At 34.1% G+C, this 46448-nt stretch carries 48 protein-coding genes and 2 tRNA genes; 21 read left to right on the forward strand and 29 right to left on the reverse strand.

The genetic code is table 11. The features are described 5' to 3' along the window. Positions 1-277 precede the first annotated feature (277 nt). The 4 genes from NJT12_RS19970 to NJT12_RS19985 all read right to left on the reverse strand — a co-directional run bounded on the left by NJT12_RS19970 (position 278) and on the right by NJT12_RS19985 (position 6280). The gene (locus tag NJT12_RS19970) at positions 278-2158 is read right to left on the reverse strand and encodes a M1 family metallopeptidase (RefSeq protein WP_271337741.1); all 1881 of its coding nucleotides are present in this window, start codon (positions 2156-2158) and stop codon (positions 278-280) included. 64 nt (positions 2159-2222) lie between these two features. Next, positions 2223-3857, reverse strand: coding sequence for a S8 family peptidase (locus tag NJT12_RS19975; RefSeq protein WP_271337687.1), 1635 nt, complete (start codon positions 3855-3857; stop codon positions 2223-2225). 428 nt (positions 3858-4285) lie between these two features. Next, positions 4286-5143 (reverse strand): MBL fold metallo-hydrolase, encoded by an 858-nt coding sequence (locus tag NJT12_RS19980; protein ID WP_271337688.1) that lies wholly within the window; start codon positions 5141-5143, stop codon positions 4286-4288. Positions 5144-5353: 210 nt separating this feature from the next. Continuing rightward, on the reverse strand, positions 5354-6280 hold the full coding sequence (locus NJT12_RS19985; protein ID WP_271337689.1) for a hypothetical protein: 927 nt from the start codon (positions 6278-6280) through the stop codon (positions 5354-5356). 370 nt (positions 6281-6650) lie between these two features. On the opposite strand from NJT12_RS19985, the gene NJT12_RS19990 reads away from it, so the two are divergent. The 5 genes from NJT12_RS19990 to sufD all read left to right on the forward strand — a co-directional run bounded on the left by NJT12_RS19990 (position 6651) and on the right by sufD (position 11129). After that, complete coding sequence (locus NJT12_RS19990; RefSeq protein WP_065451634.1) at positions 6651-6980, forward strand: HesB/IscA family protein; 330 nt, start codon at positions 6651-6653, stop codon at positions 6978-6980. Positions 6981-7041: 61 nt separating this feature from the next. Then, a complete protein-coding gene (gene sufB / locus NJT12_RS19995) occupies positions 7042-8490 on the forward strand; it encodes a Fe-S cluster assembly protein SufB (protein WP_271337690.1) in 1449 nt (482 codons plus the stop codon). 7 nt (positions 8491-8497) lie between these two features. After that, a complete protein-coding gene (locus NJT12_RS20000; protein ID WP_271337691.1) occupies positions 8498-8986 on the forward strand; it encodes a flavodoxin family protein in 489 nt (162 codons plus the stop codon). A gap of 14 nt (positions 8987-9000) precedes the next feature. Next, positions 9001-9747, forward strand: coding sequence for a Fe-S cluster assembly ATPase SufC (sufC, locus tag NJT12_RS20005; protein ID WP_132032515.1), 747 nt, complete (start codon positions 9001-9003; stop codon positions 9745-9747). Between the two features lie 65 nt (positions 9748-9812). Next, a complete protein-coding gene (sufD, locus tag NJT12_RS20010) occupies positions 9813-11129 on the forward strand; it encodes a Fe-S cluster assembly protein SufD (RefSeq protein WP_271337692.1) in 1317 nt (438 codons plus the stop codon). A 107-nt stretch (positions 11130-11236) separates the two neighbouring features. Here the strand turns inward: sufD and NJT12_RS20015 are convergent, their stop codons facing one another. Further along, the gene (locus NJT12_RS20015; RefSeq protein WP_271337693.1) at positions 11237-12583 is read right to left on the reverse strand and encodes a serine hydrolase domain-containing protein; all 1347 of its coding nucleotides are present in this window, start codon (positions 12581-12583) and stop codon (positions 11237-11239) included. A gap of 223 nt (positions 12584-12806) precedes the next feature. Between NJT12_RS20015 and NJT12_RS20020 the strand changes: the two genes are divergently transcribed. The 6 genes from NJT12_RS20020 (at position 12807) to NJT12_RS20045 (ending at position 17027) form a co-directional block, all read left to right on the forward strand. Beyond that, positions 12807-14021, forward strand: a complete 1215-nt coding sequence (locus tag NJT12_RS20020; protein WP_271337694.1) for an aminotransferase class V-fold PLP-dependent enzyme — start codon at positions 12807-12809, stop codon at positions 14019-14021. Between the two features lie 10 nt (positions 14022-14031). Then, positions 14032-14457, forward strand: a complete 426-nt coding sequence (locus tag NJT12_RS20025; RefSeq protein ID WP_271337695.1) for a hypothetical protein — start codon at positions 14032-14034, stop codon at positions 14455-14457. Positions 14458-14459: 2 nt separating this feature from the next. Further along, positions 14460-14885, forward strand: a complete 426-nt coding sequence (locus NJT12_RS20030) for a SufE family protein (protein ID WP_271337696.1) — start codon at positions 14460-14462, stop codon at positions 14883-14885. Between the two features lie 213 nt (positions 14886-15098). Beyond that, the gene (locus NJT12_RS20035) at positions 15099-15422 is read left to right on the forward strand and encodes an SUF system Fe-S cluster assembly protein (RefSeq protein ID WP_042564763.1); all 324 of its coding nucleotides are present in this window, start codon (positions 15099-15101) and stop codon (positions 15420-15422) included. A gap of 65 nt (positions 15423-15487) precedes the next feature. Next, complete coding sequence (locus NJT12_RS20040; RefSeq protein ID WP_271337697.1) at positions 15488-15997, forward strand: DUF2480 family protein; 510 nt, start codon at positions 15488-15490, stop codon at positions 15995-15997. A 79-nt stretch (positions 15998-16076) separates the two neighbouring features. Further along, complete coding sequence (locus tag NJT12_RS20045; protein ID WP_271337698.1) at positions 16077-17027, forward strand: DUF3078 domain-containing protein; 951 nt, start codon at positions 16077-16079, stop codon at positions 17025-17027. Positions 17028-17194: 167 nt separating this feature from the next. Here NJT12_RS20045 and hflX read toward each other — a convergent pair whose 3' ends face one another. The 8 genes from hflX to NJT12_RS20085 all read right to left on the reverse strand — a co-directional run bounded on the left by hflX (position 17195) and on the right by NJT12_RS20085 (position 24696). Continuing rightward, positions 17195-18442, reverse strand: a complete 1248-nt coding sequence (hflX, locus tag NJT12_RS20050) for a GTPase HflX (protein ID WP_271337699.1) — start codon at positions 18440-18442, stop codon at positions 17195-17197. A gap of 192 nt (positions 18443-18634) precedes the next feature. Beyond that, entirely contained in the window at positions 18635-19501 is an 867-nt protein-coding gene (locus NJT12_RS20055; RefSeq protein ID WP_271337700.1) for a hypothetical protein, read from the reverse strand. Positions 19502-19590: 89 nt separating this feature from the next. Then, the gene (locus NJT12_RS20060) at positions 19591-19872 is read right to left on the reverse strand and encodes a hypothetical protein (RefSeq protein ID WP_271337742.1); all 282 of its coding nucleotides are present in this window, start codon (positions 19870-19872) and stop codon (positions 19591-19593) included. A gap of 17 nt (positions 19873-19889) precedes the next feature. After that, complete coding sequence (locus tag NJT12_RS20065; protein WP_271337701.1) at positions 19890-20054, reverse strand: hypothetical protein; 165 nt, start codon at positions 20052-20054, stop codon at positions 19890-19892. Then, positions 20020-20475, reverse strand: a complete 456-nt coding sequence (locus tag NJT12_RS20070; RefSeq protein WP_271337702.1) for a carboxypeptidase-like regulatory domain-containing protein — start codon at positions 20473-20475, stop codon at positions 20020-20022. Before NJT12_RS20070 ends, NJT12_RS20065 begins: the two co-directional genes overlap by 35 nt. A 242-nt stretch (positions 20476-20717) precedes the next feature. Continuing rightward, positions 20718-21938: an MFS transporter gene (locus NJT12_RS20075; RefSeq protein ID WP_271337703.1), complete on the reverse strand. Its 1221-nt coding sequence runs from the start codon at positions 21936-21938 to the stop codon at positions 20718-20720. Between the two features lie 472 nt (positions 21939-22410). Beyond that, positions 22411-23451 (reverse strand): Gfo/Idh/MocA family oxidoreductase, encoded by a 1041-nt coding sequence (locus NJT12_RS20080; protein ID WP_271337704.1) that lies wholly within the window; start codon positions 23449-23451, stop codon positions 22411-22413. 174 nt (positions 23452-23625) lie between these two features. After that, entirely contained in the window at positions 23626-24696 is a 1071-nt protein-coding gene (locus NJT12_RS20085; protein ID WP_271337705.1) for an NADH:flavin oxidoreductase/NADH oxidase, read from the reverse strand. Between the two features lie 316 nt (positions 24697-25012). Here NJT12_RS20085 and rseP point away from each other — a divergent pair, with 316 nt between their 5' ends. From rseP to NJT12_RS20105, 4 genes are all read left to right on the forward strand, one after another. Next, positions 25013-26356: an RIP metalloprotease RseP gene (gene rseP / locus NJT12_RS20090; protein WP_271337706.1), complete on the forward strand. Its 1344-nt coding sequence runs from the start codon at positions 25013-25015 to the stop codon at positions 26354-26356. Positions 26357-26439: 83 nt separating this feature from the next. Next, positions 26440-26513 (forward strand) — tRNA-Asn (locus NJT12_RS20095). Between the two features lie 39 nt (positions 26514-26552). Continuing rightward, positions 26553-26626 (forward strand) — tRNA-Asn (locus tag NJT12_RS20100). A 484-nt stretch (positions 26627-27110) separates the two neighbouring features. Continuing rightward, a complete protein-coding gene (locus tag NJT12_RS20105) occupies positions 27111-27617 on the forward strand; it encodes a hypothetical protein (protein ID WP_271337707.1) in 507 nt (168 codons plus the stop codon). A 156-nt stretch (positions 27618-27773) separates the two neighbouring features. Here NJT12_RS20105 and NJT12_RS20110 read toward each other — a convergent pair whose 3' ends face one another. Next, positions 27774-28484 carry a hypothetical protein gene (locus NJT12_RS20110; protein WP_271337708.1) on the reverse strand — a complete coding sequence of 237 codons (711 nt, stop codon included), beginning with the start codon at positions 28482-28484 and terminating at the stop codon, positions 27774-27776. A 195-nt stretch (positions 28485-28679) separates the two neighbouring features. Continuing rightward, entirely contained in the window at positions 28680-29354 is a 675-nt protein-coding gene (locus tag NJT12_RS20115) for a hypothetical protein (RefSeq protein ID WP_271337709.1), read from the reverse strand. Positions 29355-29384: 30 nt separating this feature from the next. Here NJT12_RS20115 and NJT12_RS20120 point away from each other — a divergent pair, with 30 nt between their 5' ends. Continuing rightward, a complete protein-coding gene (locus NJT12_RS20120; RefSeq protein ID WP_271337710.1) occupies positions 29385-29582 on the forward strand; it encodes a hypothetical protein in 198 nt (65 codons plus the stop codon). A 148-nt stretch (positions 29583-29730) separates the two neighbouring features. On the opposite strand, the gene NJT12_RS20125 is transcribed toward NJT12_RS20120, so the two are convergent. Further along, positions 29731-30927, reverse strand: a complete 1197-nt coding sequence (locus NJT12_RS20125; protein WP_271337711.1) for a C1 family peptidase — start codon at positions 30925-30927, stop codon at positions 29731-29733. A 242-nt stretch (positions 30928-31169) separates the two neighbouring features. On the opposite strand from NJT12_RS20125, the gene NJT12_RS20130 reads away from it, so the two are divergent. The 3 genes from NJT12_RS20130 to NJT12_RS20140 all read left to right on the forward strand — a co-directional run bounded on the left by NJT12_RS20130 (position 31170) and on the right by NJT12_RS20140 (position 33259). After that, positions 31170-31967 (forward strand): helix-turn-helix transcriptional regulator, encoded by a 798-nt coding sequence (locus NJT12_RS20130; protein ID WP_271337713.1) that lies wholly within the window; start codon positions 31170-31172, stop codon positions 31965-31967. A gap of 78 nt (positions 31968-32045) precedes the next feature. Continuing rightward, positions 32046-32183, forward strand: a complete 138-nt coding sequence (locus NJT12_RS20135) for a hypothetical protein (protein ID WP_271337714.1) — start codon at positions 32046-32048, stop codon at positions 32181-32183. A 20-nt stretch (positions 32184-32203) separates the two neighbouring features. Beyond that, complete coding sequence (locus NJT12_RS20140) at positions 32204-33259, forward strand: IS1182 family transposase (protein WP_271337716.1); 1056 nt, start codon at positions 32204-32206, stop codon at positions 33257-33259. 25 nt (positions 33260-33284) lie between these two features. Here the strand turns inward: NJT12_RS20140 and NJT12_RS20145 are convergent, their stop codons facing one another. The 13 genes from NJT12_RS20145 to NJT12_RS20205 all read right to left on the reverse strand — a co-directional run bounded on the left by NJT12_RS20145 (position 33285) and on the right by NJT12_RS20205 (position 45000). Next, entirely contained in the window at positions 33285-34256 is a 972-nt protein-coding gene (locus tag NJT12_RS20145; protein ID WP_271337717.1) for a SphA family protein, read from the reverse strand. A gap of 40 nt (positions 34257-34296) precedes the next feature. After that, positions 34297-34851 carry a helix-turn-helix domain-containing protein gene (locus tag NJT12_RS20150; RefSeq protein ID WP_271337718.1) on the reverse strand — a complete coding sequence of 185 codons (555 nt, stop codon included), beginning with the start codon at positions 34849-34851 and terminating at the stop codon, positions 34297-34299. Positions 34852-35272: 421 nt separating this feature from the next. Then, a complete protein-coding gene (locus tag NJT12_RS20155; protein WP_271337719.1) occupies positions 35273-35497 on the reverse strand; it encodes a hypothetical protein in 225 nt (74 codons plus the stop codon). A 134-nt stretch (positions 35498-35631) separates the two neighbouring features. After that, positions 35632-36213, reverse strand: a complete 582-nt coding sequence (locus NJT12_RS20160; RefSeq protein WP_271337720.1) for a DUF4136 domain-containing protein — start codon at positions 36211-36213, stop codon at positions 35632-35634. A 244-nt stretch (positions 36214-36457) separates the two neighbouring features. After that, complete coding sequence (locus tag NJT12_RS20165; RefSeq protein ID WP_271337721.1) at positions 36458-37189, reverse strand: DUF6515 family protein; 732 nt, start codon at positions 37187-37189, stop codon at positions 36458-36460. Between the two features lie 20 nt (positions 37190-37209). Beyond that, positions 37210-37950 (reverse strand): DUF2092 domain-containing protein, encoded by a 741-nt coding sequence (locus tag NJT12_RS20170; protein ID WP_271337722.1) that lies wholly within the window; start codon positions 37948-37950, stop codon positions 37210-37212. 30 nt (positions 37951-37980) lie between these two features. Continuing rightward, the gene (locus tag NJT12_RS20175) at positions 37981-39381 is read right to left on the reverse strand and encodes a DUF2252 domain-containing protein (protein ID WP_271337723.1); all 1401 of its coding nucleotides are present in this window, start codon (positions 39379-39381) and stop codon (positions 37981-37983) included. 12 nt (positions 39382-39393) lie between these two features. Beyond that, on the reverse strand, positions 39394-40173 hold the full coding sequence (locus NJT12_RS20180) for a DUF2490 domain-containing protein (protein WP_271337724.1): 780 nt from the start codon (positions 40171-40173) through the stop codon (positions 39394-39396). Between the two features lie 292 nt (positions 40174-40465). Then, positions 40466-41896, reverse strand: a complete 1431-nt coding sequence (pyk, locus tag NJT12_RS20185; RefSeq protein WP_271337725.1) for a pyruvate kinase — start codon at positions 41894-41896, stop codon at positions 40466-40468. Positions 41897-41901: 5 nt separating this feature from the next. Further along, positions 41902-42390 (reverse strand): IPExxxVDY family protein, encoded by a 489-nt coding sequence (locus NJT12_RS20190; RefSeq protein ID WP_271337726.1) that lies wholly within the window; start codon positions 42388-42390, stop codon positions 41902-41904. A 125-nt stretch (positions 42391-42515) separates the two neighbouring features. Further along, positions 42516-43256 (reverse strand): ribonuclease III, encoded by a 741-nt coding sequence (gene rnc, locus NJT12_RS20195; protein WP_271337727.1) that lies wholly within the window; start codon positions 43254-43256, stop codon positions 42516-42518. Between the two features lie 9 nt (positions 43257-43265). After that, entirely contained in the window at positions 43266-44519 is a 1254-nt protein-coding gene (fabF, locus tag NJT12_RS20200; RefSeq protein WP_271337728.1) for a beta-ketoacyl-ACP synthase II, read from the reverse strand. 244 nt (positions 44520-44763) lie between these two features. Then, positions 44764-45000, reverse strand: coding sequence for an acyl carrier protein (locus tag NJT12_RS20205; protein WP_007137004.1), 237 nt, complete (start codon positions 44998-45000; stop codon positions 44764-44766). Between the two features lie 175 nt (positions 45001-45175). Between NJT12_RS20205 and purN the strand changes: the two genes are divergently transcribed. Next, on the forward strand, positions 45176-45739 hold the full coding sequence (gene purN, locus NJT12_RS20210) for a phosphoribosylglycinamide formyltransferase (protein WP_271337738.1): 564 nt from the start codon (positions 45176-45178) through the stop codon (positions 45737-45739). Between the two features lie 124 nt (positions 45740-45863). Beyond that, positions 45864-46340, forward strand: a complete 477-nt coding sequence (gene rnhA, locus NJT12_RS20215) for a ribonuclease HI (protein WP_271337740.1) — start codon at positions 45864-45866, stop codon at positions 46338-46340. Positions 46341-46448: the final 108 nt, after the last annotated feature.

The raw sequence follows: 46448 nt of genomic DNA on the forward strand, positions 1-46448 counted from the left end.
TACAGTTTTGGACTTCAGTTTGTGTTGCAACCTTATCCAACATCTTTGGCCTTTTATATAGTTTCTGTTCGTCAGGTCAAGAGTTTGCCTACTGCTTCCTTCAGATTCCACTAACGCAATGGACACCCTTGCATTCAGCTAACACTTCCCACTGTAAAGGCGTGTTCGGGACTTACACCCTAGAGTTATCGCCCATGCTGGGCACACAACAATAAAGCCAAAGCAAGAATAACATCCGGCTTTGGCTTTATTAAAAAAATAATTATAATTCCTTACTTCACTTCACTTCATAAACATTATTTGCAGCTTTTACATCCGCCATTAATCCGCTTGGATCTATGGTAATCTTTTTGATTGCTGTTTTATTTTTGTCTATTGTAAAACTGTAGTTCGACTGCGCCCACGCCCAATCCTCCAAAACTGTTCTTTTGACATTAGGGTTTGGATTTGGCTTAATGAAATTCATCATTCTTAAAGGAATATAAAAACTCTCTGAAGTTCCATCAGTATATTCAACTGTTAAATCTATTGGCATTGGCATTCTGCCTATTCTTTCTAAACTTACAGTAGTTTTTCCTGCATTATCAGCCACATCTTTGATACCATAATCAATTGTGTTTGTAGTTTCAGTCCAATCAATTAAATACCAGTCCAGCTCAGCTCCTGAAACTCTTTCGGCTGTTCTTTTGATATCGTTTGGTGTTGGATGTTTGAACTTAAAATCATTGAAATATCTTTTTAGGGTAGCATCTACATTCTCTTTTCCAATTACATATTCTAATTGCGATAAAAAGATACTTCCTTTAACATAGGCCGAAATACTGTATGGTCTGTTTTCATCATAACGGTCACCATGAGTTCCTTGCGGCTGCTCTTTTCCGGAATTGACTAATTGATAATAAGCAGCATAATTTCCTTTAAAAGGATTCACTTCTTTTTTATCTCCTTTTAGTTCATTCAAAGCACTGTCTTCAATATACGTTGTAAAACCTTCATCCATCCAAGGGTGTTTTGACTCATTTGAAGCTAAAATATGCTGAAACCACGAGTGTCCTAATTCATGTGTTGCTGTTCCCAGAATTCCCTGAAGCGTTCCGTTTCCTAGCATCAAAGTACACATTGCATATTCCATTCCGCCATCTCCACCTTGAATAAAGGAGTATTGTTTGTATGGATAAGCCCCTACTCTATTATTGTAATAATCCATAACTTTTACCATTAAAGGCTCTAATTGTTTCCAATTTTCAGTTGTCTTTGGATTGTTTTTGTAGAAGAAATGCAAATCGACATCGTTTGGTCCTTTTACAATATCATGTGTATATTCTTTGTCTGCCGCCCAGGTAAAATCATGAACATCCGGTGCAATAAAATGCCACGTCAATGTTTTTGTTTTCTTTGGATACGTAACTGTTACACCTGCATCCTGATACCCGTGTCCTATTTCATTCTTGTCTTGCAAATATCCTGAACCACCTATAGTGTAATCTTTGTCAATTGTGATTTTTACATCAAAATTCCCCCAAACACCGTGAAATTCTCTTCCGATGTAAGGATCTGCATGCCAGCCTTCAAAATCAAATTCGGCTAATTTAGGATACCATTGCGACATTGATAATTCGACTCCTTCTGAGTTGTTACGTCCTGTACGACGAATCTGAACCGGAACCTGACCATCAAAATCTAGGGTAAAAGTAGTTTTTGAATTTGGTAAAATTGGTTTTGCCAAAGTCACTTCCATTATTGTTCCTGAAACTCTGGTTTGAGCCGTTACACCATCTTGTTTTAAATTGGTAATTTTCAAGAACCCAATTTCGTTAGGTTTTAACGTTTCAATTCGGCTTTGTTTTACCTCTTTTCCATCAGCACCTTTTACTTTGGTTACCATTCTTCCGTCAGGATCTTTTATAGTATGCAAACGTGCATCCATTTCGCTCCCCGGTTGAAAAGCATTTAGAAATAAATGATAAAATACCTTTTTTAAAGTATCCGGAGAATTATTGGTATATACCAATTCTTGTTTTCCTTTGTATTGGTAGTTTTTTACATCCATGGAAACTTCCATTTTATAATCAACGTGTTGTTGCCAATATGGAGCGTTTTGTGCAAATGCCGGGCTTAAACCCAGACTCAAAAAGGATAGTAGTAAAATTTTTCGCATCATCGTTTTAATAAAAATGGAAGAGTTGCCACTCTTCCATTGGATTAGTACTGTATGTTATTTTTTATTTCTTTGACATCTTTTCTGCCATTAATAAAGCATTATAAGCATTGACCATTTTGCCTGTTCTTGATGACTCTTTTGAAGAAACCGCTACAGGTTTTTGAGTTGGATCTGGATTTTCTCCTAAAATTACCATAGAAGGAAGTGCCACGCCGGAATCCATCAAAATTTGCTTAACCTGAGCTGCTTTTAGTTTTGGATAATAAGAACGAATCAATGCTGCAACTCCTGCTGCATTTGGAGACGCCATTGACGTTCCTTGCAAATACTTGTATTTATTATTTGGAACCGTTGCATAAATCTCTTCACCCGGTGCAAAAACGTCAACATTTATTTTACCGAAGTTTGAAAACGGCGCTACAACATTTTCTCCGTATTTATTATTGATTGCGCCAATTGTAATCACGTTATTAGCAAATTCTTTGATATTATCTTCAGAATCATTTGGGTAATTAACGTTTTCTTTTTTATCGATATCATATCCGTCATTTCCTGCTGCGTGCACAATTAGAACATCTTTTTTAGCCGCATATTTTATCGCATCATACACCCACTTTTTGTGTGGAGAAAAACTTTTCCCGAAACTTCCGTTAATTACTTTTGCTCCGTTATCAACTGCATAACGAATAGCCAAAGCGATATCTTTATCATACTCATCTCCATCAGGAACTGCTCTCACAGTTAATATTTCGACATTATTCGTAACACCGTCACCTCCTAAATCATTACCACGAATTTGCGCAATAATTCCGGCAACGTGAGTTCCGTGCAGTGCTTTTTCTTTATCCGGTCCAAAAACAACATTATTACCATAATATTTGTCTTTGATATCTTCAGGATTATCTCCTACGATTTTTCTTCCGTCATAATCCTTATTCAAATTATAATTGAATTGATCGTAAACAGATTCTCTGTAATCTTCTAATTCTGCTTCAGGATCAAAAGTTGGTCCTGCATTAGTCAAAATTTGGGTCATAACCATTTTAGCTCTCGCTACTTTTGGATCTACTGACGAAACTTTGCTTAAATCTTCTAAGTTATAAGTTGTTTTATTTAACTCCTTTTTAATAGTGTTATGTACATCTATTAAGAAGTCGACTTGTTCCTTATCTTCTATAACTTTCTTCGTTTTTTCTTCGTATTGCTCCAGAGCCGCTTTGTATTCAGCTGATCCATCATCTCCTTTTTTAACAATACGGGTCATTTCAAGATTTTCGTGAACGGCATCTCCAAGAAAATTCCATCCGTGAACATCATCAATAAAACCGTTTTTATCATCATCGATTCCGTTACCCGGAATTTCTTTAGGATTTCTCCAGATCATACCTTGTAAGTCCGGATGCTCAATATCTACACCAGAATCTACTATACCTACAATTACTTTTACGCCTTTTTTTCCTTGCAATAATTCGGCGTAAGCCCTGTCAACACTCATTCCCGGAATTGAATCTTTGATTAAATCAAGATGGCTCCATCTTTTTAATTCATTTTCGCTAAGCGGTCCTTTTTTAACTACTGATAAAGGAGCAGTAATCATTTCTTTTGAAGTAGCAACCTGTGCTTGCAAAGTAGCACTGCAACCTGCTAGTACAAGTAATGCAAAGGCAGATAAAGTATTTAATTTTATAGAACTCATGTATCTATTTTTAATAAAGTTAAAATATGGGTCTAAATTATGATTTTTTGTTACATAAAACTAACGATTAACACTGTGTTATGATTTTTACCTTGGTATAAAAGGGGGCTAAAATTTTATTCTAAACTTTAAAAACAAAAATTTTATTTAATTTAAAGGTAAATTTCTTACCTGATTGATTACAAGGCAAAATATGTTAAAAAAGGCGTGCTCTTTACGTTTTCACGTAAAGAAATTTCGATTCTAATTTGTACACTTGCACGACGTATAAGATTGCAGGTTGCAAGGACAACAAAGACGGAGAAACAATTGGTCAGATTTGGAAATTCAAAACCAACTAAAATTTTAGGATTATAATTTGTTAAACTAAAAAATCCCATTTTCGACATACTGAAAATGGGATTTTTTTTTATGATTTAAATTTTGTTTTAAAGAATCTCTTCACAAGTAAAAACGTCTTTTAACCGGACACCTTTTTCTGTATGTTCAACCGTTATAATTTGATTGTGCGCATCATGCTCTAAAAATAAATAATAATTATTGTCTGCTGCTTCATTCAAAAATTTTGATTTCTCAGGCATTGTCAACAAAGGTCTTGTATCGTAACCCATAACATATGGTAAAGGAATATGTCCCGCTGTGGCCAACAAATCTGCACAAAAAATGATAGTTTTATCCTGATATTGAATGTGCGGGATCATCTGCTTTTCGGTATGGCCATCGACATAGTAAATTCCAAAATTCATTTCTTCAGAAAAGCCAAAATCAGATTCGGGACGTTTTATAAAATTCAATTGTCCGCTTTCCTGCATCGGTAAAATATTCTCTGATAAAAAAGACGCTTTTTCACGAAGATTTGGTTTTGTTGCCCATTCCCAATGATTTTCATTCGTCCAAAACTTAGCATTTTTAAAAGCCGGTTCATAAAAAGTTTTATCTGAATTCCACTGAACGCTTCCTCCACAATGGTCAAAATGCAAATGCGTCATAAAAACATCGGTAATATCATCTCGCTGAAAACCATATTTTGATAATGATGTATCGATCGAATGTGATCCCCAAAGCGAGTAATAGCCAAAAAACTTTTCAGATTGTTTATCTCCCATTCCGGTATCAATCAAAATCAATCGGTTTCCGTCTTCAATAAGCAAGCAACGCGCAGCAATATCAATTAAATTATTGGCATCTGCAGGATTGGTTTTGTTCCAGATTGTTTTGGGTACAACGCCAAACATTGCGCCGCCATCTAACTTAAAATTTCCGGATTCTATTGGGTAAAGTTTCATGAGAATTAATTTCTAATATTGAAACAAAGCTAGGAAATACAATCTCCTAATACTAGAAATTCTGTAATAATGTTTCTGAAATTGCCCACAGATTAAACTGATTTTACGGATTTACGCAGATTTTTTTTGGCTTAAACGCATGTTCAAAGCTTTGGTAAAAGAAAAACTCAGCGTAAATCCGTAAAATCCGCAGGCTAAATTTTCGTTATATTATTCCAGCGTAATCGCAGTACTTCCCATTATTTCTTGTTTGTCGAAGAAATTGACAAAATAAGTTCCTTTTTGAAATGCATTTTCATCAGCATTTAAAACCCCATAAACATTCGTTGCTTTTCCCTGAAAGTCAACAGCAACTATAAAACTATAGACCAAAGCTTTATTGTTTCCAAATTCGATCAGTTTGTTCTCGCCTAAAACTTTATTTTTCTGATCTAAAACCTGAATATAAAAAACTCTTTTTCCTGTCTTGGCAACAGTATTTCCGTTTATAGAAAAGCTCATTTTAAGCTTTTTAGTATTTTTCGCCTTTTCCGTTTCTAACTCTTGTCCGGATTTTTTCTCCCGAAGTGCTATTACGTTAAAATTGCCAGGAACTAGCTTTGAGGCATCTTTTAAAGTCGATTCCAGTTTTTTTTGTTTAGAAACCAAGGTATCATTTTCAGTCTTTTGTTTGTACATCACAACATTCTGACTTTCAATTTCGCTAAGCAAATTTTTATTTTGAGATTTTAATTTTTTAACTTCAACAACCTTAGTTTCCAATGCGATTTTCATATCAGAAAGTTGTTTTCTATACACCTTAATTTGTGCAACAGAAGGATTTTTTGAAGCCTTGATGATTTCCATCAGGTTTTCAATATTTTTCTTTTCAAGTTCTAACTGTTGGGATAATGAAGTTTTCTCAAGAATTGCAGCGTCATAAGCCACTTTTAAAGTGACTAGGGAATCTAAAATATTTTTCTGAGAAAGTGATTCATCATTTGAATCATTAAATTTCTGATCTATTGTTACCTCCTTAGTTTTTTCCTCAATTTCATTTGACTCTCTACTAAAAATAAAGAATGTAGCACCTAATCCAAAAACAAATAACACTGCTAAAAGTGCTTTTACCCACTTATTTTTGTATTGTTTTTTCATAATTACTGACAATTTTCTGCAAAAGTAGTGATAAAAAATTGCTTGCAACCCGTATAAATACGCTTTTTTAGCCCTAAAAAACAAGACTTGATAAGCAAATCCTACAAAACTAGTAGGTTTTTAAATTTTGATGTAAAAACACTAATAAACAAATAAACCACAAAAACAATGATAATTGATTTATCAATATAACTATTATCTATTTTAACATTTGTTATAATAATGTGAAGCGTTATGGAAAAAGGTTTTTAAGTCGTATCTTTGCAGATAATTTCATTTGAACATTGAAAGACAGCACTTTAAAATGTAATAATTTAATTACTATTTTAAATGTGATTTCAAATGAAAGCAAAAACAAATACCATAAACAATGATAAAAGTTTCTGATACAGCCAAAAAGAAAATCATCGACTTGATGAAAGATGATGGTTTTGATGCTGCACATGACTACGTAAGAGTAGGCGTGAAAAGTGGCGGATGCTCTGGTTTGTCATATGATTTAAAATTTGACAAAGCCAAAGGCGACGACGATAAAATATTTGTAGACAACGACATAACAATTGCAGTTGAAAAAAAATCATTTCTATATTTAGCCGGAACAATACTTGAATTTTCTGGCGGATTAAACGGAAAAGGTTTTGTATTCAACAATCCAAATGCAAGCAGAACTTGTGGTTGCGGAGAATCATTCTCGTTATAAATTAAAGTCTAAAGCAAAAATTTAAACGCTTAAAATTTTAAGCGTTTTAAAAAACTAAAAAATGTCAAAATATACTGAAGACGATTTAAAAATCGAACTCGAAACTAAAGAATACGAATACGGATTTTATACTGATATTGAATCGGAGACGTTTCCTATTGGCTTAAACGAAGATATTGTAAGAGCTATTTCTCTTAAAAAAGAAGAACCACAATGGATGACTGACTGGCGAATCGAGGCTTTTCGTGCCTGGAAAGAAATGATCGAACCAGAATGGGCAAATGTTCATTATGTAAAACCTGACTTTCAGGCAATATCTTACTATTCAGCTCCAAAACAAGTAGATCCAAACAAAACTTTGGATGATGTGGATCCGGAACTTCTTGAAATGTACAAAAAGTTAGGTATCTCTGTCGATGAACAAAAAATGATGAACAATGTCGCTATGGATATTGTTGTCGATTCTGTTTCTGTGGCTACTACTTTCAAAAAAACATTAGGAGAAAAAGGAATTATTTTCTGTCCAATTTCAGAAGCTATAAAAGAGCATCCTGAATTAGTTCGTAAATATTTAGGAAGCGTTGTACCTCAAAAAGACAACTTCTATGCAGCATTAAACTCAGCGGTTTTCTCTGACGGAAGTTTCTGTTATATTCCAAAAGGCGTTCGTTGCCCAATGGAACTTTCAACTTATTTCAGAATCAATCAGGCAGGAACAGGACAATTCGAAAGAACTCTTGTTATTGCTGATGCAGGAAGTTATGTTTCATACCTTGAAGGTTGTACAGCTCCAAGTCGTGACGAAAATCAATTGCACGCCGCTGTTGTTGAATTGATCGCTTTGGATGATGCCGAAATTAAATATTCTACTGTTCAAAACTGGTTTCCAGGAAACAAAGAAGGAAAAGGTGGGGTTTATAATTTCGTAACCAAAAGAGGTTTATGCGAGACAAACGCTAAAATTTCATGGACACAAGTAGAAACTGGTTCTGCTGTAACCTGGAAATATCCTTCATGTATCTTAAAAGGAGACAACTCGGTAGGAGAATTTTATTCAATCGCCGTTACCAATAATTACCAACAAGCAGATACGGGAACTAAAATGATCCATTTAGGTAAAAATACTAAATCGACTATTATTTCTAAAGGTATCTCTGCCGGTAAATCTCAAAACAGTTACCGTGGATTAGTGCAAATTAGCCCCAGAGCTGATAATGCAAGAAACTTTTCGCAATGTGATTCTCTTTTAATGGGAAACAATTGCGGAGCGCATACTTTCCCTTATATCGAAAGTAAAAATCCATCGGCTAAAATAGAACACGAAGCAACTACAAGTAAAATTGGAGAAGATCAGGTTTTTTATTGTAACCAAAGAGGTATCCCAACTGAAAAAGCGATTGCCTTAATTGTAAACGGTTTCAGTAAAGATGTATTGAACAAATTACCAATGGAATTTGCTGTTGAAGCTCAAAAATTATTAGAGATTTCTTTAGAAGGATCTGTAGGTTAATTGCACAATGGAAGGTAAGAAAGTAATCATTTTAGGTTCATCCAGAAAAAACGGAAATACAACAAAAATTGTAGACGAGATTTCTAAAGAACACGGAATAGACATAATTGATTTGAGTGATTATAACATTTCTTATTATGATTACGAAAGCAAAAACAGAGAAGACGATTTTTTCCCTTTAATAAAAGGAATCATCGAAAAGTACGACACTTTAATTTTTGCGACGCCAATATATTGGTACAATATGAGCGGTATTATGAAGGTTTTCTTTGATCGCTTTTCGGATTTAATCCGAATTGAAAAAGAAACCGGACGAAAACTTAGAGGAAAAAAAATTGGTGTGATCTCAAATTCACACGATAATGAAATCGAAGATAGTTTTTACATTCCGTTCAAAAAATCAGCCGATTATTTAGGCATGGAATATTTAGGACACGCGCATTTTAATGCCAACATCCTAAACCAGACAACAAAAATAGAATTGACATTTATATAAAATAAAAGAAAACAATGTTATCAATAAAAAACCTTCACGCCTCAATTGGTGATAAAGAAATCCTTAAAGGAATTAATATAGAAGTTAAAGCTGGCGAAGTACACGCTATCATGGGACCAAACGGTTCTGGAAAAAGTACACTTTCGGCTGTAATTGCCGGAAACGAAAATTACGAAGTTACTGATGGAGCTGTTTTCCTTGACGGAGAAGATCTTGCTGATTTAGCTCCGGAAGAAAGAGCACACAAAGGAGTTTTCCTTTCTTTTCAATATCCTGTAGAAATTCCTGGAGTTAGCGTTACTAACTTTATGAAAACTGCTATCAACGAAACTCGTAAAGCAAACGGTCAAGCCGAAATGCCAGCGAATGAAATGCTAAAAGTAATTCGTGAGAAATCTGAATTATTAGAAATCGACCGTAAATTTTTATCACGTTCTTTAAACGAAGGTTTTTCTGGTGGTGAGAAAAAAAGAAACGAGATATTCCAAATGGCAATGTTAGAACCAAAATTAGCGATCCTTGACGAAACCGATTCTGGTCTTGACATCGATGCTTTAAGAATCGTTGCTAACGGAGTAAACAAATTAAAAAGCGAGAAAAACGCAATTATCGTGATCACGCACTACCAACGTTTGTTAGATTATATCGTTCCGGATTTCGTTCACGTTCTTTACAACGGAAGAATCGTAAAATCAGGCGGAAAAGAACTGGCTTACGAACTGGAAGAAAAAGGATACGACTGGATTAAAGCAGAAAACTAGTTTACAGTTACAGTTTACAGTTTACAAAACTCATAACTTATAACTCATAACTCATAACTACAGAAATGGATTTAAAAGAAAAATTAGTATCGTCTTTTATGGCTTTTGAAGAGCGTATCGATGTACATTCAGATTTACATGATATTCGCACCAAAGCACTAAAAAACTTTGAAAATAAAGGTTTCCCAACCAAAAAAGAAGAAGCTTGGAAATATACATCGCTAAACGCCATCTTAAAAAATGACTTTACGGTTTTTCCAAAAGAAGAAAATGCAATCGAATTTAATCAGGTAAAAAAATACTTTTTACATGAAATCGACACTTATAAATTAGTGTTTATCGATGGTGTTTTTAGCTCACATTTGTCTTCTACAACACATGACGGAATCGACGTTTGTTTGATGTCATCGGCATTGACCAAACCAAAATATAAAATGGTTATTGACAAATACTTCAACCAAATTGCCAGCAAAGACGAAAGTTTGACTTCGTTGAATACTGCTTTTGCAAGTGAAGGAGCTTTTATCAATATTCCTCAAAAGAAAGTCGCTGATAAGCCAATTGAAATCATGTATTTCTCTACAGGTAATGAAGCTGCGTTATTGGTTCAGCCTAGAAATCTGATTATTGTTGGAGAGAATTCTCATGTTCAGATTATCGAGCGTCATCAGAGTTTGAATGAAAATCCGGTTTTAACCAATTCGGTTACTGAGATTTTTGCTCAAAAACGTGCTATTGTAGATCACTACAAAATTCAAAACGATAATATCGAGGCGAATTTAATCGACAACACTTACGTTTCGCAACAACAGGAAAGTCACGTTTACGTGCATACTTTTTCGTTTGGAGGAAATCTGACCCGTAACAATTTGAACTTTTATCATTTTGGTGAAAGATTGACAAGTACACTAAACGGAATCACTATTATTGGCGAAAAACAACACGTAGATCATTATACTTTGGTCAACCACGCAACGCCAAATTGCGAAAGTTTCCAGGATTATAAAGGAATTTTCTCTGATCGCTCAACAGGAGTTTTCAACGGAAAAGTATTGGTAGAAAAAGAAGCTCAAAAAACAAATGCTTTCCAAAAAAGCAATAATATTTTATTGAGCGATAAAGCAACTATCAATGCAAAACCACAATTAGAAATTTTTGCAGATGACGTAAAATGTTCTCACGGTTGTACTGTAGGACAACTTGACGAAACTGCAATGTTCTACATGCAATCTCGTGGAATCCCGAAAAAAGAAGCTAAAGCTTTGTTGATGTACGCATTCTCAAATGCTGTTATCGAAAGCATTAAAATACCTGAACTGAAACAAAGAATTACTAAAATCATCGCTACGAAATTAGGTGTGAATTTAGGATTTGATTTGTAGAAAGCTTAACCGCAAGGTTCGCTAAGATTTACGCAAAGTTCGCAAGGTTTAATTATTAAACTTTGCGAACTTTGCGCTTTTTACCTTGCGCTCTTTGAGGTTAAATTTTATTTTTTAACAGAAGCAATTATCCCTTTCAAAAAGCCATTAAAATCAAATCCCTGATTCTCTTCTTTCAATCCCATTCTTACAATTACCATATCCAGAGACGGAATAATCGCTACCATTTGTCCCTGATATCCACTGCAATAAAACATATCGCGAGGAACATCGGGAAATTTTCCTCCGGCATTTAACCAAAATTGCGCTCCATAAGCACCTTTAGAAGTATTAGTGGGTGTTGCAGAATATTTTACCCAGCTTTCATCAAGAATTTGTTCGCCGTTCCAATTTCCTTTGTGTAAATATAACAATCCAAATTTAGACCAATCTCTAGCAGTTGCCCAGGCATACGATGAACCCACAAAAGTTCCTGCCATATCCTGCTCTACAATCATTGAATTCATTCCTATTTTGTCGATTACGGCACTGTACCAAAAATCAAGATATTCCTGCTGGGTTTTAAACTGGCTTTTTAGAATTCCGGATAATAAATTGGTCGTTCCTGAGGAATAATTCCAATGAGTGTTGGGTTTAAACTGAGCTGGCTTTTCGCGTTGCACTTTTGCCATATCCCCAGACTGAAAAAGCATTATTGTAGCATCGCAAATTTTACTATAATTCTCTTCCCATTCTAGGCCGGAATTCATATGAAGCAAATCGTTTATAGTGATAATTTTTCGTTCATCATTTTGCCACTCCGCAATTGGAGCGGGTTTATAAATATCAATTTTGCCTTGCTTTGCCAAAACTCCAAAAGCAGAATTGGTAATACTTTTTGTCATCGACCACCCTAAAATCTTACTGTCTTTATTAAAACCTGTATCATATTTTTCAGCTATCAATTTATCTTTATACAAAACCACAACGGCGCGTGTGCGTTTTGCTTTTAGACCGTTTTTATCAAACGAATCATCAACTGCTTTCTTTAATTTCGAATAATCGATATTAGAAAACAAGGTGTCTTTAGGATCAATACTCCCGTATGGAAAAGGTAAAGCTTTGTATTTTGCTCTTTGGGGTAATAAATATGGTTTGGAGACATCATAATGGTCATCTATTAAAGTTGCTCCTAAACCTTCCCGATAAATGGCTTTTCTTTCTTTTAAACCGTAAACTGAAGAGGTTGCAAATTTTCCGGCTTCATCAATTGTATTTGTTGCTAATTCCATTAACGGAATATCATTATCACTTTTCTCAATTAATTCTTTCGATCGGTGATCTAAAAAATGTCCTGAGGCGATACTTTTGGCCGAAAAGCCGGAGATCAATTCAAGTTTTGGATAAGTGGTAAATCCAAAATAAAAAACTACAATCAGTAAAACAAGCGCAAGTAATTTGAGGATTTTCTTCATGGTATTTGACAGTTATTTTTACTGCAATATAAATAATTTACAATCATGATATTAATATCGAAATCACATTTTGAATTTCAAATCATTTACAAATCTTAAATTAATGTTATAGAATCAATAATCAGCCGTTGAATTGATAGTACCATAAAAGGAAATTATAGTTTTGATGGAGAAACCAATTTAGATTTAGTACTTTTGTAGATAGAATTTTTCTAAATAAGACATGTTAGACATCCAAAAAATAAGAGCTGAATTTCCGATACTTTCGGAAAAAGTAAACGGAAAACCATTGGTATATTTCGATAACGGAGCAACCTCACAAAAACCACAAATTGTGATTGATGCTGAGGCGAAATACTATCAGGAAATAAATGCCAACATTCACCGTGGTGTGCACACACTAAGTCAGTTGGCAACTGATGCATACGAAATATCAAGGGTAAAAATCCAACATCATATCAATGCAAAGTTCTCTCACGAAGTACTTTTTACTTCAGGAACTACGCATGGAATCAATTTAGTAACCAATGGTTTTGCTTCAATTTTAAAACCTGGTGACGAAATACTTGTTTCGGCTTTAGAACATCATAGTAATATTGTGCCATGGCAAATGTTATGCGAGAAAACCGGAGCAGTATTAAAAGTGATTCCCATAAACGAAGACGGTGAATTGATTATGGAAACTTTTGATGTTTTACTTTCAGAAAAAACCAAAGTCGTAACGGTAAATCATATTTCTAATGCATTAGGAATCATTAATCCTATCAAATCTATAATAGAAAAAGCTCACGCTGTTGGCGCTGCTGTCTTAATTGATGGTGCACAGGCTGTTCCTCATCTAAAACCGGATGTTCAGGATTTAGATTGTGATTTTTATGCTTTCTCCGGACATAAAATGTGTGGTCCTACCGGAACCGGAATTTTATACGGAAAAGAAGAATGGCTTAACAAATTACCACCTTATCAGGGTGGCGGAGAAATGATCAAGGAAGTTACTTTCGAGAAAACAACTTATGCTGATCTTCCTCATAAATTTGAAGCCGGAACTCCAAATATTGCTGGTGGAATTGTTTTAGGAACTGCAATTGATTATTTAAACAACATTGGTTTTCATAACATTCAAAAGCAAGAACAAAAATTATTGGAACACGCTACAAAACGCCTGTTAGAAATAGAAGGCCTGAAAATTTACGGAACCGGAAAAAATAAAGCTTCTGTAATTTCGTTTAATATTGACGGAATTCATCCTTATGATATTGGATCTATTATCGATAAGCTGGGAATTGCAGTTCGAACCGGACATCATTGTGCACAACCTATCATGAACTTTTTCTGTATTCCGGGAACGATTCGTGCTTCGTTTTCTTTTTACAATACTATAGAAGAAATTGATGTAATGGTCGAAGCGGTTAAGAAGGCGAAAACGATGTTAAGCTAAAAAACTTTTTATGAGAACATTATCATTATTAATTTTAACGATTTTCATTGGAACGAGTTGTGTAAGTCAAAAAGCAAATGATATGACAACAACACAAATCGAATATTCTGCGGTTTCCAGAGGGATTTACAAAGTGATACTTGTTCAAAACAAAACAGTTTCAGTTACCAATGGCAGAAATACTCTGCCGATAGAAAGTAAAATAAGCGACACGAAATGGAAACAGATCGTAGCTGAGTTTTCAAAAATTAATTTAGAAAATGTTCCAAATTTAAAAGGACCAACAGAAAAACGATTTCATGATGGTGCTGCAATTGGGAATTTAAAGATAATTCACAACCAGAAAACATATGAAACTCTGGGTTTCGACAATGGCTATCCTCCTAAGGAAATAGAAAAATTGGTAAATTTGCTGGTTGATTTTACGAAAGAATAATTATGACAATAAAAGAAATACAAAACGAAATAATTGAAGAATTTTCAATGTTTGATGATTGGATGCAACGTTATGAGTACATCATCGAATTAGGAAAAAGTCTTCCGTTAATCAAGGAAGAATATAAAACGGACGAAAATTTAATCAAAGGCTGTCAATCGAAAGTTTGGCTGCAAGGCGAGCAAAAAGACGATAAAATTGTATTTACCGCAGATAGCGATGCAATTCTAACCAAAGGAATTATCGCCATTTTAATTCGTGCTTTCTCTAATCAAAAAGCGGAAGACATTATAAATGCGGATACTCAGTTTATTGACGAAATTGGATTAAAAGAACATTTATCTGCCACTCGTGCAAACGGACTGGTTTCGATGATTAAAAACATCAAAATGTACGCCTTGGCTTTTGATTCAAAAAATAAAAATTAAAATTTTAAACATAATGTTTTTTCATTTGAACCATTAAGACATTAAGTTTCATAAAGAAGTAAAACTTAATTTTTCTTATCTCAAATAGTCAAAGCATTAATTTTCACAAAGAAGCAAAACTTAATTTTCTTAATATCTTAATGGTAAGAAAAAGAATTGCTATTTAAATGAACTTTCATCACTTATCTGATGAAAAAAAACAAAAACAAAAAAATGGAACAAGAAATAGACACAAACGAATTAGGAGAATCAATTGTAAAAGTTTTAAAAAGCATTTACGATCCGGAGATTCCTGTTGATATTTACGAATTAGGATTAATTTACGACGTAATGGTAAACACAGATTACGAAGTAAAAATTCTGATGACATTAACATCTCCAAACTGTCCGGTTGCGGAAAGTTTGCCAAGAGAAGTAGAAGAAAAAGTAAAAACAATAGAACACATAAAAGATGTTGATGTTGAAATTACTTTCGATCCGCCCTGGAGTAAAGATTTAATGAGCGAAGAAGCAAAATTAGAATTAGGAATGCTTTAATAAAATTTGTTTAAGGTTTCAAGTTAACGCAACCTGAAACTTGAAACCTTAAACTATCTTTTCATATGGAAGAAATCATCAATAAAGTTGCCAATAGTGCCTTAGAAGTTTTTGATCTTGAGGATTATTATCCAAAAGGGATACGTGTTCAAATTGACATTTCGCAATGGCTTTTGGAAGGTTTTTTATTAAAAGAAAAAGACTTTAGAGAACATCTTAAAAATCACGATTGGTCTCAATATCAAGATCAATATGTGGCTGTAAATTGTAGCACCGATGCTATAGTTCCTGCCTGGTCGTCTATTTTGGTAGCGATTCAACTGGCTCCTTATGCTAAAAAGGTAGTTAACGGAACTATCGAAGATCTTGATGCGAGTTTGTATGAAGAACTCTTAAGCAAACTCGATTATTCTGAATACCAAAACAAACCTGTTATCATAAAAGGCTGCTCTAAAAAACCGGTTCCAACCCGTGCTTATATTTTAGCAGCAACTTATTTGCAACCTTTTGCAAGAAGTATTATGTACGGAGAAGCTTGTTCAGCAGTACCTTTATATAAAGAATCCAGAAAATAACTTTCTTACAGAATCAATATCCCTCTGCCTTTTAACGCTTTTTTAGTATATTTGTTCTTACACATTTAAACTATATACCATGAGAAAGCTAGCGTTATTACTTTTTATTGTAGCGAATTTAACTTTTGTTCAAGCCCAAAACTCAGAAAAAGAGCTAATTCAGAATACTGAAAAAGCAGTAAAAAAAATAAATGACACTATCGAAGGCGAAGGCTGGAAAGCAAAAGGAACCGTTTCGCTTTTACTAAATCAATCAAGCTTCAATAACTGGATTGCCGGAGGAGAAGATAGCTTTTCAGGAACTTTAGGAATCAACTACGATTTCAATTACAAAAAAAATGATCTTACCTGGGACAATAAAGTTTTGGCTTCTTACGGGCTTTTGCAAACTAAAAATGCCGACTATGAAAAAAAGACTGATGACCGTCTTGAATTCAATTCAATTGTAGGGAAGCGCGCTTTTGGTCAATGGTATTATTCTTATTTTCTGAATTTCAGAACTCAGTTTTCAACAGGTTATTTATATGGCAAGGATGAGAATGGAAAAGAAATCAGAACTGAAAACACCAAATTTATGTCACCGGGTTATCTTACTACGGGTCCTGGTATTTACTGGACAAAAGATGATAATCTTAAAATAAACTTTGCTCCTTTAACCTCAAAATTCACTTTTGTCGACGGTGCTTATACATCTGGAATCGATCAGGGAACGGGTTTACCATATGTTGATGGCGCCTATTTTGGTGTAGATGCTAACAAAACCATGCTTTACGAATTAGGTTTTTATGCTTCAGTTTATTACAAACTTGCCATCATGACGAACGTAACTGCAGAAAATACTTTGAATTTATATTCTAATTATCTAAAAGATCCTCAAAACGTAGATATCAACTACTCTCTTAATATTATTATGAAAGTAAACAAATTTTTATCTGCCAACTTATCCTTCCAGGCTATTTATGATGACAATGCTTTTAGTGGTTTCCAAACCAGAGAAGTCTTTGGTTTAGGAGTTAATTTTGGGTTTTAATCCAAAAGCTGCTATAAGAAATTTACCGCAAAGAGCGCAAAAAATTTTACAAAAGCTTATTTTTATAAAACACAAAGTTCGCAAAGCCAGATCTAAATTTAGCTTTGCGAACTTTGTATTTTTTGAAGATCCTTTAATATAATTTTTTGCGCTCTTTGCGGTAAATTTTACTCTTGCTCTTCTTCTTCTTCTTCTTCTTTCTCGATTGCATCTTTATAATCAGGATACAAAAACTTATTATATGGAAATCTCGTGATATGAATCTGGCGAACTGCTTCATAGACTACTTCTCTGAATTCCTCAAAATTTTCTTTATTTGTTGCAGAAATAAACAACGCCTTATTCTGACCAACATTACTCATCCAGGTTTGTTTCCATTCGTCAAGTGTGTAATGTCTTCTTGTTTTCTCTGTAATCAAATCGTCTTCGTCGATTGTCAAATGTTTGTAGGCATCAATTTTATTAAAAACCATAATCGTTGGTTTATCATTACTCTTGATTTCTAACAAGGTTTGATTTACAGATTCAATATGATCTTCAAAATCAGGATGGGATATATCGACAACATGCAACAATAAATCAGCTTCGCGAACCTCATCTAATGTACTTTTAAAAGAATCAACTAATTGAGTTGGTAACTTTCTAATGAAACCTACTGTATCTGACAATAAGAATGGCAAGTTTTTAATCACCACTTTTCTAACTGTTGTGTCAAGAGTTGCGAATAATTTATTCTCAACAAAAACATCACTTTTCCCAACTGCGTTCATCAATGTCGATTTCCCAACATTTGTATACCCTACCAGAGCCACACGAACCATTGCACCACGATTACTGCGTTGCACGCCCATTTGTTTGTCGATCGTTTTTATTTTCTCTTTAAGGAGAGCAATTCGGTCACGAACAATACGTCTGTCTGTTTCAATCTCAGTTTCTCCGGGTCCACGCATTCCAATACCACCTTTTTGACGTTCAAGGTGAGTCCACATACCAGAAAGCCTAGGCAATAAATACTGACATTGTGCTAACTCTACTTGTGTTCTTGCATAAGACGTTTCGGCTCTTTGGGCAAAAATATCAAGAATAAGGTGCGTTCTGTCTAAGATTTTACAATCTATGATTTTAGATATATTTTTCTGTTGCGATGGTGATAATTCATCATCAAATACTAAAGTCGATATGTCGTTTTCTTTTACAAAAAGATTGATTTCTTCAATTTTCCCTGTTCCAACAAAAGTCTTAGGATTTGGACGTTCCATTTTTTGAGAAAAGCGCTTTATCACTTCACCGCCAGCGGTAAAAGTCAAAAACTCTAATTCATCCAGATATTCGTTAAGTTTTTCCTCACTTTGATTTTGAGTTACAATACCAACGATGGCGGTTCTCTCAAAATTTATAATTTCTTTTTCTAACATAGCTTTGAATAAGATGCAAATTTAATGATTTGTAAGGTACTAACACTTATAGAATTTCGTTTTTAAGTTCCATTTGGAAAAATTAGTACCTCTATAAACAATCAAACCATTTAAAAAATTAAGAATAATAAGAATTTAATCTTAACAATACTTAATTTTCAAATGGTTTCAAGTCCTTAAATAAGGTTGTTTTTATTCGTAAATAAAAGTCTTTTCTGTTTTCACAATTCCGTTTTCTTCTACCTGAGAACAAGAAATCGGGAAGTTTAATTTATTGTATTTGTATTTTCTGCTCACCCCAACTAAAACTGTTGATGACGGACTAAAATTCATTTCGTTATTATACGATATTGCTTCAAAACTAAACTCTTCTTCGTGATACGAAATCATGGGTACAATTACTTTATAATTATCCCCAAATAAATTCTGGACAATTAATGCATCTACAGATTTTTTATCATCAAATGTATAGGTTTTAGATATTTTATCACCCACAAGACCTTTGTGTCTTACCACATTATCATTGTTATAAGCATATTCAATTTTACCAATAATTGCTTTATTCCTATCTCGTGAAGTACGTCTTACAATAATACCATTTTCGACTATATACTCGATATCATCCAAGAGGTTCTGGTGATTTGTACTTTTCTTGGTAGTCACTTTTACTCTTGCTCCTTCGTAGAAAAAAGTAACCACTTTGGTAATATTGTCATTTCCTTCCTGATATTTTTTAACGAATTTTGTAATATTATTATCGGCATCATAAGTATAATTTACAACCTCTTTCCATTCGCTGCCTATTTTATCTTTTACAGTCATATCCAACAATCCTTTTGTGTTGTAAAAAAAATGCTGAACAACATCTGAAGTAGTAATGGTTTGAATTTTTCCTTCTTTAAAAACAATAGTTTTATTTACAATTTCACCATCTTTAGAGTTCTGGTAATTTGTTTTTACAATGTTAATTTGTTTTAATTTTACAGGCGCATTTTGATCCTGACTGTGCAACAAGCATGGAAAGACCATCATCATGATGGCGATAAAGTAGGTTTTCATGTGGTATTTTATATTGATTTGGGATGACCAAAATACAAAATTCAATTAAAATTTAACAGTTTAAATTTCAAAAACAATATACTATTAAATTATCGACTAAAAATCAACACATTAACTGCACATTTAAAAAAATCCTTGTATTTTTTACCAAAAACTTTAACATCATCTACCATAAAAGCACCATTCAGTGTTTTGTCTTTAACTGATCCTATATATTTGAATGCAATATGAATATTTCCTGAATACGCAGACAAATCTATTCCTCCTAAACTTATAAATTGTCTTGTAGGTGTAGACAATGAAGGAAAATTTGCGGATAATATTGTCCTTTTTGCCTTAGTAACATTAGATCCATCAAAATTCGTAGAGATATAAACTTCTAAAGAATTTAATGGCGAATCGACTTTAAAATATGTTGTGCACTTCTAAAAGAAAGCACAGCATTTTTATATTCGTTCATATTTCTTTTTGGTGTATCCAACCAGGCAACATTTTCGGCAGCTGTTATACTTATGGTATTAAATTCGGCGTAACCATTTCCCGCATACAACATACTTTTCCACAATTTTGACACTTTTTCTACAATACTCTGATGAAATATTGTAATCTGATAAATCAGCGTCTAATAATGTGATTAGAATTGCAGGTACATCATCAGAAAAATTATCTTCTAATTGTAATATCCCGAGATCTACTGTTTGTCCTGAATTTGAATTTACTTTTAAAAGCAAATCTTTATAGCTCTGACTGTGCAATAATAGTAATTGCTCTCCTTTTATGGAAGAATGCAATTCGAATTTTCCTTGTACGGTTGTGAGTTGTGTGATGGAAGAATTTTGAATACTTACCACCACAATTTCAAGAAGATTTTGTGTCTTTGCATCAATCACTGTTCCTGTGAAAATAGCTTCTTCTTGCGCAAAAGTGACACCAAAAGACAATAAAATAAAAACAAGCATATAATTTCTTCTCATAAAAACCCAATTTAATTTGATCAATAATTTTCAGGTTAATTTGTCTTGCTACAAAACATTTCAACTCTGAATCAAAAAATTAAATTGGTCTTTGGAAAAAGATTTGTGGTAGATTTAAATTCAAATATAGACAAAAAACAATATGAAAATATTTTCCTGTTAAATTTTTATTAAATAAAAATTGATTTATATGAACTTACTCTTTCAAGAAGCTTAATTCATTAATTTGAAGGGTAAAGAATCTATTCTGATATTCTTATTTTAGAAACCATAAAAGCAATCAAGACGCCAAAGATTCCGATGAAAGCAAAAGAAAATTGAAGTCCAAAAGCTTCTGCAATATGCCCAATAACAGGAGGTCCCATTAAAAAACCAAGGAAACTCACACTTGAAACAATGGTCAAGGCTTCTCCCGGTGGAACTGAAGGGTTTTTTCCCGCCATACTATAAACAGTAGGAACAATTGTTGCAACTCCCAAACCAACCAACATAAAAGCAAGTGTACACGGAATGATATAAGGAAGAAAAACTGCCGTGAAAAGTCCGACTGAAATCATTACCCCACTAATTTGCATAACGCGTTCACGACCAAATTTATTGATTAGCCCATCGCCTAAAAATCGTCCGCTGGCCATCATAATCATAAACGAAGTATATCCTAAAATAACCAAAGGTCCGGGTGCTTTTACAACATCTTTAAAGTAAACGCCGCTCCAGTCAAACATTACACCTTCGCTTGCCATACTGCAAAAACCAATTACTCCCAGCCATAGTAAAGAACTGTCTGGTTTTACAAACAACTTTTTCTTTTCGGTCGTTTTATTCTTTATTTTTTCTTTGGCTTTGACCAGAAATCTAAAATTAAAAGCAACCATTAAAAGCACAACTCCACCCACGATTAAAAAATGATGAAAAGGTGTCAGCTTTAAGGTTAGCATTCCCAAACCTACCAAAGCTCCACTAAATCCGGCAAAACTCCACATTCCGTGAAAAGAAGACATGATTGTTTTTTTAAAAAGGACTTCGGTGTAAACACCTTGTGTATTAACAGCAATGTTGGCAAGATTACCAAATACTCCAAATAGAAATAATCCTAAGGAGAGCTGCAATGCTGATGTTGCCAAACCTAAATTGGCAAGACATAAAACATACATTATCAGAGAGAATACCAAAATTCTATGGCTGCCAAACTTGGTAACCATTTTTCCTGAAAAAGGCATCACGATCAATTGCCCTACCGGAAGTGCAAAAAGAATAGAACCCAGATCACCTTCGGTCAAATGAAGAGCAGTTTTAATATCCGGAATTCGGCTTGCCCAGGTTGCAAAACTTAAACCCATCCCAAAATAAAACATTCCCACAGCAAATCGAATTCGGTTTAAATAAGACGCTTTCGCTTCTCTATAAACTTTCTTAATTTTTCCTTTGGTTTGAAATAACGATAATGGATTGAAACTAAACAAATTGATGGATTTTGAATTTTATACTGCAAAAATACTAAAAAGCAACTTTACAGACTATACAACCCTACTAGTTCCTAAATTTATAACGTTGTATGTTTATAAATTTTAAGAGGCAAAGGTTCTGAGAAGCAAAGAGACAAAAGTTTTTTTATGCCCACAGATTAGACGGATGAAACAGATTGACGCAGATTTTCTTACTATTTTCTATATAGGCGCATTTCGGGGCGTCTTAAGATTCAAACAACAAGGGTAATTTATTTTTTTGCCACTCCCGATAGCCCAATGTCATTAAGTTAAGCTTTTTTAAAGACAATTATAGCTAAAAAAATTCGCGCAAAGTCCCGAAGTTTCGGGATAGATTTTCCCTTAACTTATTGACATTGCCGATAGCCATCGCAATAAAAGATTAAAAGGATTAATAACAAAATCTGCGTCAATCTGTTTCATCCGTAAAACCCGTGGGCAATTTTATCTATAAATTAATCACTTTTTGCTGTGCATGACTCGCAATTGCAGCTTCGATAATTTGCATCACTTTTACACCATCTTGTGCTGTAACCGGTTCTGATTTATCGTTTGCAATTGAATCGTAAACACCATCAAAGAATGAAAAATAATTTCCCTGAAGTGTTGGAATCTTTTCGCGAATTTCTTTTCCGTCAATTACTGTATGCAAAAGTCCTTGCAAAGTTTCCGACTCTGTTCCCCACGATTCTAAGTTGGGCTTTTTACCCAATTTTAATTCATCTTCCTGAACATCGCCGCGTGGTTTTAATAAAGATCCTTTTTTGCCATGAATTGTGTACGCAGGATTTGCTTCCCTAACAAAGAAGCTGGCTTTTAATCGCATTCTGAAATCTTCATAAATCAATAATAAATCAATCCAGTCGTCTACCAAAGAATTTTCTCTTGTAAAGCGGATGTCTGCAAAAACTGACTTAGGAGAACCAAATAAACAAACCGCCTGATCGATTAAATGCGGGCCTAAATCTTTGAGGATTCCGGCTCCGTCATTCACGGTTTCTTTGTGTGCTTTTGGACTTAATAATGGATTGTATCTGTCAAAATGGAAATCTGCTTCGACTAAATCTCCTAAAACACCTTCTTTAATTACTTTCTGAACGGTTTTAAAATCACTATCCCATCTTCTGTTTTGAAAAACGGATAATTTCAGACCTTTTTCGTTGGCAATTGCAGCTAATTCTTCGGCTTCGGCAACGGTTGTAGTAAATGCCTTTTCGACAACGGCATGTTTTCCTGCCAATAATACTTTTTTAGCATATTCGTAGTGTGTTCCTACAGGAGTATTTACGATTACCAAATCGACATCGTCAGCTAATAATGCGTCGATTGTGGGATAACTTTTTACTGCGGGATAATCTTCCTGAATTAGTTTTTTGCTTCTTTCCCAAGATCCTAATAATTCAAATCCCGGGTGGATATTTAAAAACGGAGCATGAAAAACTTTCCCTGACATTCCGTATGATAATAGTGCTGTTCTTATTTTTTGCATTTGATATTTTTTTTACAATTAAATCTATTTTTTCTAACCATTAAGAGATTAAGAAAAATTAAGCTTTCCCTATAAATAGTTTAAATTAAAATATTCTGTTATAATATTGTCTTTATTTAAAATAAACTTAATTTTTCTTAATCTCTTAATGGTTTAAATCAAAAAAACTTATGTTTAAATTTTAGCGCGTTCGTATTGTTTTGGCCATTGAATATCGTCGTTTAGTTCTCTGGCGAAATCTAATGGCAAATTCGGATTTCTTAAGGAGGCTCTGGCAAATAAAACTAAATCTGCCTGACCTGTTTCTAAAATTGCTTCGGCTTGTTTTGCGTCGGTAATTAGACCCACTGCTCCGGTTAAAACTGAAGCTTCTTTTTTAACTTTTTCGGCAAATGAAACCTGATATCCTGGTTTTAATTCAATTTTTTGATGCGAAACCAATCCGCCTGATGAAACATCAATTAAATCTACTCCTTTTTCTTTTAAGATTTTTGAAAGTTTTACCGATTCTTCAGGATTCCATCCTCCTTCTGCCCAGTCTGTCGCTGAAATACGAACTAGTAAAGGCAAGTCAGACGGCCATTCTGACTGAACAGCTTCTACAATTTCAAGTGTAAAACGGATTCTATTTTCGAAACTTCCACCGTATTCATCCGTTCTTACATTGGTTAATGGAGATAAAAACTGATGCAATAAGTAACCATGTGCACCGTGAATTTCCATTACCTGATAACCGGCTTCAACAGTTCTTTTGGTTGCTGTTTTAAAATCTGAAATCACTTTCTGAATTCCACTTTTATCCAAAGCTTCGGGAAGAAACGGCTCATCATCATGATACGGAATCGCACTCGCACCAACTGTCTGCCATCCGCCCTGAGCGAAACCTAACTTTTTATTGCCTTCCCACGGAATTGAAACACTTGCTTTTCGTCCGGCATGTGCCAACTGAATTCCGGGAATCGAATTTTGAGAAACAATAAATTCGTTGATTGTTTTTAGTTTTTCAATGTGTTCGTCTTTCCAGATTCCAAGGTCCGAAGGAGATATTCTGGCTTCGGGAGAAACTGCTGTAGCTTCCTGAATAATCAAACCTGCACCACCGCTGGCACGACTTCCCAGGTGAACCAAGTGCCAATCGTTTGCAAATCCGTCAATCGCCGAGTATTGACACATAGGCGAAATCGTAATTCTATTTTTTAGGGTAATTTTTTTTATAGTAAGCGGAGAAAATAATAATGAAGCCATAGTTATAACTTTTAATGATTGTACGCGATCTATTGATTGCGATAACGTTTAAAAAAGTAAAGTTAAGGCTTCTTGCTAAAACTAGAAATCTAAATGTTTATTAATTAACATATTTTAAAACCACTAGAATAAGATATTTGTAACATAAACCACAAATAACTTACTAATAGGTAAGAGCAAAAGAAGCTTTGCCAAATTTATAGAGAAGCAAGGTCATTTATTAACAAGAATTTAAAACCTTAAGTGTTATCTTGCGGTCTTAAATTAAAATAGAAACGCTACTTTTGTGCGTTAAATTACGAACTAAAAATACAAAATGGATATAGTTATCAAACTCTCTCAATTTCTATTGAGTTTATCTTTACTTATTATTCTTCACGAATTAGGGCATTTTATCCCTGCAAAATTATTTAAAACAAGAGTCGAAAAATTTTACTTATTTTTTGATGTTAAATATTCTCTTCTAAAAAAGAAAATTGGCGATACTGAATACGGAATCGGATGGTTACCCCTTGGAGGCTATGTAAAAATCTCAGGAATGATCGACGAAAGCATGGACAAAGACCAAATGGCTTTGCCTCCGCAACCTTGGGAATTTCGCTCTAAACCAGCATGGCAACGTTTGATTATTATGTTGGGTGGAGTTACAGTAAACTTTATTCTGGCATTTATCATCTATATAGGAATGGCGTTTGCTTATGGCGATACTTATGTAGCAAATACTGACCTGAAAGATGGTGTATTGATTGAAAACCCTGTAATGCTTAAAGCTGGTTTTAAAACCGGTGATAAAATCATTTCGATTGATGGAAAAAAAGTTGAAAATTTTGACAAAGAGTTAAACATGAATATCATCATGGCTAAACAAGTTTTAATTGAAAGAAACGGACAACAACAAACTATCAACATACCAAATGATTTTGTTGATCAGTTATCTAAACATGAAAAAGGTTTATTAGTTGGTATTCGCGTGCCCTTTGCAATTGGAAAAGTTACTGACGAATCTCCTAATCAAAATTTAAAACCAAAAGATCTAATTCTTTCTCTTAATGGAGAAAAAGTGAAATATTTTGACGAGGCAAAAGCAGTGTTAGCTAATAACAAAGGAAAAACCATTCCTGCTGTTGTATTGCGCGATTTAAAAGAAACACCTATTACACTTAAGGTTTCTAACGAAGGAACAATAGGTGTAATACCAGGCGGATTAGATATGGCATCTTTAGAAAAACTAGGATACTATAAAGTAAGCACTAAAAACTACAGTTTAATTGAATCAATCCCGGTTGGACTAACAAAAGGGAAGGATCAATTAGTAAGCTACGGAAAACAGCTTAAAATGATTTTTAACCCAGAAACGAAAGCTTACAAACAAGTGGGTGGTTTTGCGGCAATTTTCAACATTTTTCCTAGCACTTGGAGTTGGGAAGTATTCTGGTCAATCACTGCTTTATTGTCGATTATGCTTGGAGTTATGAATTTATTGCCAATTCCTGCTCTTGATGGAGGGCATGTGATGTTTTTATTATACGAAATAATTAGTGGCAGAAAACCAAGTGATAAATTCCTTGAAAACGCCCAAGTAGTTGGCTTCGTTTTACTTATAGGACTGCTTTTGTTTGCTAACGGAAACGATATCTACAAAGCAATTGTAGGCAAGTAAAAATATTTGATAAAAAGTGTCAAAATATTTTTGAGAAACTAAAAAATGCTCTATATTTGCACTCGCTAAAAAGAACAACATCTTCCTCCTTAGCTCAGTTGGTTAGAGCATCTGACTGTTAATCAGAGGGTCCTTGGTTCGAGCCCAAGAGGGGGAGCAACTTTTTTTTAGCAAACATATTTACCTTTAAGGTGATTCCTTCTTAGCTCAGTTGGTTAGAGCATCTGACTGTTAATCAGAGGGTCCTTGGTTCGAGCCCAAGAGAGGGAGCTTATTAAAAAAGACTTTACAGCAATGTAAGGTCTTTTCTCTTTTAATACCATAGCCAATCAGTACTTCATGATAATTTATTAAAAAATGGAAAATTTGTCATTTGACAACTTTGACAGATTTTTGGTAAAAAAAGGGATCAAACGCAAAAGTTGGGGATTAACCAAAAAGATTAGATAATCTGAATAAGAAAAAATCTACTTTTCGTACTCCTCTAAATTGACTTCTAAATGCTGGATCAATTCCAAAGCCTCTGGAATCTCAAAACATAAGCTATAATTATTAATTTATCTTAGCTGGATCAAATCTAAATCGAATCAAGCGTAAAAGTTTATTATATTGAACAAACCGCCACAAATAAACCGATAAGATAAATGACAATAAAGAATCTTCACTACATATCAGGACTAACAATTACGATTTTGTTGGACTACATTTATTCAATCATTTTATCAGTGTTTTTGGTGCTCAGGATCACATCGAGATGATGAACACTTTACGAATTTATTATCGTAATATTTGTGTTGAGACAGTTTTATTATTAGCAGTGGCTCTTCAAATTATTTCAGGCCTGAAACTTTTTAAAACAAATAAAAAATTAGCAATTTCTAAATTTGAGAAACTACAAATATGCACAGGACTGTATTTGTCAATTTTCTTTATCATTCATTTGAGCGCTGTTTTAAGTGGACGCTTTTTTCTAAAACTTGACACAAACTTCTATTTTGGAGTAGCAGGATTAAACTCATTTCCATTCAATCTGTTCTTCATTCGTTATTACGGACTCGCAATTCTATCATTTTTTGGACATATTGCTTCTATTCATAACAAAAAAATGGAGAGAACCATATTAGGCTTGTCACCAAAAAGACACTCAATTGCAATCTTACTTTTTGGACTTATTATGACAATTATAATATTCTACGGATTGACAAACCATTTTGACGGAGTAACAATACCAAAAGAATACGGAGTGTTAATTGGAAAATAAAAAGCAAAAAATTATTAATTAGTATAAGTTGTGCGTTAAGCAAAAAGATTTCAGTACTGGCTGCTAACATTTATGATTTACGACACATACCAACAACAATGATTATCAAATAAAACAAATACAATCAAAAAAATTAGTTTCTGTCATTAACGACCATTAGTTTCTGACGAGCTTATTATGTCTCACTACATTATTGCCTACATTTTTACTTTCGAACAATAGCATTGTTTCATTTGCTTTTCCTATTTCGTTGATGCCTTTTAGGGATTCTGCGTAGCGGTAATAATACATCGCATATAAATCTGAATTCATACCAATCAGCTCTTCGTAATATTTAGCAGCCGTTACCAGATCGCCATCAAAATAAGCCCTGTCTGCCACTTTTATAAGCATCTCTACAGATTTGTATCCTTTGTCTAAAACTTTAGCATACGTATCGACTACATCTATCGTTAAGTATTTGGGCGCTTCGGTTACTGCAATTACTTCGACTTTGACTGGTTCTATCTTTATTACAGTACTATCAACAAAAGTTTTTGATTGTAATGCTACATCAACGGTTTTTATCTTTGGTTTGCGGTATATAGGAGTTACCACCCTGGTATTATTAGGCCCGAGGTCATAAGTATTCACCATTTCTAATTTTGAAACTTCGTATTTGGTGATTCTTCTTCCGAAAGTCATATTAATTGTTTCTTCAACAAAATAACCTACTATGACAAGTCCTTCTTTCTTTGCAGTATCATTTGATTTTGTTATTGCGTGTTTGATACTCCCAGGGGCAAAAGCACGACCATTACTTTGTCCGAAAGAATAAAAAGAAAAAACAAATGCAATTGCTACAAAGTATTGTACATACGTTTTCATGACAAATCAATAAGGTAATTACCACTAACAAAAAAAATACAATTTAATATTTTTCAAGCACTTACATCCAAAACTAACTTCAAGTTACCTGAAAAACCGTTTAAGTGTTACTTTTTCTTTGTTTGGGTTCAATATATTCTTGTTTCGAGAATGCTTTCGAGAATTTTAGTCAAAAACAACACAGCAATTCTTTGACTATTTTATGAGTGCTTTTTTACTTTCGAATAACTTGATCATCTCATCAGCTTTATCCATTTGACCAATTCCTTTTAATGCTTGAGCATATCGATAGTAATACATCGACTCTAGTTTTTCAGACATGCTAAACAATTCTGAGTAATATTTAGCCGCATTAACCAAATCCCCGTCAAAGTATGCCCTGTCTGCAACTTTAGTAAGCATATCAATCGATTTATAACCTTTATCCAGAACTTTTGCATAAGTATTTACAACATCTACAGTAATATATTGTGGCCTTTCGGCCTGAGCAACCACTTCAACCTTAACAGGCTTGATAGTTGAGGTAACAGGATCAACCAAAACTTTTGACTGCAAACCTGATTCAACTGTTTTTATTTTCGATTTTCGATATATAGGAGTTACCACCCTTGTATTATTGGGGCCCAAATCGCAGGTATTGACCATACTTAATCTGGAAACTTCGTATTTGGTAATTGTTTTTCCGAAAGCCATATTAATGGTTTCTTCGACATAATAACCCGCTATAACAAGACCTTCTTTAGAAATGTTATCTGTCTCTGAACGCACTTGTCCTTTTTCTGTAGTAAACTGAGCATTGTTTACACGCTGCCCAAAACAATAAGAAGAAAACACACACATTGTGACAAAAAATACGGCATGTGTTCTCATTATAATGTGATAAGGGGAGTGAAATTAAAAATGAATAAAGATAGTTGTTTTCTCTTAAGCATATTACAAAACCTCAAAGAAACACTTAAAGCGGCTAAAGTTAAGAAGTTTTCCGAGGAAGCTGTTTTGAATATTATTGGAAATACATTAAATGATAACAGCATTATTAATGGAAATGCATATAACTGCAATTTCAACCCTCTTGATAAAGTTATAGAAGTTTATTAGCGTTTGGTTTTAGCTGAAAAAGAAAAAGTGGAGAAGTTGGAGAAGTTGTTGAAAGAGAAGTAAAAGTTCTTCTTTATGAAATATCAATAAAAAAAGCGCTACAATTCAACATTGCAGCGCTTTTCTATTTTATAAAAACCTAAGACAATTAAACCCCTAATTTCTTAGCGATATCCGTTGGAATTCCACCTTTGTTTAATAACAAAGCAGTTGTTTTGTATCTCACAAAGTTTTTAGTCACAAACAAATATCCTTTGTAGTCGTTTGTTGCACCCCAAGAATTTTTTACAATGTAATATTCTTTTCCGGTTTGATCTTTTGCAAGACCTATAATGTGCATTCCGTGATCGTCTGTAGTTGTGTAGTTATCAAATGCAGTCTGACGCATTTCGGCAGTAATTTCAGGTTCAGCTTTTGGTCCGTTGAACATATCTGCTTTTTCTTCGGCAGTCATATCATCAAATTTCTTTGTTGGTACATATGCAACACCATTTTTCCAGCTAAAGCTTTTCTCGCTTACATCTGTTGCCCAGGCTACAGTATATCCTTTTTTCAAAGCATTGTCGATAACATCAGTCATGTCGTTTACTTTTACGTTGTAGACCTGATCAAATGACCAGTTGTCTGGCACCATCATTGTTGTTTTTTGGTAATACGGAGAAGTTGTAAAAGATGAGATCTCTACATACTCGTCTGGATTAATACCTACTACTTCTTTAGCAAAAGTTTGTGGTGTGTAGTTTTTTCCTTTATAAGCAAAATTTTCCGGCACAGTTCCTAAATAAGAATCGATTACGGCTGTATACGCTTTTTTCCAGTTTGGTGTTAATTCTCCGTTCGGGTTTTTAACCACAGCAGTTAGAACACCTTCAATAAGTGCTGCCATTTCTCCAAATTTATTTTTGTCAGTTCCGTAGTTCAATCCAGTGTAAACTTCTCTTGGTACGGTTCCGTATTTTTTGTACATATTAATTACATCATGCAATGCACCACCGTCGCCTAAAGCAACTGCTCCGTGCATACGAACATAATTAACTCCTTTTTCTACATAAACATTTCTTGCAGAGTAAATCTGAGACAATTCTACCGGTTGTTTTCCTAAACGAATCATTTCTGATTCTAAGAAAGAATTCGTAGAATAACTCCAACATGTTCCTGATGAACCTTGCAATTTTACAGAAGTAGTTCCAAGATTGATCACGTCAGTGAATTTAAAAGCTTCTTTACTTTTTTCGCTTGCATTTAGTTTTAGTGAATTCACTAAAATGTCTTGTGCAAAACAGCTTGTTGCCCCAACAAAAAAAACGGAAGCAGCAAGTACTGATTTGAATGAAAATGTATTCATAATTTATGTTTAATGATTTTATAAATTAGTTGTTGTAATCTACAATTTGTTACAAAACAATTAAATTTTAGTTAATAAAACTAACCTTCAAGCGTTAATTTTTACAAAATGTTTTTATTAATCTATAAAAACTTACAAACTATGCAAAACCAACAATCTTTATAGGATTAGAAGAAATTGCTATTTATTTTATTTTAATAGTAGTAATTTGGTTGCTGTAAATGCATTCATAATTCTGGATAATGTCCGAACTGGAAAAAGAGAAATACTTAGGCAATACCAAAAACATCTTTAACAACATGCAGGGAATTGCTGTTGTTGAAACAGAGTATCATAAAAAGGTTTACGAAGGCTGGCATTCGCACATCAATGCGCACATCACACTTTTTCTAAAAGGAGGAACGGCAGAAAAACGTAAAAACTCGAATACAGCTGTTGGTCCTGGTTCTTTATTATTTTACCATAGCGGTGAATTGCATTTGAATCAGGATACACTTTTTCCGTCTAAAAATATTAATATCGAAATTGAAGAAACGCTTCTCAAAGAACTTCAAATTTCTGAAGCTATTATCGAAAAATCAGTTCAGAACACGACGCTTTCTAAATTTTTAATTCTAAAAATTTTCAAGGAATCAATTCTTGCAGATGCTTTTTCTGGAGATACAATCAATATGTTGTTTGCTCAATTATCGAATGCCAATACACATTTAGAACGATACGAAAAAAGTCCGTTTTGGGTAAAAAGTTTAGAGGAATTACTAAATGATTGCTGGAACGAAAATCCAAACCTGCAGGATCTGGCTCAGGTTTTGAACCTGAACCCTATTACGATATCAAAACATTTTTCTAAATACTTTGGTTGTACCCTGGGTGAATATATGCGCAGGATCAAAATAAATCGTTCGCTTTCGCTGATAGTATCCAACCGAAGCAATTTGACAGAAATTGGTTTTCAATGTGGTTTTGCTGATCAGAGTCACTTTATCAGAACCTTTAAAAGTCAAACGGGATTTTTGCCCAAACAATTTCAAAAATTATAAAGAAGGCAAATTTCATTCTATTTTTTGATTTTGAAGCAGCCTACTTTTGCTTCATCATAAATCATTAAACCAAACCAAATGGAAACGCTTACTTTAAAACAAAGAACTTTTAATTCTCCCATAACCAAAATTATTCTTGCATTACTTACTTTTATGATGGTTGTTATTATTGGTCAACAAATGATCCGATCCCAGAGAATCATTCTGCCCGATTAATAGACAGTGTTGTTGAACAGTTGGAAATTTCCGAGATTATATCACAGTTTAAAGGCGGTGGAAGATCCAGCTATCATCCTAAGATGTTATTGAAAATATTGTTTTACGGATATCTCAATAATACCTATTCCAGCCGAAAGCTGGCTAGAGCCGTGAAGGAAAATATATATTTTATGTGGCTCTCGGGAGGACTTCAGCCGGATTTTAGAACTATCAATGACTTTAGAGGAAAAAAATTAAAAGGGAATATTGAAAAACTTTTCAGCCAGGTCGTTATGATGATGGTAGATTTAGAGCTCATTAGCCTGGAGAGACAATTTATTGATGGTACTAAAATAGAAGCCAACGCACATAAATATAGCTTTGTGTGGAAGAAAGCAGTTGAAAAACATAAAGACAGGCTTCAGGGAAAAATCGATGCTGTTCTGGCAGATATTGGTCAGGCTATCGAGTCAGACATTATCCATACTGATAACCAAACTGAAACCAAGGTAGACAGCAAGAAATTAGAAGAGAAAATACGTGAGATCAACCACAGTGAAAAAAAGCAGAAGCTGAGTAAACAGCAAAACAAATCACTTCAAAAACTCGAGAAAGAGCAGCTTGTAAAACTTAAAGAATACGAGAAACATCTTGAAATTCTGGGAGAGAGAAACAGTTACTCCAAAACAGATACCGATGCTACTTTTATGCGCATGAAAGAAGATCATATGGGCAACGGACAATTAAAAGCGGGTTATAATGTTCAGATTTCTACAGAAAATCAAATCATTACACATTACTCCACCCACCAGACTTCTACTGATTTTACCACACTAAAAAATCACTTAGAAGGATTCAAAAGCAACTACGGCAAACAATCTGCAAAAGTTATAGCCGATGCGGGCTATGGAAGTGAGGAAAATTATCAATTCCTTGAAGACAGAGAAATTGATTTTTTTGTTCCCTACAATATGTACCGTATCGAAGAGACCCGTAAGTATAAAAACAATTTATTCCACGCACAAAACCTGTTTTATTTCTCATTTAAACTAAATTTAGAATTTATTGAATCCATCAAAAAAACCTCAACTTAAAAAACAATCCAGATAGTTATTCAGACTATTTTTTTTTGAAAGTAAACACATGTGCCAATGTTAGGAAAAAGGTATTTCCCTGAAATCTGTTTATCGCATTGACCTCTGCAATCCAACGGAATCCTGCAGATGTACTGCAGCCAATATGATAATAATTGATCTCAGCTCCTATTCCTCCTACACGATCTTTGTCTGTTTCGATTGTACCAAACACCGGAACCGGTATTTGATCATTGGTTACTTTGTATTGCAGATAATAAATTAAACCTGCATTGATTATCGATTTTGGAGCCGGATTTGTACCATCCATTACATAAAATGTTTTACCTAAACCTCCTTCAATACTTAAAAGATCTCCGGTTTTGATATCTGTACCTTTCTTTTTTCCGTTTATTTCGTAAGAAGCTAAAGCTGAAAAGTGAACTGTTTTTTTGTCATTAAAAAATAAGGTTGTTCCTGTTGAAAACTCATTCATAAACATTCCTAAACCGCTATTGTCAGAAGCTCCCATATCGAATTTTCCTGTTGGTAAATACATCTGATAGCTAAAAACAAAATCGGCTCTTTTATTGCGCCAGCCTAATTGAACGGGTACAATATAAGTATCCGTCAAGGCAAAAGGGCTTTTTGAGTCTACCGTATTCCCCTGAATTCTATTAGATGCAAAGGCAAGCAAAACCGATGCTCCGTAATTGGCTCCCAGAATTCTGAAATCACTTACATAACTGGCGCCTACTCCTGTAATAAACATATTAAGATCCGGGTTGGCGATCGATTTATCACCATTGGCATTTCGTAAAGATGATGCTGCATAAAAATAACCGGGAACGTAAACACTCAATGTGTTTTCTGGTGTTTGGGTTCCTGATTGTAATCCCATGGCACCAAGAATATGACCGCCTTTGAGTTGTGCGTAACTAAAAAAAGAAAACAACAAAAAGGTTATAAGATATACTGTTGTTGCGGATTGCTTATGGGTATAAAAATTTGTTTTCATAGTTGCTATTTTAAAAATTAAGGAGACCCCACAACTTCTTTTACAAACTATTCTTTGTTTCGTTTGATGCTTGTTTAAAATAATAAGCATTGGTTTTCTCCGGATTGATTCTAATTACTTTAAAATATTCAGAGGGAGATTTTCCGGTATGTTTTATAAACGCCCTAAAACAGGTTGTTCTGGATTTAAAACCTGATCCCCAGGCCATTCCTTCAAGTGATAGATCTTTCCATTCAGGATCATTGATTTTTTCTTTAAAGTATTCTATTCTTTTTATATTGACATAATCCTGAAAATGAAGATTAAATTCTGAATTAATTAAATTGGAGATGTGATGAACTGATATTCCGGTTTCATCAGCTATATCGCGAATTACTAAATCTTTTTTAAGAAAAAGTTCTTTTGACATAAAGATGCTTTCTAGTTTAGTAAGGTATAGTGATTTTTTTTCGGGAGTTAATTCTTTGACAAGCGGTAAGGTTGCTTTACTTTCTTTTGTTTTTATTATTAATGATTTTTTAGAAAACTCAATAGTATCATTGGTATCATAAAAAATCTGCGGTTTAAAATAAAGCCAGCCAACTGTAAAAACCAAAACTAATGATATTAGAATATAACTGGAGAAATCGATTCTCTCAACTTTGGTAATTAAAAATAATGTACAAAAAGTGCTGAGAACAAAAACAAAATCATCAGGTTATATACTCTGATCCAACTCAGAATTTTTACTCTGCTAAAATGATTTTCTTTAAATTTTTTTAAATCATAATTCAAAATCATCATCGTTTGACAAAAAGCATATACGAGCCAGACTGTCAAACTTAACATCGAAAATGGGTTATTTACTTTAGCAGCAATATAATGAACGATCTGAAGATCGATATAACTTTCAACCCATACAAAAAGCGTTAAGCTAAAATAGATCAGAAACGGTAAAAAATGCAGCCAATCGTATTTTCTAAACAATTTGTTAGAAAACAAAATACTTCTTACATATAAAAAGGCACAAGGAGCAACTAAAAATATAAACGATTTTGCATCATAAATAAATCAGGAAAATCTTTTAACTCATTTGCTGATAAGTAAAAATTATATACGCTAACCACCGCAAGACTGAACAAAAACAGTCCTAAAAAAAAACTTTTTGAGTAATTTTTTTTTGAAAAAAGAACCATAAAGGATGTCGCAAAACCAACTATTGTAGCTATAAAAAAGAAAAGCGAAAGTATTATATCGATCATAAGTTTTAAGCTTGATTTGTTGTAGTTTATTCCTTTTTCTTTCAGAATAAATTCAAAGAAGAAAGTTCTATAATGGCTATACGCTGTACTTATAGAAATAAGTACAGCTAAATTATAATACCATTATTTATAAGCTATTTTTTTGCCAATCCGGGAGGAAAACCTGCCAGAATTTTTTTGATAGAGCTGGTAACAAACTCTTCAGGATCGCTGGGCTTGCTGTCAATTTGAGCATTACCGATTCCTTGCCAAATCAGTTTTTGAGTTTTTGAAGAGACAATGTCAATTATCAGTGAACCATCAACATAATCGTAGGAGTTAAATGTTGTGTTTGCATTGCCCATCATGCCGCCCCCGCCCCAATAGCCGTAAGGACGGTACATTCCGCCATAACCATAAAAATCAGTATTTGCAGATACCGATGTTTTGTTTTTTAAGATTGTTACTGCGTTTACTTTTAAATCAGGATTATTGGTTGTTTCTATAAAACCTTTGCTGATCAGCTCAGAACGGATTGCTTTTGTAATACGATCAACATTTAACTGATTGATCTGACCTTCCTGCGCTTTTAAATCATAAAACGCAAAAGTTTTGTATTCGCTAAAATTAGCCGAATGGTCATAATCACTTGTAACTTTTACAGTTGGAGAGCAGCTGTAAATTAAACCCAAAAATAATATTGGGATTATACGAAGATTCTTTCTTTTAATATTCATCTTATGGTATTTAAATTAATGATTAACTTGAAATTCTTAAAATCTTGCTTAAATCTTGAATATACTGGAAGTCATGTTAAATATTTATTTATATTTCTACAAACATCTACTAAACAATACCTTAGCTTACACTCAAAGATAAATTATTTTATTTAATTGACATCATGCAGTCAGTAAAATTCTTACTTATTTACTCAGAGCAATTATTCGCATTAGAATTTATTACTCTGAGTATTTTTAAGCTCTATTTTCCTTGTACAACAACATAACTGTCTTGTCCGTCTTTTGAAATAGGTTGATAATACACATTGTTATATATCAGATATTTTTGACCGTCGATGGTTTTCTCTTCGGCTCCTTCCGGAATATGTGTGACAACTGCTCCAACAGGCGCGTTTACTACTTTGTACTTACTTGATGCTTTAGAATAATAAGTTCCGCCGTAATAGTAATAATCTGTTCCGGAAACATTGATTACGGCATACCCTTTTGGCAACTCCGAAATTGTTGCTCCAAGGGGTGCCGGTACAACTTTATATCCGTCAGATTGTTTTACATAGTAAACTCCGTCATCATAATTATAATTTGTATTTTCTACTGATATTACTATAGCTGCCGTCGTTAATGTTGTCAAAAAGAATCCTACAGGATACCATGTTGGTCCCCAAACATAGGGTACAAAAGGATGATAAGCATAAGGAAAAGGTACCGGATAAGGATGAAATGGTACCGGATATGGCCTAGGATAAGGATGTGGGTACGGATGCGGCGGCGGTAACGGTCTTGGCGGAATTGGCCTTGGTCCCGGGCGCGGTGGTGGCATTGGGCGTGGCATTGGCATTGGTCGCGGCATAGGTCTTGGCGGTGCAAAATGACCAAATCGCTGTGCACTCGAATCTTCCGGAATCATAAGAAGTAATGCAAAAAATGCAGTAATTATGATTGAGATTTTACTTTTGGGTTGATATGATTTCATAACTATGAGGTTTTATATAATTATTTCGTGTTTTCTCTAGGTGCTAACTTTACTTTTGTAGCTTTTGGAGGCGTCGTAAATTCAAACATAGAGTCCGGATAATCAGTATTTATAGTCCAGTCTTTATACAGTGCTTCGTATTGCGGTTTATCTTTATCAGACGTATAAATGATTACTAATTTTACCGGCAGAAACAAATCATCGCTTTCTATCCAGAACTGAAAACTTTTTGTTTTATCACTTCCTGCTATATGAAAGCACTCACGCCCATCGACTATCGTTTTTCCTAAGAAAATCAAATCACCTTGTTCTGACAGTAAATCCTGTAAAAATGTGGGATAGAAAAAATCTGCCCCGGGAAATTCAATCCCGAATTTTTTACTGACCTCGTCGATAGTTTCAATAACAGATGCGGGAGCTGTCGTAAAACCGTACGTATTATTATCGAACGAATAATAATTTAGTTTTTTACCGTTGTACCATAAACCACGATTTCCTTTATCTCCTGATGAAGTAACTTTCATTTTATCAGGAAACTTAATTGTGACTTTATCATTTATCGAATGTTTGATAAGCCCTAAACTTTCGTTTGGAACATCATAGGTTGTAATCGCTGTAAAACTACAAGACTTTATGTCCTGCAACGTTTCGCCAGCTCGATGTAAGAGAAAAACAGCCGTAGAATCGATACGCTGTGTTTGGCCTTTTGTTGTGATTGTCATTATCACAAAGCCCATCAAAAACAAAAACTTTTTACTCATAGATTCTATTTTTATTAATTAATTGAAAGTTTAGGCTTCTGCCGAGATTGGCAATCTTCCCTCTTTTATTGCTTCTAACATTTTGTTATAATCTGAATCGTTTTGATTGGCATATGAAATAGAAAATTTTGCAATTGCATTCGCAAATTCATTGTTTTTCCCAATGTAGCCTGATAATACAGATGGATCTCCTGTGCGGGCGTGTGCTCTTGCGAGTGCCCAACCGCAGGCTTTTGCATAATCACTCATATTTTTAGATTTCATAATTTCAAGCACCGGCTTTACTTTAGCATCACGAAGCTGACGCATATAAAAAAACTTATTGTTGTCGTCATTTGTCCATCCTAAAAACATATCCGAAGCAGATTGCATCAGTTTTTGTCCCATAACGATTCGCTCACCCTGATGTGTGCATTTACTTTTAGCTTTTACATTGGCTTCTAACACGCTTTTTCTGGCTTCTTTAAATTGTAAAAAAATAGGTTCTCCCGTAGCCGACATTAATAAGCTAATACCACAAAGTGTTCCCACACTTCCTACTCCTACTACTTTTATGGCCAGATCATGCAAAGAATATCTGCTTAACAACACTTTCTTTTCATCAGATAATGTTTCTAAATATCTGTTATGTATGGTTTCAGCTTCCTTTAAAATTCGTTTTCCCTCTTCTCCTGTTGGATGATAAATTAACGGTGGATCGTCTTTTATTCGGGCTCGGGAACCTTCCTGATAAGTCATTTTTGCAAATTCTTTTTCGTGAGCTGTATATTCTCCTGCTTTTTTGATTCGCTTTTGCTGAAATGATTTTATATCCTCATCTCCACCTCTATCAATAAGTTCAGCAAGATCAATGTCAGCATACCATATTTGAAGCGCTGATAATTTGCTGTATTCCAACATATGCCTTTTGTAACTATCCGCAACATTCCAGGCAAATTCTTTGCATGTTTTGTTTGAGAATTTCTTCCATCGTCCGGCAATTACAAAACTGGCGGCTAGTCTTTTTAAATCCCATTCCCACGGTCCGGGAAACGTTTCATCAAAATCGTTAATATCAAAAACCAGTTTACGTTCCGGGGTTGCAAATCCTCCAAAATTCATTAAATGACAATCCCCGAAAAGCTGAAGATCAATTCCTGTATTTGGTGTTTGTGCCAAATCAGCTGCCATAATTGCGGCAGATCCTCTAAAAAATGCGAATGGAGATTCCATCATTCGACGGTATCGAATTGGTAATAAACTTTCAATTCTGCCAATACTTGTTTCAATTAGAATTGCTATTGGGTCTTCCCTATTTTCGCTTGGGTTCCATTCGTGATGGGCTGAACGGGGCGTAACTTTTCTAACGGCAACACCTTTATCAAAACGTTTTGCCTTTGATGCTGCAGGATCAAATCTGTTTCCGTTGTTTTCTGTGAATTCATCAGTCATAACTTCTACATTTTATTTTCGTTTAAAAGGCAAATCAGTTGTCAGCGTAATTCTAATCGTATGATTCATTCTGCTAAGCCCACTTTCAGTATCGGGAGATTTAAAAAAGATCTGATTCATATATCCTAATTCCATTCTAATTTCCCTGCGTTTATCAAGACTATATGCGGTTCCTAAATACAACCTGTTTTGATCCAGATAATTTTCATTTCCGCTGGCGGCATTGGTTCTTATATGAACTTCATCATAAATTACTGCCGCCCATCTCTGTTTAAACCACAGTTGATAACGAACCTGATATCGAAACGTATTTTCGAATTTGTAATAATCAAAATGATCACTTGTACTATTAGGATCGTCCTTTCGTCCTAACCGGCGTTGCTCCATCCTAAAACGTTGCGACCATACTTCATTTCCTTCTTTCCTGACAATACGCCATATAAATTGCTCGTATATCCTGTAATCCGGATTGTTATAGAGCAATGAAACCTCGTCGTATGGCAAATCCCACTGGTAAGCGACTCCTGCTCCTAACCGGTTTCCGTTTTTCAGATAATAGTTCGCACCCACTCTGTAAAAAGAACCCTGAAGTTCAGACACAAATTGATTTCCTTTTGAATATCCCTCAAGCAACAAACCCCATCGTCCGTCTTCTTTAAAAGGAAGATACATTTCATAACCTACCCAGGCCGCAACATTCTGCTCCATTTTTTGGGCATTTGTTTTTACGCTGCAAAAAAGTGTCAGAACAATTAAAACAAACAGATTTTTAGAAATGTGTATGCAATTCATAAATTTTTATTTCACTTCTTTAATATCATCCATTTTCCAGCTTTTATCAAAATAAGCTACTGTAGGTCCGTAGAATCGCATGTATCTGTGCTTTTTTAAGAATTTTCTGTTTCAAAAATGAAAATTATACAAAATTAGCCTTGAATATATTATTTATCATTCTCAATAATCATAAAAAAGACCTTTGAAATTTATCAAAAGCCTTAGATGTTTTATTAAAAAGAGAAAGTCCAAACCAAAAAAAAGCCATTCGACGTATCGAATGGCTTTTAAATATTTTAAATCTAAATGATTATTCTATTTCAGAAACTCTCATGGTGTTTACCATTCCTTTATCTTTAATTGGCATAGCTGCAAGGTTGATCAAATAATCACCTTTTACAGCATAACCTTTTTCAACAGCAATTTTATTTACATCTGTAACAGTATCATCTGTACTTTCGTCTTTATCATAGAAATATGACTTAACTCCCCATAATAAATTCAATTGTGTTAAGATTCTTCTGTTTGAAGTAAACACTAAAATATGTGCTGACGGTCTCCAGGCTGAAACCTGAAAAGCAGTATAACCACTATTTGTCAAAGTACAAATTGCTTTTGCTTTGATTTCATTTGCTAATAAAGCTGCCTGATGACAAACTGTTTTAGTAACAAATCGTTTTGTTTTAATCTGTGGTGTATTTTGTGGAACCTGAATTAGTGGGGAATCCTCTACAGCTTCACAAATTTGAGTCATTCTTTGAATAACTTGTACAGGATAATTTCCTGTGGCAGTTTCTCCAGACAACATTACAGCATCAGCTCCATCCATTACAGAGTTTGCAACGTCATTTACTTCAGCTCTTGTTGGAGTTAAACTTGTAATCATTGTTTCCATCATTTGAGTAGCAACGATAACAGGAATTCTTGCAATTTTCGCTCTGCGAATCAAATCTTTTTGAACTAATGGTACTTCGTGTGCAGGAAGTTCAACTCCTAAATCTCCACGTGCCACCATTAAAGCGTCGCAATATGCTACAATTTTATCCATGTTCTCTAGAGCTTCCGGCATTTCAATTTTAGCAACAATCGGAATTTTATATTCTGAATGTTTAGCGATCAATTCTTGCAAATCTTGTAAATCGCGAGGTGTTTTTACAAACGAAAGTGCGATCCAGTCTACTTTTTGCTCTATAGCAAAAATAGCATCTGCAATATCTTTTTCAGTCAAAGCCGGCAAAGAAATTTTAGTGTTTGGAAGATTAACTCCTTTTTTAGATTTTAATTCTCCACCCTGAATAACTCTAGCAACAACTTCTGTTTTTTTATCTGTCGAAACAATTTCAAAAATAAGTTTTCCATCGTCAAGCAAAATACGCTCACCAGCATTTACATCATTTGGAAAATTCTGATATTTCATGAACACTTTTTGAGCTGTTCCTATAATATCTTCCGCTGTTGTAAAAGTGATTAAATCACCATCATTAACAACTGTTCCTTCCTCCATTACACCAACTCTAAGTTTTGGTCCCTGTAAATCTCCAAGGATTGCAGTTGTGTAACCAAACTCTTCGTTTAGGCCTCTGATAATATTAATTTTCTCTTTTACTCCTTCGTAATCAGCATGCGAAAAATTAACTCTAAACACATTAACCCCTGCATCGATCATATCTTTGATGATCTCTCTCGTACCACATGCAGGACCAAGTGTAGCGACAATTTTGGTTTTTTTGTTTGTTAACATTTTTTTTAAAAAATTAGATTGTTTTTTGATTTTATTTTATCAGTATCCACAGCATATATAGCCGCAATACTTTCTATTGTATTTAACTGTTGTTGAATTTCTGAAAAATCGAGAGCCTCTTCGCTATTCTCTATTTTCAGGAAAAAATCTACCTTTTTGAATTCAGGAAGTAAATGAATTGTTGTTGAAACCTCACTTGTCTCATTGGAAAACAAATCTTGAGAATCATTTTTACTCACTGAAATGATCTCATTCTTATTCTGAATCAAATTCCATGAAACTGCTTTTTCGGCATCATAATAATAGAATCGGGAAAAATTCGCCTCGCCTTCCTTAGTTTGAGCATGGATCTCGTTTTTGCTCTTACTTAAGTTTATCGGAAGGTTTTTATTGATAAAATAGGCCAATCTATAATCTTCTAATGAAGTGTGGATCGCCATTAAATAATAATCAATTTCGTCAAATTCGTCTAAATCCAATCTATGAATAGCCATGTCATGAAAAATCAAGGTGTAAATATACTATTTCTAACGGAGCTTAAATAGTTAAGATGGGGTTGTTTTTATTAATTTATAAACGAAAACGTTATAGCATAAGTATAATTACAGCAAACTTGTAGCTATTTCTTGTCTATTTTTTCCTGAAATGCAAAATATGCTCTTTGTGAAGCTTTCTCTTCTGCCTTCTTTTTTGAAGTTGCTCGCGCTCTTGCGATTACTTTATCGTCTATACTTAATTTAACGCCAAATAAGCGTTGGCCGTCAATACCGTTATCTTCAAAAATATCATAATGAAAAACTCTTTTCTCTTTCTGACACCATTCAATAACCAAACTTTTATAACTAATTACTTTTCCCTCAAGTCGTGCAATATCAACATAAGGAGCAACAACTCTTTTTTGAATAAACTTTTCGCAAAACGCATATCCTTTATCCAGATAGATTGCACCTACCAGAGATTCGAAGATATTGCCATGAATATTTTCTCCAAAATGCTGAATAGGCACCTTGCTTTCTACAAACCGAACTAAGTTTAAATCTTTGCCTAATTCATTCAAGTGCTCACGACTCACAATTTTTGACCTCATTTTAGTCAAATAACCTTCGTCGCCATTTGGTGCTTTGTTAAATAAGTGCGCTGCAATTACAGCACTTAACATAGCATCTCCTAAAAATTCAAGTCGTTCATAATTTATTGGATGTCCTGATTCGTCTAATTTATTTGAAGATCTGTGCGTAAAAGCTTTCTTATAAAAATCGATCTTAGCAGGCTCAAAACCAAGTATTTTCTGAATAGTGTCAAAAAAAATCCCGTCTTCTAGAGAACGGGATTTAGAAAATATTTTTTTGATAATATTCATATACAGAAATTAGTCAACTAATTTTTTAAACAATACACATGCATTGTGTCCACCAAAACCAAAAGTGTTACTCATAGCAACATTTACTTCTCTTTTTTGAGGTTTGTTTAAGGTAAGATTCAATGACGGATCAATCTTTTCATCAACTACAGTATGATTGATAGTTGGAGGAATAATACCATGTTGCATTGCCAGAATCGAAGCAATTGCTTCAATAGCTCCGGCAGCACCAAGTAAATGTCCTGTCATTGATTTCGTAGAGTTGATATTGATATTTTTTGCATGATCACCAAAAACAGCGCTAATTGCTTTCAATTCGGCAACATCTCCTAACGGAGTAGAAGTCCCGTGAGTATTGATATGATCAATATCTTCCGGTTTCATTCCAGCATCTCTTAATGTATTTTTCATTACTGCAATAACTCCAATTCCTTCCGGATGTGGTGCAGTCAAGTGATAAGCATCAGATGACATTCCGCCTCCGCCAACTTCGCAATAAATTTTTGCGCCTCTGGCTTTAGCATGTTCGTATTCTTCAAGAACCAAAGCTCCTGCTCCTTCTCCTAAAACGAAACCATCTCTGGTAGCGTCAAAAGGTCTTGAAGCCGTTTCCGGACTGTCGTTTCTCGTTGATAAAGCGTGCATAGAATTAAAACCTCCCATACCTGCAATAGTAATTGCAGCCTCTGAACCACCTGATACAATAACATCACACATTCCTAAACGAATGTAGTTGAAAGCATCGATCAATGCATTTGCAGAAGATGCACATGCAGAAACAGTAGTATAATTGGGTCCCATATAACCATTACGCATCGAAATGTGTGCTGGCGCAATATCGGCAATCATTTTAGGAATAAAAAACGGATTGAATTTTGGCGTTCCGTCTCCTTTAGCATAATACATTACTTCTTCCTGAAAAGTTTCTAAACCCCCAATACCAGCTCCCCAAATAACACCAACTCTTGTTTTGTCTATATTATCATTAGTAAGTCCGGCATCTTTAATAGCTTCATCGCTTGCAGCAACGGCATATTGAGCAAATTTATCTAATCTTCGAGATTCCTTGCGATCCATGTAATCTTCAATATTGAAGTTTTTTACTTCACAGGCAAATTTCGTTTTATGCTTCTCTGTATCATAATACGTGATAGGAGCGGCTCCGCTTACCCCATTCACAAGTGCCTCCCAATAATCCTGGATATTATTCCCGATAGGAGTAAGAGCACCTAATCCTGTTACAACAACTCGCTTTAACGTCATAAAATATGTATTTTGTACTTTAAACAAATAAAACCCACGCTTTCTTAACTGTATTGTTTACTTAAGAGCCATGGGCATTACAATATAAATATATCTTTTTGATTGAAAAACCAATCGAAATTTAATTTTAAAAAAATAATAACACCCGATTTTCTTAAAATTCCAATTTTCTAAAAAACAAATCCCAATTTTGGAATTTGGGTATTCAAAGTTGGAATTTTAAGAAAATTCGGGTGCAGTATTATTATTTTTTAGCTTCTTCGATATAAGAAATAGCTTGACCAACAGTAGCAATGTTTTCTGCTTGATCGTCTGGAATTTGAATATCAAATTCTTTTTCGAATTCCATAATAAGCTCAACAGTGTCTAATGAGTCAGCTCCTAAATCATTAGTGAAGCTTGCTTCTGTTACAACTTCGTTTTCGTCAACACCTAATTTGTCTACGATAATCGCTTTTACTCTTGATGCAATGTCTGACATAATCTTTAATTTTAGAATTTAATTTGTTGGCAAAAATAAAAAACTTTATTTTAAAACCACGATTTAGTTTATAAATGTAACACTAATTTATAAAATTAATTTCAAGAAAGACTTTTTAATACTATTTATTTTCGATTATTATTCCGTTTTTTGCATTCTCAAATTACATTCAATTATGAAAAAAATTATTGTTTTTGCCTCAGGATCAGGAACTAATGCTGAAAATATCATAAAATATTTTGCAAAAACCAAAATCGCAAAAGTCGTTTCGGTCTTTACCAATAATGCTGCGGCAAAAGTTATCGAAAGAGCAAAAAATCATCAAATTCCGACTGAAATTTTCTCAAAAAGCGAATTATTGGAGCGAAACCTCTTACAGAAGATACAAGAAATCGATCCGGATCTGATAGTTCTTGCAGGTTTTTTATTGAAATTCCCTGATCATATAATCGAAAAATATCCAAATAAAATAATCAACATACATCCGGCACTTCTACCTAATTATGGCGGAAAAGGAATGTACGGAATGCACATACACAGGGCTATAGTAAACAATAAAGAGAAAGAAACCGGGATTTCAATTCATTACGTTAATGAACATTATGATGAAGGCGGAATTATTTTTCAGAAAAATGTAGCCTTGACAGATGAAGATACTCCGGAAACAGTAGCCGAAAAGATTCATGAACTGGAACAAAAATATTTTCCGGAAATCATTTCGAGATTATTGGAAGAATAGATCACTTAGATTGTCAGGCTTCTTAGATCGTGAGATTATTAAACATAACCTTTAACGAATTCAAAAAAGTCTAAAATCCAAAAATTTAAAAAGTCTAATAATCTAAAAATCCAAGAAGTCTAAAATGAATCACGAAGTACATATATATACAGATGGCGCTGCAAAAGGTAATCCCGGAAATGGGGGCTATGGTGTAGTGATGGAATTAGTTGGAACTCCGCATAAAAAAGAATTTTACGAAGGTTTCCGCCTGACTACAAATAACAGAATGGAACTTTTGGCTGTAATTGTTGGACTTGAAAAGCTAAAAAACCCAAACATGAAGGTTTTGGTTGTCTCTGATTCTAAATATGTAATTGATTCCGTTGTAAAAAAATGGGTTTTTGGCTGGGAGAAAAAAAACTATGCCGGCAAAAAAAATCCCGATTTATGGAAACGCTTCTTAATTATCTATCGCAAACATCAAGTCGATTTTAAATGGATCAAAGGTCATAATAATCACCCACAAAACGAACGTTGCGACGAATTGGCCGTTATGGCAGCTATGCAGAAAAACCTTTCGATTGATGTTTATTACGAAACTATAGGTTCAAAATCATAAATCGGATAGGAGCCTAGGGATTAATTCCCTAGGCGACCTTCCACACCACCCGGCATACGGATCCGTACCAAGGCGGTTCTTAATTTACGATACATTTTAAGATAGATA

Source organism: Flavobacterium azizsancarii (assembly GCF_027980145.1).
GTDB lineage: Bacteria > Bacteroidota > Bacteroidia > Flavobacteriales > Flavobacteriaceae > Flavobacterium > Flavobacterium azizsancarii.

Bases quoted from the DNA above. Each gene is read 5' to 3' on its own strand.
- NJT12_RS19970 (WP_271337741.1), bottom strand. From the start codon at position 2,158: ATGCGAAAAATTTTACTACTATCCTTTTTGAGTCTGGGTTTAAGCCCG.
- NJT12_RS19975 (WP_271337687.1), bottom strand. From the start codon at position 3,857: ATGAGTTCTATAAAATTAAATACTTTATCTGCCTTTGCATTACTTGTA.
- NJT12_RS19980 (WP_271337688.1), bottom strand. From the start codon at position 5,143: ATGAAACTTTACCCAATAGAATCCGGAAATTTTAAGTTAGATGGCGGC.
- NJT12_RS19985 (WP_271337689.1), bottom strand. From the start codon at position 6,280: ATGAAAAAACAATACAAAAATAAGTGGGTAAAAGCACTTTTAGCAGTG.
- NJT12_RS19990 (WP_065451634.1), top strand. From the start codon at position 6,651: ATGATAAAAGTTTCTGATACAGCCAAAAAGAAAATCATCGACTTGATG.
- sufB (WP_271337690.1), top strand. From the start codon at position 7,042: ATGTCAAAATATACTGAAGACGATTTAAAAATCGAACTCGAAACTAAA.
- NJT12_RS20000 (WP_271337691.1), top strand. From the start codon at position 8,498: ATGGAAGGTAAGAAAGTAATCATTTTAGGTTCATCCAGAAAAAACGGA.
- sufC (WP_132032515.1), top strand. From the start codon at position 9,001: ATGTTATCAATAAAAAACCTTCACGCCTCAATTGGTGATAAAGAAATC.
- sufD (WP_271337692.1), top strand. From the start codon at position 9,813: ATGGATTTAAAAGAAAAATTAGTATCGTCTTTTATGGCTTTTGAAGAG.
- NJT12_RS20015 (WP_271337693.1), bottom strand. From the start codon at position 12,583: ATGAAGAAAATCCTCAAATTACTTGCGCTTGTTTTACTGATTGTAGTT.
- NJT12_RS20020 (WP_271337694.1), top strand. From the start codon at position 12,807: ATGTTAGACATCCAAAAAATAAGAGCTGAATTTCCGATACTTTCGGAA.
- NJT12_RS20025 (WP_271337695.1), top strand. From the start codon at position 14,032: ATGAGAACATTATCATTATTAATTTTAACGATTTTCATTGGAACGAGT.
- NJT12_RS20030 (WP_271337696.1), top strand. From the start codon at position 14,460: ATGACAATAAAAGAAATACAAAACGAAATAATTGAAGAATTTTCAATG.
- NJT12_RS20035 (WP_042564763.1), top strand. From the start codon at position 15,099: ATGGAACAAGAAATAGACACAAACGAATTAGGAGAATCAATTGTAAAA.
- NJT12_RS20040 (WP_271337697.1), top strand. From the start codon at position 15,488: ATGGAAGAAATCATCAATAAAGTTGCCAATAGTGCCTTAGAAGTTTTT.
- NJT12_RS20045 (WP_271337698.1), top strand. From the start codon at position 16,077: ATGAGAAAGCTAGCGTTATTACTTTTTATTGTAGCGAATTTAACTTTT.
- hflX (WP_271337699.1), bottom strand. From the start codon at position 18,442: ATGTTAGAAAAAGAAATTATAAATTTTGAGAGAACCGCCATCGTTGGT.
- NJT12_RS20055 (WP_271337700.1), bottom strand. From the start codon at position 19,501: ATGAAAACCTACTTTATCGCCATCATGATGATGGTCTTTCCATGCTTG.
- NJT12_RS20065 (WP_271337701.1), bottom strand. From the start codon at position 20,054: ATGTTGTATGCGGGAAATGGTTACGCCGAATTTAATACCATAAGTATA.
- NJT12_RS20070 (WP_271337702.1), bottom strand. From the start codon at position 20,475: ATGAGAAGAAATTATATGCTTGTTTTTATTTTATTGTCTTTTGGTGTC.
- NJT12_RS20080 (WP_271337704.1), bottom strand. From the start codon at position 23,451: ATGCAAAAAATAAGAACAGCACTATTATCATACGGAATGTCAGGGAAA.
- NJT12_RS20085 (WP_271337705.1), bottom strand. From the start codon at position 24,696: ATGGCTTCATTATTATTTTCTCCGCTTACTATAAAAAAAATTACCCTA.
- rseP (WP_271337706.1), top strand. From the start codon at position 25,013: ATGGATATAGTTATCAAACTCTCTCAATTTCTATTGAGTTTATCTTTA.
- NJT12_RS20105 (WP_271337707.1), top strand. From the start codon at position 27,111: ATGATGAACACTTTACGAATTTATTATCGTAATATTTGTGTTGAGACA.
- NJT12_RS20110 (WP_271337708.1), bottom strand. From the start codon at position 28,484: ATGAAAACGTATGTACAATACTTTGTAGCAATTGCATTTGTTTTTTCT.
- NJT12_RS20115 (WP_271337709.1), bottom strand. From the start codon at position 29,354: ATGAGAACACATGCCGTATTTTTTGTCACAATGTGTGTGTTTTCTTCT.
- NJT12_RS20120 (WP_271337710.1), top strand. From the start codon at position 29,385: ATGAATAAAGATAGTTGTTTTCTCTTAAGCATATTACAAAACCTCAAA.
- NJT12_RS20125 (WP_271337711.1), bottom strand. From the start codon at position 30,927: ATGAATACATTTTCATTCAAATCAGTACTTGCTGCTTCCGTTTTTTTT.
- NJT12_RS20130 (WP_271337713.1), top strand. From the start codon at position 31,170: ATGTCCGAACTGGAAAAAGAGAAATACTTAGGCAATACCAAAAACATC.
- NJT12_RS20135 (WP_271337714.1), top strand. From the start codon at position 32,046: ATGGAAACGCTTACTTTAAAACAAAGAACTTTTAATTCTCCCATAACC.
- NJT12_RS20145 (WP_271337717.1), bottom strand. From the start codon at position 34,256: ATGAAAACAAATTTTTATACCCATAAGCAATCCGCAACAACAGTATAT.
- NJT12_RS20155 (WP_271337719.1), bottom strand. From the start codon at position 35,497: ATGATCGATATAATACTTTCGCTTTTCTTTTTTATAGCTACAATAGTT.
- NJT12_RS20160 (WP_271337720.1), bottom strand. From the start codon at position 36,213: ATGAATATTAAAAGAAAGAATCTTCGTATAATCCCAATATTATTTTTG.
- NJT12_RS20165 (WP_271337721.1), bottom strand. From the start codon at position 37,189: ATGAAATCATATCAACCCAAAAGTAAAATCTCAATCATAATTACTGCA.
- NJT12_RS20170 (WP_271337722.1), bottom strand. From the start codon at position 37,950: ATGAGTAAAAAGTTTTTGTTTTTGATGGGCTTTGTGATAATGACAATC.
- NJT12_RS20175 (WP_271337723.1), bottom strand. From the start codon at position 39,381: ATGACTGATGAATTCACAGAAAACAACGGAAACAGATTTGATCCTGCA.
- NJT12_RS20180 (WP_271337724.1), bottom strand. From the start codon at position 40,173: ATGAATTGCATACACATTTCTAAAAATCTGTTTGTTTTAATTGTTCTG.
- pyk (WP_271337725.1), bottom strand. From the start codon at position 41,896: ATGTTAACAAACAAAAAAACCAAAATTGTCGCTACACTTGGTCCTGCA.
- NJT12_RS20190 (WP_271337726.1), bottom strand. From the start codon at position 42,390: ATGGCTATTCATAGATTGGATTTAGACGAATTTGACGAAATTGATTAT.
- rnc (WP_271337727.1), bottom strand. From the start codon at position 43,256: ATGAATATTATCAAAAAAATATTTTCTAAATCCCGTTCTCTAGAAGAC.
- fabF (WP_271337728.1), bottom strand. From the start codon at position 44,519: ATGACGTTAAAGCGAGTTGTTGTAACAGGATTAGGTGCTCTTACTCCT.
- NJT12_RS20205 (WP_007137004.1), bottom strand. From the start codon at position 45,000: ATGTCAGACATTGCATCAAGAGTAAAAGCGATTATCGTAGACAAATTA.
- purN (WP_271337738.1), top strand. From the start codon at position 45,176: ATGAAAAAAATTATTGTTTTTGCCTCAGGATCAGGAACTAATGCTGAA.
- rnhA (WP_271337740.1), top strand. From the start codon at position 45,864: ATGAATCACGAAGTACATATATATACAGATGGCGCTGCAAAAGGTAAT.